The sequence below is a fragment of the Dyadobacter sp. SG02 genome (assembly GCF_900109045.1).
GTDB lineage: Bacteria > Bacteroidota > Bacteroidia > Cytophagales > Spirosomataceae > Dyadobacter.
Genome location: NZ_FNYL01000014.1, coordinates 1 through 57,671 on the forward strand (window position 1 = coordinate 1; position 57,671 = coordinate 57,671).

The following is a 57,671-nucleotide window of genomic DNA, read 5'->3' on the forward strand; positions in this document are numbered from 1 at the left end:
CAGCGAGCGTTGCAGGATCAGTGTTCCCTGGATTTTCACTATCAGTTCGTTAGCAAGCTGATCGGCCTGCTGCTCGCTATGACCGAAATCCGTTGCCAGATTCCTGAAAGAACGGATCAACGTTTCAAAAATGGCACCAATCTCATTCTGGAAAAGATTAGCCGCCGAGCCGTGGGACAATGCGCGGAGAATGCAGTCGAGCCGGCCGGCGTCGTAAAGCTCGTCGATAGCTTTCAATGCAGTATCCAGTCGATCCTCCCGTTTACTATCAGAAACCAGCACATCGGCAATCCTGTTTTTGGCCCAGTGAGCAACGTAGTCCAGCACCGCGTGGGCCATTTCCTCTTTTCCCTGCGGAAACCGGTGGTACAGACTGGCCTTCTTCAATTGCGTCGCTTCCGCCAGTACAGCCATACTCGAACCGTCGTAGCCCGAGGAACGAAAGACTTCCATCAGTTTGTCGATTACGACATCGTGTTCAACTTTTGCGTAGGCCATTTTTCTATCATTTATAAATACCGAACGATCGGTAAATATAATTAGTTCATCATGATGGGAAGAAATTTTTAAAGGAACTTTCCCATTATCCCGACCGTTTGGTAAAGTTGTTGGCTTAACCAGTTGTGTAATACCGTGACCCATACCCGCCATTGCAGCGTCATCATTAAAGAGACACCCGCCGTTCTGTCGTGGGACGACGAGATTCATTTGATGCACCACACGCATTTCGAGGACATTCCCGCGACCCTTACGAATGTGCATATGAACATGATCAGCATTGTCATTAACGGGCAAAAGGAGATAACCAGCGGCGAATGCACGACCACCGTTACTGCCGGGGCGGGATTTAGCATGAAAAAGGGGACTTACCTGATCGCCGAGAAAGTGACCGATCCGGCTGTGGGCTATGATGAGATTACCATTCTCTTTTCCGACGAATGGCTGCGTGCGCAGGCAGGGAACATATTTGCCTGCACCAGCATCGCACAGCCCGACGAACCCGGGCAGAATATCCCCGGCGTGGCATTACTGCCGGCCGACGACCTGACGGCCGCATTGACGTTGCAGCTCAAAGCCTGCATAAACGGTAATGCCGATCCAGAGCGGAAGCGGTTCCTGCTGCCCGCCAAGATCACCGAACTTTTTCAGATCCTGATCTCCGCGCCGGAGGGCCATTTGCTCGAAAAGCAGCTCCGCAGCATCGACAGCTTTTTGTCGCCGGACTTGGTGCTGTTAATGCAAAATCACTACAAGGAAAATATGTCGCTCGAACAATATGCCTCCCTGGCGAATTGCAGCCTTTCGACATTCAAGCGCAAGTTTCAACATACCTTCAAAATGAACCCCGGCAAATGGATCATGCAGCGGAGGCTGGAAACGGCTTACGAGTTGCTGCAAAGCTCCGAAAGGAACGTGACCGAGATCGCATACGAGGTCGGTTTTGAAACGCCGGCACATTTTATTGCTTCCTTTAAACAGAAATACAGAAGAACCCCCAAACAGTTACAGCAGCGATTTTGACCTTTTTTTACCCTGAACTTTACAGGACATTTTTTGAACTTCTCGTGAAATAGCCCCTCCCCGAAAGGGGTTAATTTTGTTTCATCAAACAATCAGTAAGATGCGTTATGAAAATGTTCTATTTCACGGACCCGATGTGTTCGTGGTGTTACGGATTTAGTCCGGTTTTGAAAAAACTGAAAGAAAATTACCCGGACATTGACCTGCAAATTGTCTCCGGCGGATTTTCACCCGGCAGCCGACAAACGGTGACAAACGAGTACCGCGATTTTCTCGAATACCATTGGCGGAATGTCACGGCCCGCAGTGGCCAGCCGTTCGATCATTCGATGAAGTTCGTTTCCGACACATTCCACTATGATACCGAGCCGTCCAGCAGGGCGCTGGCGGTTGTACAAAAGCTGTTGCCCGATTGGGATTTCGAGTTCCTGAGTCTAATGCAAACTTCGTTTTATGTGAAGGGTAAGGACATTACCAATGGCCAGGTGCTGGCAGAAATAGCAGCGGAGCTGGGCATCGAGAAGCAGGTTTTTCTTGAAACTTTTCATTCTGAGGAAATGAAACGTCGCACCATTCAGGGCTTTGATTTCAGCCGGCAGCTGGGCGTGCAGGGCTTCCCCACGCTACTTACGCTTGAAAATGCGTCGGTAAAAGTAGTTACCCGCGGGTTTCAGTCGTATGAGAATATGAAAATTATCATCGATGGACTGTTCAGGAAAATGGCTTCCCCCGTGTCCGGCCAGGGGCATTCGTGCACGGACGATTCCTGCGGTACTAGCAGCCGGAAGTGATGAAATCGTTTTCTTCATTCATCCTCGGGCTCAGCGAAAACCTGAAAAAACCGCTGCCTGGTGAAGCTGCTCATCGCATCATGGAAGCATTGTCGGCAGGGTATCTGGGCGTAATGCCGGATTCCGCTACCCGAAAAAGCGCAGTATTGATCCTGTTATATCCATTCCGGGAGGAAGTCTACCTGCCGTTGATTCTGCGGCCTGCATACGACGGCATGCATTCCGGGCAGGTTGCATTCCCGGGCGGTCGGAATGAGCCTACGGATGAAGATTTGATCCATACGGCATTGCGCGAGGCAAAGGAAGAGATAGGATTAAAACCAAATGTGGTCAAAATCCTGGGCACGCTGACGGAAATCTACATTGCGCCGAGCAATTTCCTGGTCCTGCCCGTCGTGGGCTGCATTCCGTACCGTCCCGATTTTATGCCCGACAGCCGGGAAGTGGAGGCCATAATGGAAGTGAAGTTGGATCATTTTCTCGATCCGAAGATCGTGGGCGCCAGCGAAATCGAGATTCCCGGCGACTACGTTTCTACGCCGCATTACGATGTGCAAGGTCATCCCGTTTGGGGAGCCACTGCCAAGATGATCAGTGAACTCCTGATGATCCTTCATGGAGATGCGCCGGAAATACGCAGCGTATAATGTTTATCGTCACTATCATTTCAATTTAATTTTAAGCAAAATGTCTGTTTCTGATCTTTTTCAGCCGCTCACTTTGCTGCATGGTCCGCCTATGCGCAACCGTTTCATGCTGGCGCCGCTGACCAACCAGCAAAGTGGCTACGACGGCACGGCTTCCGAGTATGACCATCAATGGATGGAGCAGCTGGCGCAAGGTGGCTACGCATTAATCCAGACCTGTGCGACCACGGTGGAAGCCGGAGGCATCGCTTTCGTACGTCAGCTAGGCATTCACAGCGATGCGCATTTGCCCGGCCTTACGCGGATCGCAACCTCGATCCGGGACGGTGGAGGGCTGTCGGCCGTACAGCTGCATCATGCCGGGCACCGCGCCAATCCGATTTTGGGTGGCATACCGGCACCCGCTTCGAGCTACACCGTACCAGGCGTGCGCGCGATCTCTACCGAAGTGGTGGAGCGAATCCGCGATTCATTCATAACTGCCGCTAAACGTGCACAAATGGCTGGTTTCGATGGGGTGGCCGTACATGGCGCCTTTGGATGGATACTTTCAGAATTTCTCTCTCCCGAGTTGAACGACCGCCCGCGATCGCTATGGCGGCAGTATGGAAAACCGGGCGCGGCTGACGATAGAGGTGATCGAAGGCATCCGGCGCGCCTGCAGTCCTGATTTCCAGATTGGCTGGCGATTGTCGATCGAGCGGTATGGGTTGCAGCTGGATGAGCTGCGCGAGCTCACCGCCGAGATCTTGGAGCGTAAACTGATTGATTACCTGGATCTGGCATTATGGGATTCGGCCCAGATGGTACGGGAAGGCACATTCCGGGGCAAGACCATGCTCAGCGTATTTACCAGCCTCCCGCGCAAGGGCGTACGGGTGGGCGCCGCCGGGAAAATCATGAGCGCGCACCGGGCCGTACAGCTGCTCGACGAAGGCTGCGATTTTGTGCTGATCGCCCGGGCCGGCATTCTCACGCGCGACTTCCCCTTGCAGGTAATGGCTGACCCGCGGTACGAAAGCCCCACGCTGCCCGTAACGGCCGGTTACCTGCGCCGGGGCGGATTGAGCGAGCGCTTTATAAACCATTTGCAGGGCTGGCCCAGCTTCGTGCTGCCCGGCTCGCTGTGAATGCAGCTATTGACCACAACTAATGAAATCTTAAATACCAATCTTATGAATACAATCACATTAAATGCGCCTGGCATGACCAGGATGCGCATGAACCAGGTTTTGTACCTCATTGCAGTTTTATCCATGACGGCTTTTATGTTGGCCTGCCAGTCGGCTGCGGATAAGCCCACTGCTGCCGCGCCGCCACCGGTTTTGCCGGTAGGTCTGATTCAAGGAAGTTCGGCCACGACATTCGTTGAATATCCGGCGTCTATCGAGGGAGCGGCCGACATTGATGTTCGACCGCAGGTGAGGGGCTATTTGCAGAATGCATTGGTGGACGAAGGCGCTTATGTTTCAGCCGGACAGACATTGTTTCAGATCGATCCGCAGCCTTTTAAAGAAGCATTAAACAACGCCAAAGCCAACCTGCGTGCCGCCGAGGCGGCGGTGCTGAATGCCCAGCTGGAAGTAGAAAAGCTGACGCCGCTCGTTGAAAACAAGGTTGTGTCGGATTTTCAGCTGAAAACGGCGAAGACGGCTTACCAGATCGCCCAGGCCAATGCCGAGCAGGCACGGGCCAGTATGGCGTCGGCGGAGATTAATTTAAGTTATACCAATGTTCGCGCGAAGGTGAGCGGCTACATTGGCCGAATTCCTAAAAAGGAGGGAAGTCTGGTTTCCCCCGGCGACCAGACGGCCTTGACGCAGCTGTCGGACATCCACGAAGTGCGAGTGTACTTCGCCCTGGCCGAGAATGATTTCAATGCATTCAACACTCACTACCCCGGCAAAACGCCTGCGGAGCGGATCAAGAACCTGCCTGCCGTGGAGTTGCTGCTGTCTGATCATGCTCCCTATCCATTCAAAGGGAAAATTGACATGATCGACGGGCAGTTTGATAAAAATACCGGTGCTATCACATTGCGGGCCAGTTTTCCGAACGCCAATTCCGTGCTCCGATCGGGTAATACGGGCAAAATCCGGCTCGGTTTGCAGCATAGCGACGCGGTGCTGGTACCGCAATCGGCGACGGTCGAGATGCAGGACAAGGTTTTTGTTTTTGCATTAAATAATCAAAACAAAGTAACAAAAACGCCCATTACTGTGATCGGCAAAAGCGGTGCCTACTACTTGATCAACGAAGGCGTGAAACCGGGCGATCAGATCGTGCTGAGCGGATTCGACCGGTTGCAGGACGGGCAGGTGATCAAGCCGCAAATCATGGCCGACCAGCCCGCCGAGTTAGTCAGTAAAAATTAAGAATTACCGCCATGTTCAAGATATTCATTCAAAGGCCTGTATTGGCCACCGTGATCTCGATCATACTTGTGATCCTCGGGGTAATCAGCCTGATCAAACTGCCTGTACAACAATTTCCCGACATTGCGCCGCCTTCGGTGATGGTGAACGCGTTATACCCGGGTGCTAATGCGGAAACCGTGCTGCGTGCTGTGGCGCCTTCGCTGGAGGAATCCATTAACGGGGTCGAAAATATGACCTACATGAGTTCCACCGCCAGTAATGATGGGACGCTGTCCATTTCGGTTTATTTCAAACTCGGTACCGACCCCGACCAGGCGGCGATCAACGTGCAGAACCGGGTGTCGCAGGCGGTGAGCCATCTGCCTGCAGAGGTAGTGCAGCAGGGTATTACCACGTCCAAACAGCACGTGACCTTCATGATGGGCATCGGCCTTTTCACCGAAGACGAGGCCCGCTACGACGCGACATTTGTTGCAAACTACGCCGAAATCAACATTTTACCCGAGTTGAAACGCATTCCAGGCGTTGGTTTGGCGAGCTTGTACGGTGGGCAAAAAGACTACTCGATGCGCGTTTGGCTTAACCCGACTCAAATGAGCAACTACCAGGTCACCACCGCCGAAGTGATGAAAGCCATTCAGGACAAAAGCCTCGAAGCTGCGCCGGGGAAATTCGGCCAACACAGCAAAGAGGTTTTTGAGTATGTGATAAAATATAAGGGTAAACTAACCAAGCCCGATGAGTACGAGAACATCGCGATCCGCTCGAATGCGGATGGCTCGGTACTTCGCTTGAAAGATGTGGCCAGGGTGGAGCTGGGGGCATTTTCCTACAACAGCTCCACCCGACTGAGCGGTAAGAAGGGGGTAGTAATCGGTATCCTGCAACTATCCGGTGCTAACTCGAACGAGACGCAGATAGCAGTCCGCAAAGCGATGGAAAAAGCGTCGAAAGCATTTCCGGCGGGCATTAAGCATGAAATATTTTTCAGTACCAAGGTGGCATTGGACGAGTCCATCGCGCAGGTGGAGCACACGCTTATCGAGGCATTTATACTGGTGTTTATCGTCGTGTTTTTGTTCCTGCAAGATTTCCGCTCGACATTGATTCCCGCCATTGCCGTTCCGGTGGCTATCTTGGGTACTTTCTTCTTTATGCAGCTCTTTGGCTTTTCTATTAACCTGCTCACACTTTTTGCATTAATCCTGGCAATCGGTATTGTGGTGGACGATGCGATCGTGGTAGTGGAGGCGGTGCATGCCAAGATGGAGCACAAGCATCTGGGGCCCAAAGCGGCTACCCATGAGGCGATGCATGAAATTTCAGGTGCCATTATTTCCATTACGCTGGTCATGGCCGCGGTGTTCGTGCCCGTGGGTTCGATGGAAGGCTCTACCGGGCTTTTCTACCGGCAATTTGCATTTACAATGGCCATAGCAATTGTGATTTCGGCGATTAATGCGCTTACGCTCAGCCCTGCATTGGCGGCATTGTTCTTGAAAGAGATGCACGAAAATGCGCCCGGCTCCAGCGAAGAAACAGGAGTGAAAAAAGGATTTAAGGAAAAATTCTTCGTCGGGTTCAACAGCGGTTTCAATGCGTTAACCGACCGTTATGTGGGCGGGTTGAAATTGCTGATCCGCCACAAATGGCTGAGCATGGGTGGTCTCGCGTTAGTCGCCGTGGGGACGGTACTAATGGTCAAATCTACCCCTTCTGCATTCATACCCACGGAAGATCAGGGATTCATCGCGATCGCCGTAAATACGCCTTCGGGAACGACACTGGATGTGACACAAAATGTCATGAGTCAGGCTGAAACGACCGTGAAGGGCCTGGACGCCACGCGATTTGTGACGGCCATTTCCGGTTTCGACGTGCTTACCAACTCCATGAGCCCAAACAAAGGCATTATTTATGCATTATTAAAACCGAATAAGGAGCGCGGCGATATTAAAAACCTCGATGCGGTGATGGACAATGTGCGCAGCAAACTGGGCGGTATTACTGGGGCAAGCTTCTTCGTGTTCAGCTTTCCTACTGTTCCCGGGTTTAGTAATGTGGAAGCATTGGATTTGGTGTTGCAAGACAAAACCGGAGGTAAGCTCGACAAGTTCAGCAACATATCGCAGCAGTTCATCGCCGAGCTTTCGAAGCGCCCGGAAATTGCGGCCGCATTCACGAGCTTTAAAGCCGATTACCCGCAGCTGCAACTGGACATCGACGACGACAAAGCCGACCAGCTTGGCGTAAGCGTCAAAGACATTCTGGAAACGATGCAGGCCTATTTCGGCAGCGCGCAGGCATCGGATTTTAACCGTTTTGGTAAGTACTACCGTGTGGTGGTGCAGGCCGATGTGCAGGACCGCGCCGATCCGTCGGCCATCGACAGGGTGTTTGTGAAGAGCAAAACCGGCGAAATGGTGCCGATCAATACCCTGGTAAAACTGAGCAGGATCTACGGCTCGGAGACGGTTTCACGGTACAATATGTTCAACTCCATTTCGGTCAATGCGATTCCGAAAGCCGGTTTCAGCTCCGGTGCTGCCATCAAGGCGGTGGAGGAAGTGGCGGAAAAGCAGCTGCCTGCCGGTTATACCTACGAATTTTCGGGCCAAACGCGGGAAGAAATCGCATCTGGAGGACAATCCACCGTCGTTTTCATTCTTTGCATGGTGTTCGTCTATTTCCTGCTGGCGGCACAGTATGAAAGCTATATTCTGCCATTGGCGGTAATGCTTTCGATCCCCGCGGGAATCTTCGGCGTATTTGTAGCCATTGGCTTAACCGGCATCGCCAACAGCATTTATGTGCAGGTAGCGCTGGTAATGCTCATCGGCCTGCTTGCGAAGAATGCGATCCTGATCGTGGAATTCGCCGTCCAGCGCAGGAGGGCGGGTTTATCGCTGGTAGCAGCGGCCATCGAGGCGGCCAAGTTACGGCTCCGCCCCATCATTATGACCTCACTGGCCTTTGTGGTGGGCCTGATCCCGATGATGAGCGCTACAGGTCCATCAGCGCAGGGCAACCATTCGATCAGTATCGGCGCCGCGGGTGGCATGATCTCCGGGGTGGTGCTGGGCTTGTTCATCATTCCAGTGCTGTTTGTGATTTTCCGCGCCTTGCAGGAGAGATTATCCAAAGATTCCAACGAGGCAGTTCGTGACGACGAAGGGCCTGTAAATCAAGAAATTTATGAAACAGTTTAATTTAGCCCTCATCCTGCTCGTGGCCCTGACATGGGCGGGATGCAAGGTTTCGAAAAACGTGCCGCTACCCGATGTGGTACCGGAGGCATTCAGAAGCACAGCGCCGGGTGATTCTGCGAACATCGGCGAAATTCCGCTCAGGAGTTTTATCAACGACCCCGCGCTGCTGGAACTGATCGATACCGCGTTGATCAAAAACTATGATATGCAAATGGCGTTACAGCACATTGATGCTGCCGAAGTACTGTTAAAACAGGCTAAACAAGGCTATCTCCCGGAGCTGAAATTGCAGGTGTCCGCCAATACCAGCCGGCCGTCCGACAATAGTTTGAACGGTTTTACCCTGAACCAATTCCTGAGTACTTCGCACATTGAGGATTACAGCACCTCCCTGACCGCCGTGTGGGAAGCTGACATTTGGGGTAAAATCCGCAGCCGGAAAGCCGCCGCGTTGGCAGGGTTCCTGCAAACCGAGGAAGCGCGCAAAGCGGTACAAACGCGTTTGGTGGCACAAGTCGCACAGGGTTACTACAATCTTCTAATGCTGGATGCCCAATTGGAGATTGCCCGGAAGAATTTGATGCTCAGCGACAGCACGCTGCACATTATTCAATTGCAATCGACGGCAGGACAGGTCACTTCACTGGCGGTCCAGCAAGCCGAAGCGCAGCGGCTCAATGCTTCCCAGCTTATCCCGCAGCTGGAAGAGCAGATTATTTTGCTGGAAAATGCATTAAATGTGCTGATTGGGACTACGCCGCAGGCGATCAACCGGAAGAGCCGTTTGGAAGAAATGGTGATCCCGGAAGAGCTGCATACCGGTTTTCCATCCACATTGCTCAGCCGCCGGCCCGATATCAAAAGTGCCGAACTGGCTTTGAATGTGACTAATGCCAAAGTAGGTGAGGCGCAGGCGAGTTTTTATCCTTCATTGGTAATCACAGCCGGCGGTGGCATCAATGCATTGAAAGGCAGCAACTGGTTCAATATCCCCGCATCGCTTTTCGGGCTGGTCGCGGGCGGCATTACCCAGCCCGTTTTTCAGCGGGGACAATTAAAAGCGAACCTCCAAATAGCCAAAATAGAGCGCGAAAAAACAGTTATCGCATTCCGGCAATCGGTTCTCCAAGCGGTGGGCGAAGTGTCGGACGAACTGACCAAAGTGGAAAAGCTGAAAGTGCAATACCACACAGCCTCCGAAAGAACCCGCGTTTTGGAGACTGCTTCCCGCAATGCGAACCTGCTGTTCAACCGCGGTATGGCCAGCTACCTGGAAGTGATCACGGCGCAAGGCAACCTGTTACAAAGCGAGCTGCAACTGGCGACCATTAAAACCCGGCAGCTGAATGCGGTGGTGGGGCTGTACAGGTCGCTGGGAGGTGGGTGGAATTGATACTTGTCATTGTTTCCGGCCTGTCTCCCAAATCATATCGACTCTTTTACTATTTGAATTTTCTTGCCTAATTATGGCATGTGGACAAGTAGTTAAATATTGATTCGGAGTATTCTGGATCGTATTTCCTGAATAGGTTTGAACTGGATCGTATATCTATCTAGCTCGAATCAGAATGCCGTTCCGAGTTATTTGGAGCGGCATTTTCTGTGATAGCAGCTTGTAAGTTATAGCTGCCTCATGTAAGAACGTTTGTTGGTAAACATTATTTGAGGCAATTTACACATTATATATGTGTGATGACTTTCGGTTATGGATGACTTAATAAAATTAGTCCGGTGGTTTTTCTGTACCGGCTGCTTGTTGGCGAGTCACTTTGTGATCGGTAGGAAACTGAAAAATTGATATGTGAACCGTCTGGAATGAAGCCTACTGAATTTGCCTACATACCGAAATGTCCTACTAGCGTTTTGCGATAACGGCAATATTATTTACGGAGCTTTCAACTGAATCGTAGTCAAATCAATATAGTAACCATAGGCTCCGTGCATGTCTGGTGAGGTTAGGGCACCATAACATTCCTTACGCTTATAAGACACTGTTACCCTTAAACCTGGTTTCCTGAAATCAACTGGTACAGACAGTGAATCCCAGCAAGGAACTAATAAATTCTCACCAATACTGTATGACGCTCTATCAAAATCCTTTGGTTCAATACTTAATATGTATTGATCAGGGCTTTGATTACCGCCAGGAGGCTGGTTCCCGATACGATAAACCACAACGGCTTCTATGTTTTTCATTTCTTTCTTGACTGTCTTACTTTGGCAGTCGCATGGCCCCGTCTGTTTATCAGGGTCTTTGCATTGAACGTTTAGAAGACAGACAATCACAATCAATGTGAATCGGGCTATCATATTTGCGATCGGGTTGAAAATGTAGCTGTTTGGAGAGAATCACTAAGGTTCATTAAAGCGAGGTCTTACCACTAATCTTGGTTATGTGGCATTGATCAGCTTTGAAAACATAGTTTTCCTGGACGACAACTTCATTGCCGCGTTTGCCGATAAACCGAAAATTATCTTGTTGATTTTTTAGCTTGGTCTGGTAGTTGTCATCCAGGACGACGTAGTATCCTTGTCGGAAATCGGCATTTCCTTTGATGCGAATCGTATCTGAATTTGACAACCGAATTGTGAACGACTCTGTCAACGGAGCTCCCGGCACGTAAAGAGTCGTTGACCGAAATTCTTCTGTACAATTCACGCCTCCCTGGGGCTGCTCGTCCTTGCAACCAGATAGTGACATTGCTAAGAACGATATGAGACGGACGATGGAAATTTGAGTACCCATGGTGCAATTGGTGTAATAGATATTTCTTAGACATAATTGGCCACACAATCGTTGGAAATCGCGGAAATACCCGCGAGCATCTCATCAATGACATAGATTTTATCTATGTCATTGATGAGTCAAATCATTCGGTCGTTTTTCTGTACTGCAGTCACTGTACAAGAAGAGACCGTTTTTGTCCAAGAAACAGTTGCAAATGAGTTCAATTTAGTGGTACATGAAATCAAATTACAGTATATTGCGGGCATAGGGGTTAAAATGTAATTTAAGATGATTTTTGGCTACGTACGGGTTTCGAAGAATGAACAGAATCAGGACCTCCAATTTGATGCCCTACGAAAGGCCGGGTGTGAGAAGATCTTTCATGAGAAGGTGTCCGGTGCATCCAAGGAGAGACCTGAGTATGCGAGGATGATTTCAGAGCTTCGCGAAGGCGACGTCATTGTTGTTTGGAGGATTGATCGTCTTGGCAGAGCAACTTATGAGCTGATCAAATTGATGGTGGAATGGAAGGAGATGGGGGTTGATTTCCGCAGTATCTCTGAGGGGATTGATACTTCTACGAAAATGGGTAGACTATGGTATATGCTTAGTTCGGTATTTGCAGAGAATGAGAGGGAAATTCTTATGGAACGGACATTGGCTGGTATGGAAGCGGCTCGTGCAAGGGGCCGGGTAGGTGGAAGGCCAAAGGGTCTTACTAGCAAGTCGAAGGTACTGGCCAGTTTAGCGGCTACACTGTATCAAAGTAACAAGTACACAACGGAACAGATTTGCAAGCAATTAAAAATCGGCAGTAAAGCTACATTATACAACTATCTTCGGCACGAAGGAATCAAGATTGAAGGCTGGGAAAAACGTAATAAGATACCAAAATGATGATGGATTTTGGATGAGAGAGTCTAAAATTTGGGAGGTTAGAACTTAATACTTAGGCCCTCTAGTCATTGAAATTATTAAATTACAGTGGTGAACGATTTGTTCAGACAGTGACTATCAGACAGATGTGGTAACCCCAAACTCTATAAGTTGAAATGACGAACACCAGGAAGTATAAAGGGAAATGGTTTCTAGTAGACTTTGATGTTGACAATAAGCCAACTAGAGGGTCTGAGGCATTTGATGGGGTATTAAAGTTTGATTCATTTGATGGAGCGGTACTTACACTTCGATGCCGCGACATTGTGAGCGCAAAATTGACGGAACGAGTCGATGTCTTTTTAGGAGAAACGGACAAAGGTCAAGTTACTTTGTATTCATGTTTAAATGTAGGCCACGGCATCGGCAGAGGATCAACGTATCGATATACTGGTGATTTTGTGTTTGAGGGTGGATTCTTATATGATCCATCGGCATCGCTGTTTTCAACACTTTACTCCGAACTGCATAATTTGAGTGAATGGGTTGACAAGAGCACAATAAAGATTTCGAGAGACGAAGACAATAATGTCACGATTAAAATTGATAAACCTGATAGCCTCAAAATCAGGATCGACGACCCAACGCTGCTAAAGCTAAGGTTTTTTTCCGAAGGGCCGGAGCACACATACTGATCCGGCTGACAAAGAAGTGTTCAAAAAGCTCGAAGAGCTCGACAAGGTTTTATCAAAAACCAGCAATTCGGATTTTGACGATCCCGCTAAGCCCAAAGTAGCTACGGCACAAAAGGAGGATGTAGATCACGAGCGTCTTGCGCAGTTAGAACAAATGATGGCTGGCCTTGGGAAGGAAGACGAGCCAATCACTGAGGTCGATCCAGAAATGACCGAGCTCAATGGAGTGCTGGATAAGATTATGCAGATCCAAAACCCGGAACTGCAACTTGAACAGACTCGAAAGCAATCGCTTGAAAATAGAAAGCAGGTCTTTCCGGTAACCGCCGTTACTGATCAGGTTCATTTCACCCTCCTTGGTGGTCAGGGCGAACTGTCTGACAGTTTAAGACATGGCACGTCAACTCAGCCAAACGGCTTCCATTCGTTAGAAAATCAGAGAAGTGCCATACAAATGCAAAATGCGATAGAAGCGGTTATTGATCAAAATCAAACACTCGTTACCGGTGCGACCATCAAATTCCGGCTAACCACAGACATCTTTGTAGCAGGTATTCATATTCCCGCCGGAAGCTTCCTTTACGGTAAAGCCAGTCTCAATCAGGAAAGGCTTCGCGTGAATATTGAGTCTGTCAAGTCTGGAAATTCTTTATATCCCGTCAGCTTATCGGTTTATGACATGGATGGAATGGAAGGAATTTACGTTCCAGGCGCATTATCACGCGATGTTAGTAAACAATCCTCTGACCGTGCGATTCAAGGGATTAACATTCCAATCATTGACCCTTCTCTCGGCGCACAAGCTGCAAGTGCAGGAATCGAAGCTGCGAAGACATTTCTCGGCCGAAAAACAAAGCTGATCCAGGTATCTGTGAAGGCTGGCTATAAGGTGCTTCTCAAAGACGCCAACGCCAAATCAATCTAGTCTCTATTCATTCTAAGATTCAACTATCATGAGAAATTTTCTTTTGAGTCAGCTACTGCTATGCCTGAGCTTTGTCGGAATAGCCATTTGCCAAGGCGTCGAAACGAGCGTTATACAAGCAATTCCACTTGAAATCACCACCAGCAAAACTACCCACCTAGTATTTCCATACAACATCAAAACGGTGGACCGAGGGAATGGAGGAATCCTTGCGCAAACGGCGGCTGGCTTTGACAACGTCCTGCAAGTCAAAGCCGCTATGGCATCTTTCGATACGACCAATCTGACTGTTATCACAGGTGATGGGACTCTTTACTCGTTTATAGCGAGCTACTGTCCGAATCCTGTCTCAATTAATATTAGAATCGGTAAATCAATGAACGTTGGCGCTACTTCAATAGCAGAACCAAACGAAGCGGAGATTGAGCAGGCGTTGATCCAAGCAAATCAAAACGATTCCAGTAATGTCAGTATAAAAGATCAATCTTCTCAGGCAAAATTGGAGCTATCAGGCATTTACATCTGCGGCGATATTTTGCTTTGCAAACTGACGCTTACCAACAATTCGCCTATCAAATATGATATCGAGACCCTTAGGCTTTCCATCAGGGACAAAAAACGACCTAAGCGTACAGCGATTCAGGAAACCTATATCAAGCCATTCCGCGTGCTGAGTGATACGACCTCAGTCGGCCCAAACGCGCAGCACACTTTCGTTTACGCAATACCCAAGATGACAATTCCGGACAAAAAGCTTTTGTCAATCGCGCTCTATGAAAAAAACGGCGGCAGGCATCTGAACCTTAAAGTTCGAAACAGGGATATCCTGAAATCCCTTCCATTGACGACTAAATAATTCAACCTTAAATCATAGAAATCATGAATGAGAAAAATTTCGAATACCTACGCGATCAGGTTAAGTATTCAGGTTTTGGCGACGGGCTGGAGGCTCAGCTGAGGGAGAATATCAAAAAGCAGCCACTTGAATTCACTGTACAACATCGAACTGCATTCGGTAAGGATGAGGTGGAAAGCACACTGAATTTCAAAAAATCGTCGGTTACCGATATGTATTTCTTCAATAACTATCAGACATCAGTAAAGCCTGATCAGGCTGCGGAAAAGGCAAACCAAACCTTCTACATCGGAAAGGATAATAATATCACTTTAAAGGAGGGGTACAATTTGCTGAGTGGCCGGGCTGTCAATAAAGATTTGACAAACAAGGAGGGAAAAATCTACAACGCCTGGCTTCAAATGGATTTCAAGCAAACTGACGGCGCAGGAAATTTTAAGCTCAAGCAATTTCATCAGAACTACGGCTTCGACCTTGAGAAGGAGCTTTCCCGGCTGCCGGTCAAAGAACTGCAAAATAATCAAGATCGTGGCAGAGTCATTGACTCACTGCAAAAAGGAAACAGGCACGCGGTCACATTCTTGGAAAATGGTAGCGAACACCGGAGATACATCGAGGCCAATCCCCAATTTAAAACGATAACCGTATTCGATGCCAATATGCACCGGCTTCATACGAAGCAGTCTAATGAGAATAAGCAGGAGAATACCAATAGACACGAGCAAAAAGTGTCGAGTGAGTTAGCGACAGATGACGGATCTGGCGTTGCTCCGGGAAAAAAGACGAAGAAATCCAAAGCTATGTCTATCAGTCAATAAATATGGATATAGCTAAGCACTTGGAAGGATTTTTTACAAATATCAGTGCAGACGCCAGGATTACTGTGACACATATCAGCGTCTATACTGCCATCCTTCAAACGACATACAAACTGGGGACGAACTGTCTGGCTATGTTCAGTTTTGAGCTGATGCAGATTGCCAAGATTTCAAGCGGTAAAACCTACTATAAAGCTGTGCGCGAGTTGAATGACTTTGGATATATCCGATACGAGCCGTCATTCAACAAAAACCGGCCAAGTCGGATTGTTCTTCCGGAGCCATTGAATTAAGTTAATCTTTTGAATTGGAGGGATATGAATGTTGAGCTAATTACGAGGGAAGATTTACAAAAACTGCGGCGCGACCTGTTAGAAGATTTGAAACAGTTTATTTCAAATTCTGCCAGCGAACCGAAGAAATGGTTGAAAAGCTCTGAGGTCAGGAAGCTCCTCAATATTTCTTCCGGGACATTACAGAATCTTCGAATCAATGGGGAGTTAAAGCCGAATAAGATTGGAGGAACCTTCTATTACGCGTTCCAAGACATTCAGTCTCTGCTTCAATCAAACAATTTAAAACCAAAAAAATAATGGAGCGTCCAATTTCAAAATACCTGAACCGTATCCTGGGGGATGCGCGAGTTAAAGTTTGGCATGTAGGTACTTACCTGGCGTTGGTTCTGCTCTGGGATAAAAACAAGCAATCAAGCCCTTTCCGTGTGACACGTCGACTGATCATGCAAATGTCCAGGGCACGAAGCCAAACCACGTATCACAAATGTCTGCAGGACCTTGAAAGTTTGGGATACATCAAGTATACGCCGTCTTACCACCCTGGGGTGGCAAGTAAAATATGGCTAATCGAATCGTAATATACTGTAGAGGCCTGTCTCAGATCTTGTGGTAATAGATGGCCGATGGTATTTTTGATAAGTTGTTTTCGTAGTCACTAATCGCCAAGATCATGATTTTAGCACTTAGCATTTCGTCAGTTATGATGTATGGGGTAGTACTTATCGTAATTGGTATCGCTCTCCGGCTCTTTGTGAGCCAGCGCAGATTTAACAGAAGAGGGTACGGAGGAGCCCAACATTACACCACATACTGGTCGGCCCTTTTTATATCAACGCTTGAGGGAATCCTGATGATTGTTTCAGCATTGGCTATCGTCTCAGGAATATTTCTGCTAGTCGTCGAGCTTTTCAATAATCGATAGCAAAATCAGTTTTAGATGTCTTACAAATGAACTTCCCACGATGGGGAGCTGATTAAAGCCTCACATCGTGGGCGGCTTGCATATAAAAAAGTAAAGGGAGCTAAGCTCCCCAACTTAATTCAGATTCAGGCTTGAAATTCCATTTTTGGCAAAGTCGGCACAAAGATTAAATGTCGTTTGTGCCCTCAGCTGTGCCGTACCGCCCAGCAGGATAGATTTTACTTTGGCTTCGTCGTCCTGAAATTTTCGCACATTCTGAAAATAGCCTGTGACAGCATTATATGCCCCGAAAACCGTTCCCATAGTCGTAGGCAGCTGCTGCGTGGGATTTGTAAGCGCATACTCATAGACGTCGTCCACGATATTTGTGAATTGTGTTGATAGCGCGTTAACCTTGCCGTCCCTAATATTTCCAAGAACCTCCCGGTTAGGGGCCATGGCAATCTCAATCAACTTTTTCAATTGAGGGTCGGTAATTGGCTTTTTGGCCCAATGATTAAAAATCTCTCCGACCTCGTCAGAAAACTTGTTGGCAATCCCCATAACCTTATGAGCTGTTCTCAATCGCTCGACTGCGTTACTGGTGTGCCTGATCTTCACGACATTGGTCATGTTTTTCATAGCGGCATTTAAAGTGTTCGTGCAAACGATCCTTACCGGTGTAAACGCTGCCGTGATACTGCCGCTGCCATCGTGTGAGGTTGTCAGGAACAGATACTTTTCAATCATGTCGTTGCTACCAACCTGGATGTATCCGGGTAGTTTCGCTGTGATAAAGATCCGCTCACCTTTGCCAAGTGCACCGGCAGTTTCGTAAAGGATTCCGTCAGTTTCGACGATACTATCGAAAAATGTAAATGCATCCCGGTTCTGCACAATCTGATAGTCTTTCCCAACCACGCCCAACACTGCATTGTTGTCTGTTCTCATGGTCGCGAAATATCCTGGAACAAGTGCGGAGCCGTTTAGTTGTTGGTTCGATGAATTTTTGACCAGTGCGGTTAGATCTGCTTTTTCAACCTGATAGTCAAGCCCCGCGTGGGAGATTGCGTCTTTGCTGTTAGGGTACTGGTCGACAATTTGACCGAGGCCGTGCCAAGCTTTTTCTTTGACCGAGAAGAAATTGTGTTTGCCTGTGTTTTCGTCGAAATTGATGTTGTGAGCCATGATCGTAGCTGTTAGAAGTTAGAAATTGTTTTCTTTCTTCTTCCTCTCGCTCCCTCAAATGAATGTTTGACAAAGAAAAAACGAGAAAAAAGAAAGCCCTTCTATCAGTGGCCCCGGATATAGCCAAAAGGAAACGGAATAAGTGCCGCAGGCTGGCGGCCGGCTTTCGGGCATCTACTAGCAATAGAAAAGGCCGCCATTATGCCGTAAGCTTTTGGCGACCTTATGAGAATCTCGGAAAATGGGGCCACTTATTTAGCTGCGCTTTTGCCGAGTTCTGTTTGTCCAAACATTGCTTTGATAGTGTCTTTCCTGTTGAGAATTCTTCCGAAATTCTTATGACTTATATACAAAAGAGCCGTCAATACTTGCCTGACGGCTCTCAACGTTTGTGTTCTTTCTATTAATGACCTGCGACAGTTTTGACAGCCATGCGTCCTTTCAAAGCCTGCATGTCCTCACTTACTTTCAAATCCAAGATTTTCGCATAAATCTGTGTTGTACGGATATTGGTGTGCCCAAGCATTTTGGAAACACTTTCTATTGGAACACCATTTTGCAAAGTAATCGTAGTTGCGAAAGTATGCCTGGCAACATGCGACGTCAGAACCTTATCGATACCGCAAACGACTGCGATCTCTTTGAGGTAGTCGTTCATTTTTTGATTGCTGGGTACCGGAAGAACAAGTCCGCGAGACTCGCAAATAGGATCATCTTCGTATCGCGCGATTATCGCCAGCGCTTCGGGAAGAAGCGGGATGTGCGACTTAACGTTAGTCTTGGTACGCTGCGTGAAAATCCATTGATCGCCATCAATTCCTCTCGCGATATCGCTTCTTTCGAGGCTCTGAATATCTGAGTAAGCAAGGCCGGTGTAACAACAGAAAAGAAAAGTATCTCGAACCTGGGTAAGCCGATCACTCGCGAACTGCTTCTCGGCAAGGAGGGCAAGTTCCTCTTTTGTGAGAATTGCCTTGTCAACTTTTTTGAACTTACCCTTGAAATTTAAATAGGGGTCAAGATTCATCCAGCCATTCCCAAGGCAGATATTCACAATTTTGCGAAACATCTTCATGTGTTTCACCACTGCATTGTTTCCCATTTTGCGGATCGAACGGAGATGAAACTCGTAGTCGGCGATGAAGGCAAAATCAATGCGGCTAATATCGAAGTCGGTTGTATTGAAATTTGCTTTCAGGAAGCTTTCGGTGTGCCGTCTCAAAACCTCGTAGCGTTTGAATGTTCCGATAGCGTATTCCTGGCCAACTAGCGAGTGCATCCGCCGATTGTGCTCTACAATCACCGCCATCAACATTCGCTGTTTTGGGCCGATTCCCAAGAATTTGTTTTTAATGCTTTCGGCAGTTGCAAGCTCGCCCTGGCGAATTAAGGAAGCATGTGCGTCCAAGAATTGTTGTTCGAGGTTACCCAAATAGGCGTTGAGTGACTTCACGGCCTCCTTGTTACCTAACACCCGACCTGCCCCCGTATTCCAGGTCTTAGGGTCGCACTCACGTCCGGTCGCAAGTTCTGACCTCTTACTCTCAACGGTAATCCTTAGGTAGATGGGCATAGGCCCGGTTTGATAATTTCTCGGCTTCTTCAAATAGAAAAGCAGACTCAGCTTTGTTTTCATAACCATTTACAGGTTTAATAGTTGAACAAAAGTAGTCTTGCAAGCCTAGTCAGCGCAAGATGTCCACCGCATGGACATCTTGTAAATCAATTGGTTACGCGAATTCTGGTGAGTAAACTTTTGAGGCTGATTGACTCACCGAATTACTCACCAAAACTTTGAGAATATTTGAACGTTTTGGTATAGTAGGGGCAAACAAAAAAGCCTGCAATCGTTTGATTTGCAGGCTTTTGATGCTTTTTGTTACCTCTTCAAGTGATCCCGCTGGGATTCGAACCCAGGACCCATACATTAAAAGTGTATTGCTCTACCAGCTGAGCTACGGAATCGATCTATATGTTAGTGGCGCTTTTTCTGACTCTTTACAACTCCGTGGCCTTCATGAAAACTTAACATTCGGGCTTTTCTTTGTTTCGATCTGTCTGCCGCAGCGCCGTATCGTGGTGCAAAAGTACAATTGGGATTTTATCAAACAAATTTTGAGAGCACTATTTTTTGGGCGGAAATGCAGGAAATTTCGCAATTGGCTCAGATTTAGAAATTTAAACGCCTAAAAAAATTTAAATTTTTTTGATTTCATATCCCGGTAATATGCGGCGGCTGTGCGGCTTGGTGGCAGCGGGAGCGATCGTGCCGCGGGCGGGTGGAAAGTTAGGGCGATAAAGCGCCATTCCGGATATCAGATGTTTTCCGCCAGCTATGTGGTGAGTGGTGCCGGATTTGAAGCGGTGGCCTTTACCGTACGGTTTTGGGCGATTTTTAGGGTATCAATCAATCAAAATTCAACAACAGGCGTATGGAAAGAGGCGGTAATCCGGCAAAAAAAGAGGGGAGGAGATTGGTGAAAGGGGAGATCAGGAAGTTTTTTGACCGGGAGTTCGACTGGATTGCATTATTGCTGATCACGGTGATCATCCTGCTGAGCCTCGTATTTTTTTGAACGTCGGTCACACATCCCTTATGAAGACATTTTTAGGTTACCTCACTTTCGCGGCGTTGCTCGTACTTTGTTACATCGAAAAAATCAATGCCGAGGAGGCGAAAAGCCAAGTTCGCGGTCGCGCTGGCAGGCATAATGCAGCGCCGCACTTGCCCGCGTGGGCGGAACGGCCTGCCACGGTGGCGCGGCTCGGAGAGTAAGAAGCCCGGCGGTTGCGCTTAAAGATATTATTTGCTCAGCTTTCTTCAACCCGCATGCGGATTACGTTTTTTTTGACGCTCATTTTCCTCCTCGGCGGGAGTGTCTGCGCGCAGATGCCCATGCTCTCGCTCGAACATCTCACGACAAAGGAGGGCTTGCCTTCGAATGACGTCTGGTGCCTCAACAAGGACCGCCGCGGTTTTCTCTGGATCGGTACGGGGCGGAATCTCTGCCGCTACGATGGTTATTCGTTCCTGCGGCTCGATAGTTTGCAGCTCGGCTATTGCTCAGGTGTTTCCACGGATTCCAAAGGCGATTTGTACACGTCGGTGGATACACGCGGCATTGCCAGGATTGATCGTAATACCATGGAGGTGACCACCTTGGTGCGCAATAACTACGACGACGAGGATACCGGTAACGACCTTCACGAACAGGGAATGGTGGATTCGTACGATCAGATGTGGGTTTGCGATTATACTTCGGTGCAGCGGTACGACATCGCGAAAAAGAAGCTTTCCCGCTACACTTTTGCCGCATCGGGCAACGGAGGCGATGTGTACCAATACGCCAGCTTTTTCGAGGACCGTCAACGTGTATTGTGGATCGTTTCGGAGCTGGGTTTGTATTATTACGACCGCCGGCAGGACAAGCTGGTATGCGTGCTGGGCCCGGCGGCGATTTATCCCGAAAACCGTATCACGATACGCCTGAGCCGCGGTTCGCAGGATGCTGCCGGTAACCTTTGGATCGGCGGTTATGAATTTGGATTGATCAAATATTCGCCGTCCGATCACAGTTTTTCGATCCGCAAAGCTGGTTTTGAACAGAATGACGTGGTTTGTGCCCGGGAATCGCGGGATGAGAATGGTCACAAGGTGATTTTCGTGGGGACCAATGACGGGGTGAGCGTATATTACCCGGAGCGCGACGAACTTTTTCACCTGCCCGAATTTTTCAATCAGGGCATCCGTATCAAGGACATGTACGACGATGCGGCGAACGGCATTCTGTGGATCGGGACGAGCGACGGCATATTCAAATACCGTTACCGGAACATCGGTGTCCGTACGGTGGCTATACCGGCGGATGTCGTGCGCCTGCCTGTGCAGGTTACAAGCATCGAGCCCGCGGAGGAAGGCAGTTACTGGCTCGGGTTATCACATTCGGGCGTATTGCATTGGCAGCCTTCTTCGAACCGGTTCAAACTTCACCGCTTTGATCAGGCGGAGGCTTTCACCAATAAAGTCAGGGTGATCGGAGGAAAGGCATTTGTGTTTACGGAAAAAGGGACTTTTACGGGTGATGTCGCATCGGATCGCTTCCAGAGCTGGCCGGGAGCCGCGAAATTGTTCAGTAATCCCGATTTTCGGGACGGATTAATGGACCGCAAAGGCCGTTTATGGATCGCCAACCTCAACGAGGGCCTGAAAGTGATCGACCCCGTAACGAACCGTGAACTGCATCTTTGGGCGCCGGAGCAGGGGCGGAAACTGGTGCATCAGAGTTACATCAAAGGCATCCGCGAAACACCGGACGGAAGGATCTGGATCGCCACCTGTTCGAGAGGATTGTTCTTTTTTGATGAAAAAAGGGCTGTTTTTACCAATCTCCGGGAATTGGCTGTGAATAAAAACAGACGGCTTGGCGGCGATTGCATCAATGCCATTCAGGTCGCACGCGACGGCTCTATCCTGGTTGCCAGCTGGGGCGGCGTTTCGAGGATAGCGGCCAGCGGTTTGATCACAGATTCGTTCGATTTTAATTCGGGTAGTTTGAAGGATACTTACTGTTCCAATATCGCCGAGATGCCCGACGGCCGCCTGTGGTTCAGTACCAACGAGGGCATTCACATCGTCGATCCCAAAACGCGGTCCGTCAGTTACCTCACGACGATCGAAGGCCTTCGCAGCAATGCACCGGTGGGTTTCTACTTCCATGCGCCGGGTGAGTTGCTGCTGGGATATATCAACACATTGAACATACTCGACATGAAACGCCTCGGTGGCAATGTCCGCTCGCCGGAGATTGCCCTGGCCTCGGTGGAGGTGAAAGGCAAAAAGGTATTTCAGGACCCTGCCAGCGAAATTGTGCTGCAACCGGACGAGAATTCGGTCAATTTCAGTTTTACCACCTTGAATTTCGAACCCGCCTCGCAGAATCGTTTCAGTTATCAGCTGGAAGGTTATGACGATGAATGGTCGGACATTGGCAATGAGCATGCGGTTTCTTTCGCGAACCTGCCCGCGGGCTCGTATACGTTACGCGTGCGAAGCAGCAATGCGTCGGGCGTAGCAAGCAAGGAACCACTCGTGGTAAGGCTCACGATCAATCCTTATTTTACGAGTACCTTGTTTTTTCGGGTGCTTATCGGTCTTACGATCGCCGGGCTGATCGTCGCCATGATGCGCTGGCGGGTCAACACGCTGGCGGAGCGGAACCGGCTCGACCACCAGATCACCGAATGGCGGCTGAAAGCATTACAGTCGCAAATGAACCCGCATTTTCTTTTCAACTCCCTCAATTCAGTGCAGAATTATCTGCTTACCAATCGTGGCGTGGAGGGTGCCAAGTACCTTTCCAAGTTTTCGAAGCTGGTGCGGCGCATTATGGAGAACTCCAACCATCAGTATTTGTCTTTCGAGAAGATCATCGATACGCTCAGGATGTATGTCGAGATCGAATCTTTCCGGTTCAATCACGAGTTTACCTACACTTTTGATATTGAAGAAAATGACGTGCTTCTGGATACCCAGCTGCCGCCGATGCTGTTGCAGCCATACGTGGAAAATGCGATCTGGCATGGACTGATGCCCAAAGAAGGGGAAAAGAAACTGACGATCACCGCCCGCCTCAGCGACCGGCACATTCTCTGCACGATCGAGGACAATGGCGTAGGCCGCGATTTCGCGCCCCGTTTAGAAGGGCATATTTCGCGCGGCCAGGAGATGACGCGGGGTATTTTCGAGGCGCTGCGGCACAAGGACAGCGAGGCCCGCATTGAAATGGTCGACCTTTTCGACGACCGGAACAAGCCGGCCGGAACGCTGGTAAAAATGATTATCCCTATTGAAAATGTATAAGTTATGACCCAATCTCTACGCGCTGTCATTATCGACGACGAAACGAATGCCCGCGAGGCGCTTACCAACCTGCTCCGGATTGTGTGTCCGGAAGTCGAAGTTTGCGGGGAGGCGCGGAACGCCGACGTCGGCATTTCGCTCATCCGGCAGGAACGTCCAAACCTGATCTTCCTCGACATTCAAATGCCAGGTAAAAATGGCTTCGACCTGCTTTCCAGCTTCGAGAAGATTGATTTTGGGGTCATTTTCACGACGGCCTACCAGGAGTATGCCATCCGTGCATTCCGTTTCAGCGCGATCGATTACCTGCTCAAACCCATCGACCCCGACGAACTGCAAACTGCCGTCGCGAAGTTCAGGAACAAAGTAGGGAGCGTGAATCCCGAGCAGCTGCGGATTTTGCACGAGCAGCTGGACCCCGTCCGTGCTCCGAGGCTGATCGAGCGGAAGCGTAACGATCATCAGCGCATTGCATTGCCTACCGCGGAGGGCATCCATTTCGTGCAAATGACGGACATTATCCAATGCGAGTCACTGGGTTCCTACACCAAATTCCACCTCGTCAAAGGTCCTGCCATCGTCGTTTCACGGCTTTTGAAAGAGTATGAGGAAATCCTCGACAATTACTATTTCTTCCGTGTGCATCAATCCAATATCATCAACCTCGAACACATCAAGCGGTACGTCAAGGGCGACGGCGGGCAGGTCTGGATGAGCGATAATACGGAAATCGAGGTTTCGCGGCGGCGCAAGGATGAGTTCCTGTCCCTCTTGTCTGATTTTTACGTGAATTCGGGTAAACTGAAATAGTATACCTGGATTTCCGGGCCTGCGAAGCGAGAAGCTGGCAGGCGATCTTTCTTCTTTTTTGTTGTTTAGATTTAGTTTAAATAATATTTTTGCGCGAAATCTAAATCTATGCTATGACAAAAAAGCTATTTCTACTCGCATTAACCTTCTATTTAGTTGTTGCGAAAGCATTTGCGCAAAATTGTACCATCAGCGGATCGGTGCTGACTTCGGACGGCGAGCCGGTGGAGCTCGTGACGGTCAATGTGAAGGGTACCGCCAAGGGCGCATTGACCGACCGGAACGGTAAATATCAGATCAAAAATATTCAACCGGGGGTGCACCGGCTCGTTGCGTCGTTCATCGGCCTTGAAAAACAGGAACAGACGATCGAAGTGACGGCGGGCGGTACTATTTCACTGGATTTTACGCTGAAAGAAAATGCGTCGCAGTTGCAGGAAGTGATCGTATCCGCGCGTAACCTGAACCGCGAGAATGTGATCGTAGCCAAAATTCCTCTGAAAAAGCTCGAAAACCCCCAGGTTTACAGTACGGTCTCCGCCGAAATCATGAAACAGCAGGGCATTACAAGCTACGACGACGCCATGCGCAATGTGCCGGGCATTTCCCGTACCTGGGAGTCGACAGGCAGGGGAGGGGATGGGGCTTCCTACTTTGCATTACGCGGTTTCGAAGCACAGCCATTGCTTTACAACGGCCTCCCGGGCATCACCAGCGGTAACCTTGATCCTTCCAACGTCGAAGAGATCCAGGTGATCAAAGGGCCGTCCAGTACGCTGTTTGGCGGTTCTTTCTATGGCTATGGGGGTATTATTAACACGATCACCAAAAAACCTTATCACCAGTTTGGAGGTGAAATCGGCTACAACGCAGGTAGTTTCGGACTGAACCGCGTCACGGCGGACATTAACACCCCGCTTAGCAAGGCGGATAAAATCGCATTGCGCGTGAACACCGCTTACCATTCCGAAAACAGTTTCCAGGATGCAGGTTTTAAAAAGTCATTCTTCATCGCCCCCGCATTGGTGTATGAGGTGAACGACAAGCTTACTTTCCATTTCCTCACTGAAATTCTTAATGAAGAAAGGGCTGTACCGCCGGTATTCTTCCATTCTGACCGTTTCAGCCCGCTGCCGTTCAAGAACATCGCAGAACTGAACCTGGACCCGCGCCTTTCATTTACCTCGAACGACCTGACGATCCGCAACCCGCGTTTCAATTTGCAGGCACAGGCGGTTTACAAGCTGTCGGACCAATGGACTTCGCAGACCGTATTTTCAAGAGGAACGGTGAAGTCGAACGGTATTTACACGTACATCTGGGACGATGTTTCCGGAGATAACTGGTTTAGCCAATATTTCCATAACGAGCAGCAAACGACCAATACGACTGATATTCAGCAGAATTTCAATGGCGATTTCAAGATCGGAAACATGCGGAACCGACTGCTGGTAGGGGTGGATTATTTCAAAAGAAATGTGATTGATAATGGCTCCGGCTGGGGTTGGGCACGTAATGTAACACCGCAGGGCGACGTGAACTACGTAGATCCATTCTCGGGCGATACACTCGCGCCGGTGTACCTCACACAAGCGTCGGTCGATAACCTGCTGGCGGGAACGGAAGGCGGCCCGAGCAATATCTCCAACTCATCCCTGGGTTTTTACGCTTCCAACGTGCTGAACCTTACCCCGAAACTGAGCGCGATGGTGAGTTTGCGCGCCGATCGTTTCGATTCCAGGGGCGACCGCAGCACTTCCGAGGACGATTACGATCAATGGGCGTTGTCGCCGAAGTTCGGGATCGTGTACCAGCCGGTGATTGATAAACTTTCGCTATTTGCGAACTACATGAATGCATTCATCAACGTCGCGCCCCGCCGGGTTACCGACGCCGACGGCACCAATCCGCGTGTAAAATCATTCCGCCCCGAACATGCCGATCAATGGGAGTATGGTATTAAAACCAACCTCTTCTCCGACAAACTGGCTGCCACGCTTTCGGTCTACGACATCAAGGTAACCGACCGCGTAATGCCTAATCCCGCCAATATTCTCGACTACAACCAGGGCGGAAAAGTAGGCAGCAAAGGTTTCGAACTCGACATTGTGGCTAATCCCGTAACGGGCCTGAACCTCATTGCGGGTTTCAGCCATAACAAAACGAAAGTGATCTCAGGCGATCCCGAGGACTTTTACAGCGAACCCGGCCGGGCGATCGGCGGACAGGGCCCTCAAAATCTGGCCAACTTCTGGGCTACCTATCGCATTAACAGCGGAGCATTGAAAAACGCCGGCTTTGGTTTCGGTGGAAACTACGCCGGCGAATACAAGGTGATCGATAACAGTAAAACCGGCGTGTTCACCCTGCCAAGCTACACTTTGCTCAACGCGAGCGTGTTCTACAATGCAAACCATTTCCGGATTTCGTTGAACGTGAACAATCTCACCAGCAAGGAATATTACATCGGTTACTGGTCGGTGAACCCGCAGAAGCCCAGAAACTCTACACTGAGCGTGGCTTATAAATTCTAATATACGCCATTGAATATCAAAAGGCCGGAAGCAGCGTGTAAGCTTCCGGCCTTTGTTATTTTCCGTTTTTTTGACACATGCCGATAAGGTTGAAAGGCCTGGGGTATTAACAGACATCGATTACCTGTCTGTCACTACCCAACTTCCTTTTACAGCTCATGAAGGCATCTATCAAAAAGAACAACCGCACGTTGACCGACCTAGTCACGGCTTGCCAGCATAACGACCAACGCGCGCAAACGCTATTCTACAACCGGTTCCGGACCGATCTCATGCGTATATGCACACGCTTCGCCCGCACGCGCATGGAGGCGGAGGACATTTACCAGGAGTCGTTCGTCAAGATTTTCAGGCACCTCCACGGCGTCCAAAACCCCGAATCGATCGAATCCTGGATGCGGGCCGTCGTTACCCGCACGGCCATCAACTCTTACCATCGCCATAAAAAGGAAGCGCTGAACCATTCTATGGACATGTCGCCAATGGATTTCGAGTCCAACGACCATACCTGCATGATCGACCAGCTCAGCGTGGGGGTGATCGACGAGATGATCGCGCAACTGCCGGAAGGCTATAAAAGGATTGTAAACCTCAACCTCATCGACGGCTATTCGCATATCGAAATCGCCCAGGCGCTTTCCATTACCGACAGTACTTCACGCTCCCAACTGCTCCGCGGGCGCAATCTTCTCATCAAAAAGCTGAGAAAACAGGGCATTACCGGCTACGAAATGCCCTGAATTCAGGCCAGGACCGGGTTCGTCGTCCCAAGTAACGCCGATTGAATCCTGCCCACGAGCCCGCTCAATGCGTCGCTGCGGTCCTTGTGCGTGCACGCGTACCAGTGACGTGTACCGATCTCCGAACGGAAAGGCAATGCGGTAAGCCCGCCGGTACTCAGGTATTGGCGGGCCGCCCATTCGGCCATCACCGTGATGCCCATTCCAAACCGCACCATTTCCACGATTGCCTCGGTCATGGGAATATGAATGATCTTTTTAGGCGAAAGATTGGACACCAGGTCCGGTGAAATCAGATTGCTGTTGCTGCTGATCTGGAATGCCACCAGCGTTTCGGAATGCATGTCCGAAAATTCAAGCGGCGTATTGCGCAATGCGAGCGGATGCTTATCCGACAGTAATGTCACCATCCGGTCTTCGAAAAGCGGCTCGAAATGCAGGCTGCTGTTGCTGATGGTACCGTTCACCAGCGCCAGTTCAAGCTTGCCGGCTTCGAGGTATTCCATCGGGCGCCGGGTGGCTTCCGCTACGATCTGAATGTCGGTGCCCGGAAAGTCCTCGTGAAAATCAAGGAGCAGTCGCGGCAGCCAATGGTAACAAGTGTAGCATTCGGTGCTGATACGGATTGTCTGCTTCTTTCCTTCCCGCATTTCTTTCAGTTCCGCTTCCAGTTCACGGATCACCGGCAGTACTTTCTGAGAGCTGCTCACGACACGCTGGCCGGCTTCGTTCAGCACCAGTTTTTTGCCGATGCGGTTGAAGAGCTTCACGCCACTGGCCGATTCCAGGTCGCGGATCTGGTGACTCAATGCCGATTGCGTGAGGTTCAGCTTCTCGGCGGCTTTGGTTACCGAGCCTTCGCTGGTGATTTTTTCAATGATATAGAGGTGTTGGAGTGTTAGCATATCATGAGTATTGTTCATTATTTTTATCAAAATAAATCATTTTTCTCATATGTCTAAAACAAATACTTTTGTCATGTACTAAATGCAACAGCACATGAAACTTCAAAGATTATCCTGGGCAGGCCTGAAAGTGGAATCCAATGGCCAGATATTGATCATAGATGCCGTACAGAATTACCAGCGCGGTGCGTCCATCGGGCCCGAAAACCCCGTCCGGTTTGTAGAAAGCACCCTGGCTGACGTGGTACTCATCACGCATTTGCATTCAGACCACTACGATCCCGACGCGATCCGCACCGTTCTCAAACCGGACGGCCATTTCATCGTCTCCGACCAGATCGTCGCCGAAGTGGCGAACGACGGTTTCGCACCGCTGGGACTCGCATTGAATACCCCGGCGCAGGTAGGGAATTTTACCATTACGGCCGTATTCGCCATGGACGGTGTCGGCGACAAGCAGGTGTCCTGGGTGATCGAGGCCGATGGGCAGCGCATTCTCCACGGCGGCGATACGATGTGGCATAACCAGTTCTGGCAACTGGGCAAAAGCTGGGAGCATTTCAATGCAGTGTTCCTGCCCGTGAATGGCGCGGTGGTAAACATCCCGCGCGTGGCGCCTACGCTCGTCCCTATTACGCTCACGCCCTTGCAGGCGATCACGGTGACGCGTCTCCTGAATGCGGATGTGCTGGTGCCGATTCATTACGGGTTTCATAAGGACGGTATGTACCATCAGTTCCCGGATATGGAAGCGGACCTGGCCCGCGAGGCCGAATCGCAAAATGTGGAAGTGCAATGGGTGGAACCGGGAAGCATTGTAGCATTGCCGGTAGCTGCCGGGCAGGTTTAAGCGAGACTTTTTCATGAAGTTTGTTGTTATCGTTCGGAAAAAACACTGATCAACAAACTTCATGAAACAACTAAGCCTTTTCGGCTCGCAGGAGGCCCTGCAATTTCCCGAGGCCCTGCTCGAATATTATCCCGGTTTTGTTCCGCCCGCCGAAAGCGCGGACCTGATCCGGCAATGGATCGCCGAAGTACCGTGGCGGACGCAGGTAATGCAAATGTACGGCAAGGAGGTCACCGCGCCACGGCTCATGGCCTGGTACGGCGATGCCGGCCAATCATATACGTTTTCGGGAACAAGGTTCGAGCCTTATGTGTGGACGAGCGAATTAGCGGCCCTCAAACTGCACATCGAAGAGAAGACGGGCTTTACATTCAACAGCGTATTGCTCAATTACTACCGCGACGGCAACGATTCCGTTGCCTGGCACGGCGACAACGAGCACGAGCTTGGCCGGAATCCGGTGATCGCTTCGGTGAGCCTGGGGCAGGAGCGGCGGTTCGAGTTCCGGTACCGGCCCGACTACTCCCGCAAATACGGGTTAACACTGGAAAACGGCTCGCTGCTGATCATGAAGGGCGATTTGCAGCATACCTGGGAGCACCGCATCCCGAAATCGAAAACGCAGAACGGGCCGAGGATTAATTTGACGTTTCGGACGATTCAGCGGTAGGGGTGATGGGGAGTAGGGGACAAAATTTTTAGTTAGTTCCAACGAAAACAGGGACGCGGGAATCTATGTAACCGAAACCAATTTAATTCTTAGCCCATGAAAACTACCCATTTACTCTTTGCCCTGATGCTTATCCTGACCGTAGTCGCCTGTAAAAACGATGGCGCCGATCCGATCGACGATGCACCGAAAAGAGCTATGAAAGAAAACAATGGCCTGATCGGTAAATGGAAGATCGTCGAATACCTGTCCGACCCGGGCAATGGGAGTGGTACCTACCGCGAAGTGAAGGACGACGTCGCGCATACCATCGAGTTCAGGGAAAACGGTGAGTTTGTAGAGACGAAGGGCCAGGGGCAATCGTCGGTGCCGTTGTTCAATGCTTACAAGGTGCTCGACGACAAACGCATCGAACTGATCCCGATCGATAGAAGCCAGCCGTCGCATACTTGGTATTATTCGGAGTTGTCGGCCAGCAAGGTTACTCTTGGTTATGGCTGTATAGAAGCTTGCTCCGGCAAATATATCGCTGTCGAGTAATTCGCAGACGGTACTAAACCCATCGCTGGTGCAGAATCCTGAATAACAATGGTCGATGACAACCTTTAAACGGTCTGGTTTGTCATGTTTTTGGTTGATGGAAAATTTGTAACTTTAATCCCGTTAGCGGACAACGTCATGAAAACCAGATCGTTTTTAATCTCTCTGTGCGTGATTGCCGCGGCAATCGCATTACCCGCCTGTTCGGATGAGGAGATTCCCGTTTCCGACGAGCAGGAAATTCTCTTTGAAGTAGACTACGTGAATTACGCGTGGGGTTTCCAGAACAACGGTTTCCTGATCGACAAGTCGGGCCGCGTGTACACGTACGACAAGCCCAAAGACTGGAAATTTGCCTCGTCCGGTCCGTTTACCGCTACTGAAATGAACGACCGGATTTCGAAAACCAAGCTGGCCGGCTACACGGTGCCGGCCAACGAACTATCACAGTATGTGAATAAACTGAGGCACGTGAGCGACAAAGAGTTCACTGATCCCGCCCAGGTGGGTGCGGATATGGGCGGCAGCTCTTATTATGTATACCGGTACGATCCGGCGTCGAAAACCTACAATGCCGTATTGCTGCAAAGCGTAGGCGACGTGAATGTGTATAACAAAGATTCCGACGCCAAAGAAATTGCCGATTGGCTGGTGAAAGTCAGGCAGGCGCTTCTTTGAATATAGTTTTGATAAAAAAATGGGCTGCACGAACAATGCAGCCCATTTTTTTTGCTCCCGTGCCGGTACTCAGGGCTTGAATACGGACAACCGGTGAATCTTGCCGCTGCCGGAGATTACCACCTGGTAAATGCCCGAAGCCAGCTTTCCTACCGGTATTTGCAGCTTGCCGTTTTGCACCGCGACTTTCTCGCGAACCATCGCTTTTTGTCCGGAAGCATTGATCAGCTCCGCATTCACGAAGCCGTTTTGCTGGCCGGGAAGTTCGATTTGCAGCATCGACTGCACCGGGTTAGGGTAGGCCCGCATTCCACCGGCCAGTAATGCATCAATGGAAATAATGCGGCTGTATTCATATTTCCCGTCGAAATCCACCTGTTTGAGTCGGTAGTAGGTAGTTCCCGCCGCGAAATCGGTATCCGTGAAATGGTAGTGGTTCTCAGCGGAGGAGTTTCCGGCGCCGGTAACCCTGCCCGTCTCCGTGAATGTGCGGCCGTTCATGCTTTTTTCAACCAAAAAGTAAGCGTTGTCCTGCTCGGCGCTGGTACGCCATTCCAGCCGGTTGCCTTCCTGCGTATTCCTGCCCTCGAAGCGGATGAGCGTCACCGGCAATGCACTGCCCGGAGGCGCGTCGGAAAGCCCGAAGCCCGAAAAGCCGCTATCGAATGTGGCGGTGAATGCATAGTCCGTATTCATTGCCGCGGCAGACTGCACGGCCACGAACACCGGCGCGCTGGTACCGTTCGGGATACCGCCTTCCCGTTTGCCCATGGACTTGATCTGTGAGCCGTTGAAAGTAGGTAGTTCCGAAGATTTGTAATAAAGCGTGATCTCATAACTGCCGGTCGGGTTGTTATTGGTCGGCGTTACCTTGAAAGTTTTATTGGTAATGTAAAAATTGGAAAACGGCACGGCATCGGTACCGGCGCGATCCACTTCTACGGTGGTGCAGCCGTAATCGTGGGCGCTGAGGTTCCTGATCTTCGCCACGATATTGCCGGACGACGGATCGTAAAATACCGCCGTTTCGTTCGGTCCGAGGTATTGCTGGTCGGCATTGCCGGTGTTGACGGCCGTCAGGATCGCGTCTGCACGCGAGGCGCTGATCTTAACATCGTCGATCGCCCACCACCGTTCCGAATTCGCCACGTAACGGAACCGTACCTTCATATTCGGGTTGGCATACTGCGCCGGGATCACGATGCTTTGGTGATCGGGATCGAAGGTAATCAGGTCGCCGAGCGGACCTGTGGCTTCATTCTGGACCAGCAGGTCGTGCCAGTTGATTCCATCCCATACCTGCACGGTGCCCGTCTCGGAATAGCTTCCGGTGAAAGGAAGCCATACCTGCGAAAATGTCAGCAGGATATTTTCACGTCCCGAAGTATTCACCGGCGGGGATTCGAGGTACTCGTCGATCAGGATCGCGTTGCCCTGGGTGGTATTGCTGTTCACAAAAAAGAAAGGCGATCCATTGACACCCGCATTCCCGTACTGTGTCACGATCCAGGTATGGGCGCTATTGCCGCCATTCTGCACCTGCCAGTCGCCAGGGCCGTCTTCGAAAGTGGAATTCAGTAAAATATCGGTATAAATGCCGGGCGTAAGGTCGTCGTCATTCACGAGGAGCTCGAAATGCTGCAATTCCGATGCGGCATAGCCCGTGCCTCCGTTCGAATTGACGGTGTAGGAAAGTGTGATGTTCTCGGTACCTTCCACGTAGGCGTCGTTGTAAATGCGGACGAGGATATTCTGGCTCGGGTTGGCGGCCGACAGACTGAAAGAAGTCGGTGAAATGGTATAATCCGCGGTAGTCCCTTGTTTGGCACTTCCTCCCGGCGGGTTCAGGATAACGTTAACGGGCTGCGACGGTGCCTTGTCGATCTGCACGGTCACGATCTTGTCGATATAATCCAGGCAGCCTGAGCCGATGGTCGCTTCGCCTTCGTTCACCCGCGCCGAGGCTGTCAGGAAATGTACGGCCGGCGTGGTCGCGCAGGTGTACACGCGCAGGTTGTCGATGTACCAGCCGTCAATCGCATTGCAGGCATCGGTACCCATTTCGAAACGGAACCTGATGGTATTACCCGGAAGCAGCCCCAGCGTGGAGAGGTTGATCTGACTTTGCCCCCAGGAACCCGCCACGGTACCGCCGTCCGAGCCGCTGAAAGCGGGTTGGCCCTGCAAAGGATTGGAATTGCCCGCCCCGGCCGTGGTGAGGCTCATGTTATAGGGGTTAGCCGTAAATGCGGTAGCGGGTATGAGGGTCCACACCCCGTTATTAATCGAATACTTGATATTACCGCCGTCGCGGCCTTCTTCGGTCGCTACGTAATGGTCGAATGCCATTGCGAGGTTTCCCGTCGTTCCGGCCGGAATGGTAATCAGCGGACTTTCCATGCGGATCATGCCGTGCTGAAACGAATTGATGCAATCACCGCCCGGGTAGTCGATACCGAAGGCAACTTTGCCGTTGCGTCCGCCGGGCGCGTTAGCCTGCACCCAGCTGCGCCCTTCCCAACTGGCGGAAGAGGTGGAGAAGCTGGTGGTAAAACCGGTTAGCCCGCTTTCGAAACCTTCAAAATACAATGCATTACCCTGGTTGGCACCTTCGCAAAGCGGTGCGGAGGGTTTCAGGAGGGTGGTATAGACGCACCGGGTTTCGGAACGTAGCTCCACGGCCTGGATCACCTTTGCGAGCTGGATGGCGTCGCTCGCATTGATCACGTCGGCCGAAGTGCCCGCGGCGGCGGCGCCCGTCGTGAGCGAAAGCAGGGGGGCGCCGGTGAGCGATTGCAGGGCGTCTTCCAGCATGTCGGCCACCGCCGCGAAATCGGTGGTTCGGGTCATGTATTCCGACTGCGCCCGCCAGAAAATGTGGGAGGCTTTCACCATCCCGATCCCGGTAATGGACTGTCCATTATACGTACCGCCATCGACCAGCAGTGCGAATGCATGGTTGAGCACGCCGCTGTTGATATGCACGCCGCCATTGTCCTCGGGAAAGCACCAGTATTGCGGGTCGGTCACTTTGCCGGGCTGCCCGAAGCAGGTAGGGCTCCACATATCGCGTAGGGCCCCGCCGAAGGCACTGGCCTTTTCGCCCATTTGCCAGCGCTGCGAACTGCCGCAGCCGTTGCGGGGCAATGCGCTTTCTCCACTGTCCATGTAGCCGTCGAGCTGGTCTACCACCTCGCCCCAGATGTCCGAAAAAGCCTCGTTGAGCGCGCCTGGCTGCCAGCTGTACACGAGCCCGCTCGTATACTCCGTGTACGCGTGCGCCCATTCGTGGGCCACCACATCGTCCGAAGCCGTGGCGGTGCAATAGCTGGCCGCAACGCCGTCCCACGCTGCATTGGGGCAGCCCACCAGCGGGTTGTTGTTGATCGTGATCATCACGGCGTCGGAGCCGTTATAGGACGTCCGGCCGAAGGTATTTTTCATGAGATTATAAATGAAACCGGCCGATTCCACTTCCGACTGCTGCCAGGTATCGAGGCTGCCGGGGAATGCATTGCCTTCCTGCCAGCGGAGGTTCGGCACGCTGATCGACGTTTCGTACAGCTTCCGCTGAATGCCGTGCACCCCCGTAAATTGCTCCACCAGCCCGCCGCTGTGCGCATCTATGTACAGAAATTCCCGTATGCCGTGATTGTTGCGGACCTCCACTTCGTACACCAGCGATTTCTCGCCGTTGTAACCCTGCGCGAGCCCCTTCTGGAAAACATAAAGGGCACTTTTTTCGGCCCGCAGCGGACTGTCGAGTTTTTTCATTAACTGATCTTCCACGAATGCGACGGCCGCCGCTTCCGCCTCGTGCTGGGCCAGCCCGGGCACTACATTGACTTTAATATTCGTGACCAGGTTACCGTTGACGGCGGTGAGGTCGAGGTTTTTGTTGAAATGGAATTTGTAAATCCCGTCGAACACCGGAACGCCCTGGTAGGTCTGCTCCAATGTCACATGTTGGAACCCGTGGGCGTCGGTCCGCTGCGCGCGAAAACGAAAACCGTCTTCGTTTTGCCGCAGGCCCAGCATGGCGCGGTTACCGGTCACAAAACCGGCCGCTTTCTGGCTCACATCATTACCCGGCACCGCGTGGGCCCGTTGGGCGGGAAACCGGAGGAAACTGAGCGCATTCGTCGCCTGGTCGACCGTCGGTACGGCGCCGGTCTGGGCGGCGAAGGCATTCAGCTGTGGCCTGCCGACCTGGCCCCGGGCAATGTGGGCGCATGTCACGGCCAGGCAAGCGATGAGTAAAGTTTTTTTCATAGAGTATGTAGTATATCGAGGTGACTGGTGTCGAATTTAGTTAAATATTTCTATAAGTGGAACCCGGTTTATACGGAGATACCTGATAGGTTTCATTTGAGGTAAATATTGTGTTAATGTAATCAAATTGAGAAAGATAGGTGCCGGTCGGGGTGCCACTATTATGAAATTATTAGTAATGAAAAACAGGCAAACCCGCGCGTAATCTCCATTGTTACCGGGCAAGGACTCCGCGGTCCGGTTACATCAACAACCACCCACATCGTTTCGATTATAATGGAAGGATTTTTCGATCTGCATGCGTCGTATGATTTGTTTCCCGAAATAAGGAAAAGCCAGGGTTGCCAAATTTCAATTGTAATCCCCCTTTTCAACGAGCAGGACAACGTGCCCCATCTGCTCCGAGCAGTGCGGGATACCATGAAAAATTTTGATTACGAGATCGTCGCGGTCGACGACGGCTCTACCGACAACACCGTGAAAATGCTCAGGCAAGCAGGCGGAGAACGGTTGAAGATCATCAGTATGACCCGAAATTTCGGGCAAACCAGCGCCATGGCCGCCGGTATCGCCCATGCTTCGGGCGAATACATTGCCACCCTCGACGGCGACCTGCAAAACGACCCGGCCGACATTCCGGCCATGCTCGAACACGCCCGTGCCGGTCACTGGGACATCGTGGCGGGCTACCGCGCCAACCGCCTCGACGGCTGGCTGCTCCGAAAACTGCCCAGCCGCATTGCCAACGCCATGATCCGCAACCTCACGGGCGTACACCTCCGCGACTACGGCTGCACGCTCAAAGTTTTCAAAAGGGAAGCGGCTGAACGCCTCGGGCTATACGGCGAATTGCACCGCTTTATCCCCGTACTAGGCAACATCGGCGGCGCCCGCATGACCGAAGTGCCCGTGCGCCACCACAAGCGCCGCTTTGGACAATCCAAATACGGCCTCGGCCGCACCACGCGCGTACTCGGCGATCTCCTGCTGATGGTCTACATGCAGCGCTGGATGCGGAAGCCGATGCATCTTTTCGGCGCATTGGGCGGGACATTCCTGGCTGCGGGCATGCTACTGCTGCTTTGGCAAATGCTGAAACTTTTTTCGGGAACCACCGGCACGCTGGCTGGGCTCGCATTGTCGCTGGGCGGGATTGTAGTGATACTGATGGGACTGATTGCCGAAATGCTCATGCGCAGCTATTACGAGGGCTCCGGCAAAGCGCCCTACGTTATCCGCGAAATCATGCATGGGCCGGAGACCGCGGGTGAAACCGCCAACCGAAACGGTCATTCATTCAGACAAGACCGCAGAACCGGCGAACCCGTGAGATCCTGAGACTTCTATGCAAACACATCCTGCTTACATCCGGTATATGTATGCCGGGCTCATCCTGGCGATCTACATCCTGGGATTGCTACTGCCACTTTTCGATAACGACAGCGCGCATCACGCGCTCATAGGCATGCATATGCACGTCACAGGCGACTACGTGAGCCTCATCGACCGCGGCCGCGACTACCTCGACAAGCCGCATATGCTTTTCTGGCTCTCCGCATTGGGCGATATGCTGTTCGGGATCGGGACGTTGTCGTACAAACTACCGAGCCTGCTATTGGCCGTTCCCGGCATTTACGCCACTTACCGCCTGGCTGCGCGGCTGTACAGCAGGCAAGCCGGTATGCATGCGGTGCTGATCCTCGTCTCGACGCAGGCTTATATTCTCGCGCACAACGACGTCAGGATGGACGCCTTGTTGCTTTCTTTTATCATTACAGCCACCTGGCTGCTTCACGAATACACCATTACCTTAAAACCGGGCATGCTGATCGCCGGTACCTTCGTGCTCGCATTATCGTTTGCTACGAAAGGCATGTCGGGCGCGGCGGTACCGGTGATCGCTGTCGGCTCGCAGTTGCTGTACACGCGGAACTGGCGGTTTATATTCTCGCTGAAATGGATCTGGGCCATGCCGCTTTTCTTCCTGTTTATCAGTCCGGTATTGTATTCCTATTATTTACAGTATGATCTGCACCCCGGCAAAGTCATTCGCGGCATGACGCGTACTTCCGGCGTTTCGTTCATCCTCTTTCATCAGAATACCGAGCGGCTCAACGGCGTGAACTGGGGAAGCTCGGGCGGTAACGATCCGTTCCTGTTCTTCCATTCGTTGCTTTGGGCGCTTTTGCCGTGGTGTTTGCTCGGTTACTGGGCTGTTTTTAAAAGAGGTTTTGAATTAATTAAAAGAAGATTTTTTCCTGAAAAAAACGGCGAAATATTGAGCTGGACGACGATCGTCGTAATGCTCTGCATTCTCACCGCTTCCAATTTCCGTCTGCCGCATTACCTCAATATTCTCTTCCCGTTCTTCGCGATCCTGATTGCTGGCGAGCTGGAAAAAGTGCATGCGGGGAGCCGGGAGAGCAAGGTGCTCAATGGTATACAAAAGTTCGTGGCCATAGTAATGATACTGCTCGGGCTGTTCATCAACATCTGTTTATTCCCCGTCAAAGCCTATGCGATCGTTTTACTGGTGATTCCCGCCTTGTATCTGGTCATTTACGAATGGCGCGTGACGCCGGGCTGGCCATCTAAGCTGGTGGGCATTTCGTTGAGCGCATCGGTACTGGTGAATGTGCTGATGAACGGCAGTTTTTACTATGAACTGCAACGCTACCAGGCCGGGCAGCATATTGCGGCCAAAGTGAAGGATTTGGCCCTGGAAGAGGACAATATTTTCGTGATGAACTGGGAAAGTCCTACGCTGAATTACTATTCCGGCTACTTTTACGCCGAGGCCGATCCGGTGGCGCTGGTTGCCCGTAAAGATTTCTGGGTGGTCGGGCCGATCGACGAAATTTTCGCATTGCAGCAGGCGGGAGGCTTGCGGGCGCACGAGGCGTACCATTACCTGGATTTTGACACAACCAAGCTAAAACCCGGTTTTATTAATCCCCAAACCCGCCTGGAAGCATGCAAGAACATCGGTCTCGTGCATTTGAAAAGGGACTGACGCATGATGAAATACCTGAAATGGCTGCTGAAATTATCCATAACGGTAGCGCTGCTGTGGTGGGTCTTTCACCGGATCGACCTGGAAAGTGTGTCGAAGGCCATCGGCAAGGCCGATAAGCTGTTGCTGGCGCTGGCATTGGTGCCCTACCTCGCTTCACGCATTACCGCGGCAATGCGGCTCACGACCATCCTTCGGGCGCACGAAGTCGGGCTGTCGCATTACGGCGGGATACATTTGCATTGGATCAGCATGTTTTACGGCATGTTTCTCCCCGGCGGACTGGGCGGTGATGCGTACAAGTTGCTCCGTTTGAAACAGCATTATCCTGCAAACGGCACAATGCTGCTCACGCGTATTTTGCTGTGGGACCGCATCATAGGGTTTATTATGCTCGGCTTGCTTGCCGGTATCATTGCCATGGTCCGGTTTTACGACAACAAACTCATCGCCCTCATTCCCGCCCTGGCATTACCCGGCGCGGGGACACTTTGGTGGAGTGCAAAAAAATGGCTGCCGGGCATCATCCCCGTGTTGGGGCGTATTCTGTTGCTTTCTTTCGGTACCCAGGTTTTCCAGATCATTTGTACCGGTTTCCTGCTCTATTCCATGGGCGAAACCAGCCATTGGGCCGACTACGCATTACTTTTCCTGCTTTCCTCGATCGCGACGGTATTCCCGCTGAGCATCGGCGGCATAGGCGTTCGCGAGCTCGTATACTTGCGCGGCTCGGTGCTGCTGGGCGTTTCGGAACCGATTGCGGTGACGGTAAGTGTTTTGTTTGATATAATCGTGACTGCCACGGCGGTTACCGGGGCTGCATTGGTGATAGGGGAGCGAACAGGGGTAGAAGCCGAAGGGGGCGACACATTTGCAGAACGTTAATGTCACGTTGAGCGAACTGTCACGTTGAGCGGACCGGTCGGCTCAGACTGACATAACGCCAGCTCAACGTGACATAACAATTACGGCTGGTAAAATTTCACCGTCCCATCCTCTTCGTTGCTCGTCACGAGCAAACTTTTACCGTTCGGGCTCTTGTCCGATGGGATGAACAGCACGCCTTCCGGTGCGTCGCCGGTTTTGATGATTTGCAGGAATTGCGGGGCAGAAGGGTTGCTCACGTCGTAAACGCCGATCGCGTCCACACGCTCCATCGCGATGAATGCCACGGGTTTGCCGTTCATCCAGCCTACGGTAACGCCTTCCGGTTCTACACCCTTGTCGTCCGAGCGGGTATCGTCGTAAATGCCTGCTTTGATCACCTCTTTTTCCAGGGAATTGCCCGATTCATAGATACGTTTCATGTTACCCGCGGAGAAAATGCTGAAACCGCGTCCGCCGAAGCTGTAAAGTTCTTCGTAGGTACCGTCGTTTTCGAAGTCGCCACGCGTGCTCGTTACGCGCAGGCGGCCGAGGTTCGAAGTCTTTTTCAGGTCGTCGCCGTTGGGGAAATTAACCGGGTTCAGTTTGAGCGAACTTACGCGTTTCTGCTCGTCGAATGTGCTGTACTCGCGGGCGTCGCCTTCGTCGGCGGTGATCAGGTAGGGGGTGCCGTTGACGGAGAAATACGTGATCGCGTCGGGCAGATAGAACGATTTGATCGGCCAGTTTTTCAGTTCCACTTTCTTATCGTCGTCGCTGGCGTCGAGGGCATTGAGCAGGTAGCTGATATCCTTCGTTCCCAGCGGGTGAAGTGCCAGTATTTTACCGCTGATCAGGTCGATTTCCGCTACACCGTTGTTTTCCTGCAAGGTCACGAATGCCTTTTGGGAGTTGTCCGAGATGGCAACGTATTCGGGTTCGATATCCTGCGCGAATGTCGCCTTAGGACCGAATTTGCGGAAGCCTTGTGGCGCCAGCAGATTGTAAGAGTTCTCAAATGCGGCGAAATCGAGTGTTTTAACACTGTAATTATTTGTGACATCGATAATGGATACCGAACCTTCGGGGTCTACGCTGTAATCGGCATTGGGCTCGCCTTCGTTGGCGCTTACGATAAACCGTCCGTCCGGGCTGAATGTCACCATATCCGGCAATGCGCCGACGGTGATCTGTTTGATCGTTTGCAATGTGCTGGTATTGAGTACAATCACGCTGCCGTTCGCTTGCTTGTTGGTCGCTTCGAGGGCAATCGCGAGTTTTCCGTTCGACACCGCCACGCTATTGGCCACGCCGCCCAGCGCCGAAACGTCGATCGGTTGCAATTTCGTGATGGCCGGGAATTGCGAAAGGTCGAGCACATCCACGATGGCCGCCTTTTCATTATTCACCGTGAAAAGTCTTTTGGACGCAGGATCATAGGCTGAAATTTCAGCCGCGGCAAGGTTACCCAGGTCCACGCCCGCTACTTCTTTGAAAGCCGAGGGATCTTCCTGTACAGGGTTTTGAGGGAAATGGTCGGTACAGGCGTTTAAGAGAGTTGCGGCAAGCAACAGCGCCAGTAAAGGTTTCTTTTGCATTTTTGAGTTGTGAGTAGTTTAGAAAACTAAAAGTACTCACGTGATAAAATGCACAGTGCTAAGGATCTGAAACTTAACACAAACATAATGCATCACATTTACAGACCACCGGCCCAGGCGATCCCACCCATGATGTGCTTCATTGCCGTGGGATCGCTGTATGTGGACGCATTGTGCCCGATGGCCGTGTAGAACATTCGCCCTTTGCCGATTTCACGTGCCCAGGCGATAGGATGGTCGCCGTGCATGTCTTTGGGCCAGAAAGCAGGGTAAGTATTTTCATCGACGGTCAGTAATACCTGAAAGCCCGGCTTTCCGCGTATGCTTTCGTGGAAATTGTACCATTCGTCGTGCTTCTCCCAGCGGGCGGGCAGGCCGTCGATGGCCGGATGCGAACCGGGTTCGGTCACGATTTCAGCGCTCGGAATAGGGTAGGGCAAAAAGGTGTGGCTCCGGAAACGTGTGCCGAGCAGCGTTCCGTACCAGTCCCATTTGTATTCGCAATCGGAGGCGGAATGGATGCCCGCATAACCGCCGCCGTTTTCGATGTATTTTTCAAATGCGCGTTGCTGATCGTCGGTAAGGAAATCGCCGGTAGGCGACAGGAATACGACGGCGCGATAGGATTTGAGGCAGATTTCGTGGAAATAGGCGCCATTCTCCGTCGCTACCACTTCCCAGCCGCGTTTTTGACCTGCTTCTTTAATGGCTTTCACACCCGCTTCGATGGACGCGTGCCGGTAACCGTTCGTTTTGGAAAAAATCAATATGGCTTTCCGGGTTGTAGCTACACAATTCGCGGGAATGGCCCTTTCGAAAACCGGCTTTTGCCAGGGGAGCCAGCGCATCGAATGCAATGCGTAACCAGCCGCTCCGGCAATGGCAATCGTCAGCACGGACAGTATTTTCCAAACCATGCGAAGTCTCATTTCCTGGTGACGATGCCCGTTGATTTATGCGTATGAATATAATTTTTGATGCCGGGCGTCGCTACGCCGGGCGTCGCTACGCCGGGCTGGGTTACCTTAATACCTTCAAATGTCGCGCCATGCAGGTCGTCAGCAACGATGGCGGTGCGGTAATCCTTCTTTTCGCAGGATAATGTGAGGTTGCTGACCTTGATATCCTTCGCGTGGCGCACGTACAGGCCCCACGCGGGAAGCTCGTCGAACATCGAGAACTCCGGGTAGAAAGTGGGTTTCTCGGGCACCTTGTCCAATTCGTCGAGCCCGATTTTGGCATACATCGGGTTGCCGCCTCCCGGCATTTTGATCTCGATATTTTTCAAAGTCACATTGGTAATGATCGCGTCGGGCATGCCCACAATGCCCGAAGGCGAAATATTGCGCGGCATATCCTCGATCGGGCCTTCGTATTCATAACCCGCATCGGGTTTGGTAGCCGGCACTTCCACGTACATATTTGAGATGCTAATGTTTTCCATCCTCCCTTTCTTCCCTTTCACCCTTTCTCCAATCCTCAAAAAGATCGCATTTCCGGTGTTGTAAGCCTTTAAACTGTCCACAATCACGTTTTCGACAAAACCACCGTCCACAGCCTGTAATGTCACCGCCGAGCGGTAAGTATCGAAGATTTTGACATTATAAATTTTAACATTACTTAAACCGCCATAAGAAGCGGTACCGAACTTGATACCGTTGGCACTGGAACGAATGGTGCAGTTTCTGACCAGTATATTTTTACAAACTTTGCTAGCATCGTGTGATTTGAGGCAAATGCCGTCATCGTCCGAATCGATAAAGGAATTGGTGATGGTCACGCCGTCGCAATCGACGATATCGATGCCGTCGTTGTTCCAGTAGGCTTTGCTATCGACGGTAATGCTGTCGATGGCGACGTTTTTGCACTGGTCGTAAATTTGCACCCAGCTCGACGAGTTCTGCATGGTGACGCCTTTGATATTCACATTCTCGCAATTGCGTATGTACGCGAGCACGGGCCGCGTTTCGGCTTCCGGGCGGTCCTGCCGGAAGAGGTCTTTGATCAGCCCTTTGTGGATCATGTCCACGATGTTGCGGGCAATGTAGCGGCCGCGACCGTCGATCACGCCCTGACCGGTAATGCCGATATTCTGCTGGTCGTGCGCGAAGACGATGGCTGTCCACACTTTTTTATCATAATCCCAGGGGTTCAGCGAGCCAAGCAACACGGCGCCTTCTTCCAAATGCAGGGTTACATTGGATTTTAAATGGACGGAACCAGTGAGGTAGCGGCCCACATTGAATACCAGCCGACCGCCGCCATTCTGGGAAATGAAGTCGATCGCGTATTGAATGGAGCGGGTGTTGAGGGTAATGCCGTCGGAATGGATGCCGAAAAGCGAGGTGCGGTAGTCTTTCGCCCGGAGTTGCAGGCAGGTAAAGGTCAGCAGGGCAAAGGTCAGGTAATTTTTCAGGCTCATAGAAATCAGGAGTTGGGTTGGTACAAAACGGTTACTTAACTCAAATCCTCGTAATAAGCTGATTTTGTGATGGAATTACCTGCAAAAAAATAAAGATTCCCCCGAAGGCCGGGAGAATCTTTACCAAAAAACCACATCCTAAGTTAATCTGTCAATTCCATCCGCCTCCGAGTGCCCGGTAGATATTTACCATGGCATTCATTTGCTTCATTTTGGTTTCGATCAGTTCGAATTTCGACTCCAACGCGTCGCGCTGGGTCAGCAATACTTCCATATAATCGGCGCGGGCCGAGGCAAACAACCGGTTGGAAATGGTGGTCGACTGGTTCAACGCGTCCACTTCCTTCGTTTTCAGGTCGTAGCTCTTTTCGAGGTTACTGATATTCGAAAGCTGGTTCACGACTTCGATGTACGCATTCAAAACGGTACGCTGATAGTTGTAAATGGCCTGGACCTGACGCGCATTCGCGTTGGCATAACCCGCGCGGATCGCGTAACGATTGATCACCGGGCCGGCCAGGTCGCCAATGAGCGATCCCATGATCGACTCAGGCACGCGGGCGAGGTAAATCGGGCTGAATGCCTGGAAACCGAGGCTGGCCGACAATCCCAGTGAAGGGTAGAAGTTGGCCCTCGCCACAGTCACGTCGATCTTCGCCGCTTCCAGATCGAGCTCTGCTTGCTTGATATCCGGGCGGTTCGAAAGCAATTGCGAAGGTATACCGGCCTGTATCACGCTCGGAGCGAGGTTTTCGAAGCCTTGGCTGGTGCGCTGCACCGGCTGCGGGTAACGTCCGACGAGGAAGTTGATCCGGTTTTCGGTTTCGATGATCTGCTGCTGGATACCATATTGCAGGTTTTGTGTTTTCAACACCTGCGCTTCGAACCGGCGCACGGCCAGTTCGGTCACGCGGGTCGCCTCTTTCTCCATGCGCACGATCTTCAACGCATTGTTCTGGATGTCGATATTCTGGCGGATAATGGCCAGCTGCGTATCCAGCGCGAGCAGTTCGTAATAGGAGTTCGCGATTTCGGCCGCGAGGTTGGTCATCATGAAGTTTTTGCCTTCGATGGACGACAGGTACCGCGTTGCAGCCGCCTTTTTCGCGTTCCGGAGCTTATGCCAGATATCGACTTCCCAACGGGCCACCGCGGCGATATTTACATCCGGTAGCGGATCGGGCGTTTCTTTGCCTGGCTTGATGTCGGTAGTAGCCTCGCTCGCACCGATGTTGGTGTAGCGCGCCGCTTTCTCCACGCCCGCACCGCCGCGCAGGCCTATGAATGGCAGGTATTCCCCTTTGCGGGCCTGGATCTCGTTCTGCGAGATCGCGATTTCCTGCAAGGTAATGTTCAGTTCCTGGTTGTTTTTGAATGCGGTGTCGATCAGCGCATTCAGGTTAGGATCTGTGAAAAACGTTTTCCAGCTTACCTTACCGGTGTTGGTGGAATCCTGTGAGCCGTTGAAGCTCACAGGTACCGCCCGGTTTTCTGTTTTCTGGGGCAGCGTCGGGATGTTACAGGCCTGGTAGGTCAGCCCGATGAACGCGATGCCGGCCCAGTTCAATATTCTCTTATTTCGCATGTTCGTCTTTATCTTCTGAATGGGGGAAAGCATCAATGGCATGTACGAAACCTTCGGACAGCGAGCTGTCTTCTTCGTCGCGGATCAGTTTTCTGCCGTCTGCCAGTTTAGCGAATATGTAATACAAGCCCGGGATGATGATAACCCCGAAGATGGTACCGAACAACATACCACCCATTGCGGAGGAACCGATCGTACGGTTACCGATGGCACCGGCGCCGGTAGCCATGATCAACGGGATCAGACCGGCCACGAATGCGAACGAGGTCATGAGGATCGGACGGAAACGTACTCTCGCCCCTTCGATCGCCGCCGACAGGATAGTGGCGCCTTCCGCGCGCTTCTGCACCGCGAATTCCACGATCAATACGGCGTTTTTACCTAACAGACCGACGAGCATGATCAAACCGATCTGTGCATAGATGTTGTTTTCGAGGCCCATCAGTTTCAGCATCAGGAACGATCCGAACACCCCGACAGGCAGCGATAGTACCACCGCGAGCGGAATGATGAAACTTTCATACTGTGCCGCGAGTACCAGGTACACGAATGCCAATACGATCATGAACACGACCACCGATTCGTTTCCGCGGATCGATTCGTCATAGGAAAGACCTTCGAATGCGATGTCGTAACCTTTGGGAAGCGTTTTGGCAGACACTTCACGGATCGCCGCGATGGCTTCCGCCGTGGTGTAGCCTTTCGCGGGAAGTCCCTGGATCGCCGCCGAGTTATAGAGGTTAAAACGCGTGATCTCGTTAGGTCCCTGTCCTTTTTTGAGTTTCATGAATGAAGAGTAAGGCACCATTTCGCCCGCCTCGTTTTTCACAAACAGTTTCAACAGGTCGGTCGGGAGTCGGCGGAACTGCGGATCGGATTGTACATATACTTTAAAGAACTGGTTGAACTTGATGAAACCCTGCTCGTAAGTACTACCGATCATGATGTTGAGGTTATCCATCGCTTTTCCGATCGAAACGCCCTTCTGCATCGCCAGTTTGTTGTCGATTTCCAGTTCGTACTGCGGATAGTTGGCCGCGAAGAAGGTAAACAAACCGGTGAGCTCTTTGCGTTTGCCCAGGTTTTCGAGGAATTCCTTGTTGATCTTGTCAAACTCCTGGTAATCGGTGTCCGTGTTTTTATCCAAAAGACGCATCGAGAAACCGCCGGAAGTACCGAAACCCGGGATCGCTGGTGGTTCGAAGAATTCGACCGTCGCACCGAGGCCTTTGGAAGCATGTTCCAGTTCTTCCATGATCTCCTTCACATTCTGGTCACGCTCGTGCCATGGTTTGAGGTTGATCAGACAGGTACCTGCATTGGAACCGCGTCCCTCCGTCATGATCTCGTAACCTGCGAGCGACGATACCGACTCGATACCTTTCACTTCCTCGCAAATCTTTTGCAGACGACGCGATACCTCGTTGGTTTTTTCCAAAGTTGATCCCGGAGGTGTCTGGATGATCGCGTAGATAGTACTCTGGTCTTCATTAGGGATAAAACCTGCCGGTACGATCGAGTTGGCATAATAAATACCGAAACAGAACACACCCAGAACAATGAATGTCACCAGACGACGGGCCACGATCCGGTTCAGCAACGCAACATAGCGACCGGTGAGTTTTTCAAAACCACGGTTGAATGCGTCGATCCCCTTGTCCATAATGGATTTCTTTCTCGCGTGGCCGTGGTGACCTTTCAAAAGCATCGCACACAATACGGGTGTGAGCGTTAATGCGATCAACGCCGAGATGACAATCGAGCTCGCCATGGTAATGGAGAACTGGCGGTAGAACGTACCCACCGGACCGGACATGAAGGAGATAGGTACGAATACCGACACCATGACCGCTGTGATCGCGATGATCGCACCACTGATTTCGGCCAGTACCTTCTTCACCGCATTGTACGGCGATATGCCGGGTTCCTCCTCAAACTTGGCGTGGACCGCCTCCACCACCACAATCGCGTCATCGACCACAATACCGATGGCAAGTACCAACGCGAAGAGTGTGATCAGGTTAATGGATAGCCCGAAGCCCTGTATGACAAAGAATGCCCCGACCAATGATACCGGAACCGCGAGGATCGGGATGAGGGTCGAACGCCAGTCGCCGAGAAAGAGGAACACTACCAACGCCACGAGGATAAACGCATCGCGCAGGGTGTCGATTACCTGCTCGATAGACGCGTCGAGGAACTGGGAAACGTCATAGCTGATCTTGTAGTCGATACCGGGAGGGAACGACTCTTTCATCACGTCGAGTTTTTTCTTCACTTCCTCGATTACGTCGCTCGCGTTACTACCATAGTTCTGGCGCAAAACGATCGCAGCCGAGGGCTTACCGTCCAGGTTGGAGTAAATATCGAAGAACTCACTACCCAGCTCCACTTTCGCGATGTCTTTCAAATGGATGCTTTCACCTTCCTTGTTGGCGCGGATGATAATGTCTTCGTACTCCTTCGGTTCGCTGTACCGTCCTTTGTAAGTCAATACGTATTCGAGTGACTGCGCGGCGATACCGGAGCTTTGTCCGATACGGCCCGGGCGACCGATGATACTTTGTTCGGCCAGCGACTTCATTACTTCTTCTACCGAAATGCTGTACGCACGCATACGGTCGGGATTGAGCCATACGCGCATCGCGTAACGGCGGCTACCGAGGATCTGCGCCCGCGCTACCCCTTTGGTCCGCTGGATTTCAGGGATCATTTTAACGGTAGCGTAGTTGAAGAGGAATTTCTCGTCAATGGTTTTGGATTTCGAGTACAGGTTGACGTACATCAACATACTCGGCTGGATGGGCGTGATAATTACCCCCTCGCGCTGAACGAGTTCAGGGAGAAGCGGCATTACCTGGTCAACCCTCGTTTTTACCCTGATAACGGCGTCGTTCGGGTCGGTACCGGGCTCGAAGATAATCCTCAGCGTCGCTTCACCTGCACTGGTGGCGTCGGTAGCGATGTAGCGCATGTCCTGAACACCGTTAATGGCCTGTTCCAGCGTGATAAGCGTGGATTTTACCAATACGTCGGCACTTGAACCGGGGTAGGCGATGAAAATGTTAACAGTGGTAGGAGCAATGTCCGGGAACTGCGAAATAGGCAGTTTTTTGATAGCCAGTACACCTATAAAGACTATCATGACCGATATCACAATCGCGAATACAGGTCGTCGTATGAATTGATTAAACATATCTTTTGCTCTCGGACCCGATTATTCCGCGTACAGGCTTAGGTGAGAAATGACCGAATCCGGCTTCTGGAATTTGTAGCTGATCTTCTCGTTTTCGTGTACCTGACGCAAACCTTCGAGCAGGATCTTGTCGTCTTTCTGAAGACCTTTCGAGATCGCGAAAATGTGCGGTAGCTCGGCAGCGATCGTGATCTCGCGCGACTGTACTTTTCCATCCTTGTCGATCACATAGCAGTATTTCTTTTCCAGAACCTCGAACGTGGCTTTCTGCGGGATCAGCAATGTGCTTTTCAATGGCACGCTGATTTGTACATTACCCGTTTCGCCGTGGCGAAGGAGCCCTTTGGGGTTCGGGAATGTGGCCCTGAACGCGATGTTACCTGTTTCGTTATTGAAATCGGCCTCGATGGTTTTCACCGCTCCGGTGTGATCGAAGATTTTCTCGTTGGCCATTTTGAGTTTTACTTTAAGGAGGTTGCCGCCGTCTTCACCGGATTTGTAATCCAGGTATTCGGCTTCCGGCACATTGAAGTAAACCCACATTTCGCTGTTATCGGAAAGGGTAGTAAGCAGGTCGCCCTCGTCCACCAGACTTCCCAGCCGCACCTGGAAATGGTCCATAATCCCGTTGAACGGCGCGCGGATCTCGGTGAAGCCCAGGTGGGTAGCCGCGAGCCCCAGTTCTGCTTTGGCTTTGTCCAGTTTCGCTTTCGCCAGTGCGAGCTCGTTTTTGGAAACCACATTGCTGTCGGCCAGCGCCTTGGTGTTTTTGTATTCGATTTCAGCGAAGTTAGCCTCGGCCTGCGCTTTTTGTTGCTCGGCCTGGTACACCAGCGGCATGATCTGGAACATCAGCTGGCCTTTTTTCACCATCTGACCTTCGTCCACATATATTTTTTGCAAATAACCTCTTTCCAATGCACGCAGCTCGATATGGCTGATCGCCCGGATCTGGCTCACGTATTCTTTGATGATCGTGGTGTCTTTCTGTAAGGGGCTTGTTACTAAATAGTTAACCTCTTGTTCTTTTTCTTCTTCGTGTTTGGATGTGCAGCCTGTCTGATACAACAATGCACCCAAGCTCACGAGCATGAGAATTCTTTTCATGATGTTTTTTGGAGTTAGCAAATGGAATTTTTGATAGTTTCTGTTCGTATGGGTGTGCCAGTCGGCACGTAACGGGCAGCCGTGAGCTACCGGGGATTGGCGCCACGACGACCGGATGAGCAGGCCGTAGAATTGACCTGCCGCTGAGCGGATCAAATTCTGAGTACGCGGAGCCTCAGATATCGGTGGGAGGAATAAAACGTGCCGAAAGGGGGTAGCGGCCGGGTTTCGGCAATACGGCAAAAAGGAAAGGACTGACGTGCGGCAAATGCGGCTGCTAACAAACCGCCTGCACGCGGTGATTTTTTCAGCGAGTACGACTCGCTCGAATCTTCTTCTTTTTCTTCGGTAATCGCTTTGACGAACTCGGCGAACTTGCGCGCGGCGTCCGGCAGGCGGAAGGCCGGATCGTTGTCATCGAAGGTTTGTACAAAATTCGGATGCGCCGATTTCGCCAGGATCTGAATGGGAGAATTGCAGGGTTGACGTTCCTGAGCACCCGCATACATATTGCTGTATCCATCCACCAGGAGAATGCACAGGGGCAGAAGATATTTCAGCAATTCTTTGATCATCTTAACGGGTAGCTATTGAGTCTTTTGTATAATTTGGAGGTCTTAAATGGCGTCGTTATTTCAAGTCTTTGAGAATGAGCATGCGTTTAGGCGCTGTTTGTCGTGCGCGGGTTTTTGGATTTGTTCTTTTCGTAGGTGTGTGTCTCTTATACGCATACAAAAACCGCACTTCATCCTTAACTCTATGTTAAAAGGAGGTTAAAAAGGGATTAAAATCGTCGAATGGGCATTGCGGGTGATTCACCGGCGGGGCAGGAGGCGTGTTTTGGATAAGTAAATCTTTGTATTGTTATATTGAAGGGCGTGGTGCGAAGCTCTTGCTTGGGGCATAAACATTTGCAGGCCTCCGGGCGGTCGGTACTGCTGGTCGTTTTGCAGTCTTGACCGGCCGGAGGCCTGCGAATAGTAGACACGAAGCGAGAGCTTCGCGCCAGCGCGCCACAGCGCGCTTTTAGCGTGCTTCTTCCAGAAAGTGCCGTCCGCGGTTGCGGTAGGCGTGGATGCTGGTGCTGATCAGAATAACCGTCGAAACGATGAGCGCGGCATTTACGACCGTAGGCGCTGTGCCCCAGTTCGCCGCCGCAACGGCCACCAATGCCCACACGCCCACCATGGAGGATTCCCGAAGGTTACGTTGCCAGGTGAGGGCAATATAAACGGCACCTGCGACGCAGATCATGATCACCGTCCAGGCTACCGGCGAGAGACCGAAACCGTTCCAGCCGATTTTTGTGAAATATGCCGCTACGTTAGCGATGAGCGCGACGGAAATCCAGCCCAGGTAGATAGCGAACGGCCACCAGGTGAGGGCGATTTTTTTAAAGGGTATCAAATCCATTTCCATGCGGGTGCGCACGATGATCAGCCACAGCGAAGCTAGCAGCGTGATCATAATCAGGACGGAAAGGCCGGTGAAATCATAGAGCCAGGCCAGTACCCAGGCCGAGTTGGCAATGCAGGAGACCACGAACAACCAGCCGATCTTCTCCACGACGGCCGGCACCTCGCGCTTGCCCGAAATGCCGCGTGCCTGGTAAATCACAAACGCGGCGAGCATCAGGTAAATCAGGCCCCAGATGGAGAATGCGTAACCCGACGGCGTGAAGTAGTTCTGATACCGCGCCGAAACGCTGGCCATGGTGTTGTTGTTGAAAATGCCGGTATTGGAGAGGTAGTTGACGATCACGGTGACGATCAACGCGATGATGTTGGCTATTTGTAAGGTCCTTTTCATAAATGTTTCTTTTTGGCGTCACCTCAAAAAACCATGCCTCCAACAAACAAAAAAGGACGCCGCAATTTCAGCGACGCCCTTTCCGATGGATTCTTATCTATCTTACAAACCTAAATGCTATTCTTTGGCGAGCAATCCGGGGTAGAGGGTGCCGTCGGCCGATGGGAAGTCGATATGGAGCAACTTCGCGATCAGGGGCGCGATGTCCTGCAAGCCCATTTCGGGTATGACCGCACCTTTTTTGATCCCACGGCCGAATGCGACGAAGCCGGTCTGGATCTCCTTGAAATCGGGGAAGAAGCCGTGTGTACCGCCGCTGGCCGCGCGCACGAAATCGCCGGTGGCCGCATTGCCGATCGTAAATCCTTGTCTGGGCGCCAGGGCCAGGGCTGCATTTGGGTCGGAGCCGACGGCGTCCAGCGCGGCACGGTCTTTCACCTCGAACATCGCTTTTTGGGCAAGAGGCAATTTTGCCAGCGCCGCTTTTACTTTTTCGAGCGTTTGCGTATCGTTTTTATCTTTCAAATGCAGGAACGACGAGCCGCCCGACGCATGGAAGTAGGCTTTCCATGCCGCAGGGTTTTTAGGGTCGTACAGGCCCGCCTGCGCGAGGAGCACATTAGGCGATAGCGACGAATGGATATCCACAAAACCATGGTCGCCGGTGACGATCACCGTGGTTTTTTCTTTGATACCGGCCTTGTCGATAGCTTCCAGAATGGCTTTGATGCCCCGGTCTACGCTCGTCAGCGAGGCGCGTACCTTGTCGCCGTCGCGGCCTTGCTCGTGCTCGAAATGATCGACAGCCACTAGGTGAACGGCCAGGAACGACGGCTTGTATTTCCGGATAATGTAGGCACTCGTGCGGGAGAGGTTGTCGTCGATGCTCAGGTATTCGCCGTCGAAATCGATCTCTTCGAGTTTGCCGGTCGCATTCTGCTGAATTTCCTCGTAAAAACCTTTCGGATTGGCATTTTCGCTCAGCGCCCTGGTCATATTGCGCTTGCCGCCCTTGGTTTCGGGCAAATACCAGTATTCCGGAATGTTATAGTCGGCAGGCCCGCCGAGTGAAACCGGCCAGAATACCGATGCCGTAGTAAGCCCTTTTTCCTTTGCCGCGCTGAAAATCGTCGGCACTTTAATGGTCTTGTAATCCCAGATCCATTTGCCGGTCACTTCGAGGGGTTCCGGCGGGGTATTGTAGTAAACACCGTGCTTGATCGGCTTAACGCCCGTGATCATGGTCGTGTGGGAGGGGTAGGTAACGGTCGGGAAAACGCCGGTCACGCCGTCGGCATAGGCGCCGGTTTCCATTCCCTGGCGGAGGTTCACCATCGACCAGCTCGGGTCTTTGTAAAATTCGGGTCTCAAGCCGTCGACGCTGATCAGGATCACGTGCGAATCCTGTGCGCGGAGGCTTTTGAGCGTAAATGTGGAAAGGGTTAAGAGCAGGATTAGTTTTTTCATAGAGAATGCGCTCGTTAGTTCATTTCCCGGCTCCCTGTGCACTCGCATGCACGGGGAGCCGGTTTTTTGTATTAATTCGAAATCATCAGAAAGAATAGCGCAGACCTACCTGGATCTGGTAAGGACTGCCGTTGAGGCTGGATACGCCCGCGCCTCTGTTCATCGTGTAGACGAACTCGTTTTTCGCCTTATCGAAGCTCTTGATCGTGTAGAAAGTCTGCTTGCCGAGGTTGGTACCTACGCCCCAGTCTTTGTTGAGCAGGTTGGTGAAGTTGAATACGTCGATCGACGCTTCGATAGCGTGCGTTTTGTAAATCTTGAACTTCTTACCCAAACGAACGTCGAATACGCCGTAGAAACCGTTGATACCGCCATTGCGCTCGGCCATTTTACCCGTATCCCTGAGGATATAGTCTTTCATGCTTTGCTCCGCCTCGGGGTTGTCGAGAATCGCTTTGATAGCCGTGCGGATGTACTCGGGCGTTGCGGAGCTGTTGTGGTCGTAAACAAAAGGCAAGTCGTTGGAAGAAACGAAGTCGCCGTTCATGTTACCGCTTACGGCGAGCGAGTAGCGCGTACCGCCGATGCCCGAGTAGCGAACGCCGAGTGTAACGCCCCAGAAGCTGGGTGCAGTACCGTACACAACTACCTTGCTGCGGAACTGGTTGTTGGCATAGTTCATGCGGCTCAGGTCGCGTGGGTCGTCGATCACCATCTGGTCGAGCGTGGCGGTGTTGGCCACGTTACCATTGTAGGACGTGTTGTCCTTCGCGTCGTTCCAGGTGTAGGAAGCGGTGATCTGACCATCGCGGAAATACTTGTAAGTACCGTCGATCACGAATGCGTACTGGTTTTTCTTGCCATCGCTCACGAGTTCGAGCACGCGGCCCACTTGTTTGGTCCGGCGGCTATTGAGCCAGTTGGTAGCACCGTTGCTGCTGTTGATGGTTTCGGCAGGAACATATACGCCACGGTTGGCCTCGGCTGCAATGCGGAAGAAAGGCTCGTCCACCATATTGCGGTCGATGTACATGTAGTTGTTACGTGCCCACGACGCGTAACCGCTGATACCAATGCGCAGGCGGTCGCTGAAAAAGTGGTTATACGAGAAATTGGTTTTGTATATCACAGGAACCTTCGCGTCAGGACTGTTGGTGTTGATCGTAACCAACCGCTCGATGCCCGGGTTGTCGAAAAGCTCTGCACCCGGCGCTTTGCTTGGGTCCTGGCGGTACAACGGGAAGTTGGGTGAGGGAACGAGGGCGCCCTGGATTTCAACCGAAGCCACTTTGGAACCGTCGAACAGCATATTGTTCACCATTGAATAAGGGTTCAATGCAGACCCGAAAACGCCGGCACCGAAACGGATCACGTCTTTGCTCTGCTCGTTCACATCCCAGGTAAACTGGACGCGAGGCTGCAATTGAAGCGTGTTGATGCGGTTGTTCGTTTTGATACCCAGCTCATCGAATACCACCTGGCTGAAATTCGCGCGGTTGAGGTACACGGTATTATCGAGACGCAAACCGGCGGTCATATCCAGACCGACGCCCAGTTTGGTATCCATTTGCGCATACAAACCAGTGCTCAATGATTTCACCTTGTTGCTCTGATCTTCATTCAGGTAAATTTCACGGGCGTAGCGGTAAGGTTTCAGGTTATTGAAATTATCCATTCCCGTAAAATAGAAACGACCGTTCATTTCGCTGCCATAACGCGAGTGCATCAGGTTGTACATCATGTCGATACCGAATGTGAAGTTGATTTTTCCGGTATTGTAATACAGGTTATCAACCGCCTGTACGACAGTTCCTTTGAACCATTCGGGTGAGAAACGCTGCCCGCCGATCTGGATCGTTGTCAGGTAATTGGTAGTACCGGCAGTGGATTCCACGTTTTCTACGATGGCACGCGGGATACCCGCAGAAGGAAGTTCGGGGCTGGGAAGTACCTGCACGTCCTCGTAGAAATGCTGTACTTTCAATTCGTTGACCACACGTGGGTTCAGCGTGGTACGGAGCGAAGCCATGAGGCTGTTGTCGAACTTCTTACGGTCGATGTACGACTCATAGAAGTTGATATTCGAGTTATCACCTTCCGAAAGGGCGTCGTTCTCGATCACCATATTGTTGCGGATCGTGAGAAGGTTTTTGGGGTTCAACTGCCAGTCGATACGGGCAAAAATCGCGTCGGTACCTTTGGCTTTATCGAATGCGCCGTACTGTGGGTTGCCCGAAACACCGTATTTGTCACGTGCAATACCCACAAAGCGTTCCAGGGTTGCATTGGTAACCCTGTTGGCCGCCTCGTCGGCAGGGCCGAGGATGTTCGCAATGTAGAGCGGACGCGAATCGGCCTGGTGGTCCCATGCCACGAAGAAATGTGCCCTGTCTTTGATGATCGGCCCACCGAGTGAAAATCCGTACTGGTAAGTCGAAAACTCCTGCGTTCTCTTGTTTCCGCGCAGGTCGTATTTGCTCGAAAGCGCGTCGTTACGCATATACGTGAACGCGCTACCTGAAAGCTGGTTGGTACCCGATTTGGTCACGGTGCTGACGGTACCACCGCCCGCGCGGCCCATGGTCACATCGTATTCGTTGGTTACCACTTTGAACTCGCGGATCGCTTCCATCGAAATCGAATAGGCACCTTGTGTGCTACCGCCGGCAACGGTACCGCGTGAAGTCATACCGTCGATCGTGTAGTTGGTCGAAGAAGCCAGCTGGCCGCCGAGGCTGCTGCCATTGGTTAATGGCGACAGTTCCATCAGCGAGGTGAAGTTACGGCCGTTTACGGGAAGGCGCGCAATGTCGCGTGCGGTAATGGGCGTTGAAGCACCCAATGTTACTACGGTGTTTTTGAGTGAGTTGGCTACTACGTCAATGGCTTTGAGCTCGTTCGCAGCGGCTTCCAGCGCGAAATTCAGGCGGAGCTGATCGCCCTGGTTCAATGCGTAACCGGTCTTTTTCTGCTCACCGTAACCGATAAACGACACTGTGACGGAGTAGGGCGAACCCAGGGGCAACTGCTTGATAATGTAATCTCCGTTGGCGTCCGTAACTGTTCCGGTGCTGAAACCGGTCGATTCGTTTTTGACAAAAACCGTGGCGCCCACAACCGGCCCGGCCTGCCCTTCGCTCACTTTCCCGACGATGGATGCCTCATTCCCCTGTGCCCGCGTTTCAGGGCTCCAAAGCAGGAGGAATGCGCATAGTCCGAGACATGCGGTAATTAATTTCATCATTTTTTCTGTTCGTTTGGTTATTGGTACTTCGTTCAAATGCTTTTTCAGGTGCTTAATCCAGCACTGTGGACGGAGCTGTGGAGATAGTCGGAGCATACCCAACCGGCGCCCGGCAGGCAAATGCAGAGACGGGCTGTTCCGGCGGGACACGTTCGAAAAAGGGCATGTGAACACATGCCGGTGCCGGACAGGCATCAGGAACAATGTCAGCTCAAAACAGTCGTCAAGCGTAAATGCCGCCTGATCGTATACGTATAGAGAAGGAAAGGTTGACCGCTAAATCCGGCACAAATGTAGGCGGGCAATGTTATCGTTCCGTTAAGGGGACGTTACGGTTGGGTTAACATTGCGAAACAAAATGAAAGTGTTTTAAATAAATGGAAATTTAAATAAAGAGCTATTGAAGAGCCAGGTGGGGAGCCGAAGCTACAACCTGCGGTGCGAGCGAAATGCGGAGGCTTACATGAAACGCGTCGTCGGTGTGCCGGATTTCGAGCGTATGGAGCCCGGGATAGATCAGGTCCAGGCGGCGCTGTACGTTTTTGAGACCGATACCGCCGTAATGCAATGCCTGCCGCGTCGCGAGGGGCGAGGTACTGTTGGAAACTTCAAATGCAAGCATATTCATTTCCAGGCGCAAACGGATTTCGATCCAATTTTCGCGGTCGTTGTCTTTGGAAATATGTTTGAAAGCATTTTCAACAAAAGTCATCAGAATGAATGGCGCAATGCCGGTACCGGCTGGAAAGTCGTCGGGAATATCGGTCGTGACCATTACGCCGCGGTTTTGGCGTAGTTTTTCGAGGGCGATGAAATTATGCAGATATGCGATTTCCTTTTCGAGCGGCACGAGCTCGTCGTTGCATTCATACAAATGGTGCCGCAGCAGTTCCGAGAACTTCGCCAGCGACGAAGACGCTGCATCCGGGTTTTTATGGATGAGGAAAAAGATAGAATTGATGCTGTTGAACAGGAAATGCGGGTTGAACTGGTATTTCAAAAAACGGAGTTCGGTTTCCAGTTTTTCCTTTTCCAGGAGCTGTTTACGTCGTTCCGTACTGATCCAGTTTTTGGTCAGTTTAATACTCATCGCCAGCGTGGTACTCGCCAGGGTGGAAGGCATCGCTTCGCCAAAAAAATAGAAGAAACAATTGGTATCCCTGCCAAAAAGCGTCTCCACCGATTGATGTGCCAATAATGCACTCACATAATAGCCCGAAACAATAGCCAGCGCCGTAGCCAGCAAGGTAATGCCCAGGTAACCGATGTACGATTTGAAACGCCCTTTTTCGAGGTATTTGGGAATGAGGTAATACAAATTGAAATACACCGCCACGGCTTGCAGCACGACATAAAAAACAAATTTGACGGCATAAGGTGAAAACAGAATGCTATGCGCGGCTTTCCACGGATTGCCCATCGCCACTACCCACCATAAATAATGGTAAGCGAGCCAGAAAGGAATATGGTAAAGTTTGGAAACGGCCTTTTGCATACCCTAATTTATCAAATATTGGAAAGCAACGGTAAATTTCTGATACGCTTGCCCGTAGCGGCGAAGAATGCATTCGCCAGTGCCGGGGCGATCGGCGCGACGCCGGGCTCTCCGGCACCACCCATTTTGCCGTCGTCTTCAATGATATGCACCTCGATGTCCGGCGCTTCTTCCATTCGCAGC

At 51.4% G+C, this 57,671-nt stretch carries 47 protein-coding genes and 1 tRNA gene (1 of these 48 running past the window's edge); 28 read left to right on the plus strand and 20 right to left on the minus strand.

The annotated features are described in order from the left end of the window. Positions 1–498 (minus strand): TetR/AcrR family transcriptional regulator (locus BMW93_RS27125; protein WP_090383868.1); only part of this gene is annotated, 498 nt, incomplete at its 3' end. A gap of 135 nt (positions 499–633) precedes the next feature. Between BMW93_RS27125 and BMW93_RS27130 the strand changes: the two genes are divergently transcribed. From BMW93_RS27130 to BMW93_RS27160, 8 genes are all read left to right on the plus strand, one after another. Continuing rightward, positions 634–1,521: an AraC family transcriptional regulator gene (locus tag BMW93_RS27130; RefSeq protein ID WP_177194215.1), complete on the plus strand. Its 888-nt coding sequence runs from the start codon at positions 634–636 to the stop codon at positions 1,519–1,521. 107 nt (positions 1,522–1,628) lie between these two features. Then, positions 1,629–2,312, plus strand: coding sequence for a DsbA family protein (locus tag BMW93_RS27135; RefSeq protein ID WP_090383873.1), 684 nt, complete (start codon positions 1,629–1,631; stop codon positions 2,310–2,312). After that, positions 2,312–2,959, plus strand: coding sequence for a CoA pyrophosphatase (locus BMW93_RS27140; protein ID WP_090383876.1), 648 nt, complete (start codon positions 2,312–2,314; stop codon positions 2,957–2,959). Before BMW93_RS27135 ends, BMW93_RS27140 begins: the two co-directional genes overlap by 1 nt. 40 nt (positions 2,960–2,999) lie before the next feature. Further along, positions 3,000–3,629, plus strand: coding sequence for a hypothetical protein (locus tag BMW93_RS36100; protein WP_218147743.1), 630 nt, complete (start codon positions 3,000–3,002; stop codon positions 3,627–3,629). Further along, a complete protein-coding gene (locus BMW93_RS36105) occupies positions 3,565–4,089 on the plus strand; it encodes a hypothetical protein (RefSeq protein ID WP_218147744.1) in 525 nt (174 codons plus the stop codon). The genes BMW93_RS36100 and BMW93_RS36105 overlap by 65 nt, the downstream gene beginning before the upstream one ends. A 45-nt stretch (positions 4,090–4,134) precedes the next feature. Further along, positions 4,135–5,334, plus strand: coding sequence for an efflux RND transporter periplasmic adaptor subunit (locus BMW93_RS27150; protein ID WP_090383879.1), 1,200 nt, complete (start codon positions 4,135–4,137; stop codon positions 5,332–5,334). Between the two features lie 11 nt (positions 5,335–5,345). Then, complete coding sequence (locus BMW93_RS27155; protein WP_090383882.1) at positions 5,346–8,546, plus strand: efflux RND transporter permease subunit; 3,201 nt, start codon at positions 5,346–5,348, stop codon at positions 8,544–8,546. Next, complete coding sequence (locus tag BMW93_RS27160; RefSeq protein WP_090383885.1) at positions 8,533–9,939, plus strand: TolC family protein; 1,407 nt, start codon at positions 8,533–8,535, stop codon at positions 9,937–9,939. The genes BMW93_RS27155 and BMW93_RS27160 overlap by 14 nt, the downstream gene beginning before the upstream one ends. Positions 9,940–10,430: 491 nt before the next feature. On the opposite strand, the gene BMW93_RS27165 is transcribed toward BMW93_RS27160, so the two are convergent. Together BMW93_RS27165 and BMW93_RS27170 are read right to left on the minus strand one after the other, a co-directional pair. Then, positions 10,431–10,742, minus strand: coding sequence for a hypothetical protein (locus BMW93_RS27165; protein WP_143061734.1), 312 nt, complete (start codon positions 10,740–10,742; stop codon positions 10,431–10,433). 166 nt (positions 10,743–10,908) lie between these two features. Continuing rightward, a complete protein-coding gene (locus BMW93_RS27170; RefSeq protein WP_143061735.1) occupies positions 10,909–11,292 on the minus strand; it encodes a hypothetical protein in 384 nt (127 codons plus the stop codon). A 270-nt stretch (positions 11,293–11,562) separates the two neighbouring features. Here BMW93_RS27170 and BMW93_RS27175 point away from each other — a divergent pair, with 270 nt between their 5' ends. The 7 genes from BMW93_RS27175 to BMW93_RS27205 all read left to right on the plus strand — a co-directional run bounded on the left by BMW93_RS27175 (position 11,563) and on the right by BMW93_RS27205 (position 16,037). Beyond that, positions 11,563–12,171 (plus strand): recombinase family protein, encoded by a 609-nt coding sequence (locus tag BMW93_RS27175; RefSeq protein WP_090383894.1) that lies wholly within the window; start codon positions 11,563–11,565, stop codon positions 12,169–12,171. 155 nt (positions 12,172–12,326) lie between these two features. After that, the gene (locus BMW93_RS27180) at positions 12,327–12,845 is read left to right on the plus strand and encodes a hypothetical protein (protein WP_090383896.1); all 519 of its coding nucleotides are present in this window, start codon (positions 12,327–12,329) and stop codon (positions 12,843–12,845) included. Positions 12,846–12,861: 16 nt separating this feature from the next. Beyond that, positions 12,862–13,770 carry a conjugative transposon protein TraM gene (traM, locus tag BMW93_RS27185; protein WP_090383899.1) on the plus strand — a complete coding sequence of 303 codons (909 nt, stop codon included), beginning with the start codon at positions 12,862–12,864 and terminating at the stop codon, positions 13,768–13,770. 28 nt (positions 13,771–13,798) lie between these two features. Continuing rightward, positions 13,799–14,626, plus strand: a complete 828-nt coding sequence (gene traN, locus BMW93_RS27190) for a conjugative transposon protein TraN (protein WP_090383902.1) — start codon at positions 13,799–13,801, stop codon at positions 14,624–14,626. 23 nt (positions 14,627–14,649) lie between these two features. Beyond that, entirely contained in the window at positions 14,650–15,444 is a 795-nt protein-coding gene (locus BMW93_RS27195) for a hypothetical protein (RefSeq protein WP_090383905.1), read from the plus strand. 2 nt (positions 15,445–15,446) lie between these two features. Continuing rightward, positions 15,447–15,737, plus strand: coding sequence for a hypothetical protein (locus BMW93_RS27200; RefSeq protein ID WP_177194216.1), 291 nt, complete (start codon positions 15,447–15,449; stop codon positions 15,735–15,737). Between the two features lie 24 nt (positions 15,738–15,761). Beyond that, on the plus strand, positions 15,762–16,037 hold the full coding sequence (locus BMW93_RS27205) for a helix-turn-helix domain-containing protein (protein WP_090383910.1): 276 nt from the start codon (positions 15,762–15,764) through the stop codon (positions 16,035–16,037). 739 nt (positions 16,038–16,776) lie between these two features. Here BMW93_RS27205 and BMW93_RS27215 read toward each other — a convergent pair. The 3 genes from BMW93_RS27215 to BMW93_RS27230 all read right to left on the minus strand — a co-directional run bounded on the left by BMW93_RS27215 (position 16,777) and on the right by BMW93_RS27230 (position 19,794). After that, positions 16,777–17,829 (minus strand): DUF932 domain-containing protein, encoded by a 1,053-nt coding sequence (locus BMW93_RS27215; RefSeq protein WP_090383915.1) that lies wholly within the window; start codon positions 17,827–17,829, stop codon positions 16,777–16,779. 403 nt (positions 17,830–18,232) lie between these two features. Next, positions 18,233–19,465, minus strand: coding sequence for a site-specific integrase (locus tag BMW93_RS27225; protein ID WP_177194217.1), 1,233 nt, complete (start codon positions 19,463–19,465; stop codon positions 18,233–18,235). Between the two features lie 256 nt (positions 19,466–19,721). Beyond that, a tRNA-Lys gene (locus BMW93_RS27230) sits at positions 19,722–19,794 on the minus strand. Between the two features lie 467 nt (positions 19,795–20,261). Here BMW93_RS27230 and BMW93_RS35585 point away from each other — a divergent pair. The 6 genes from BMW93_RS35585 (at position 20,262) to BMW93_RS27255 (ending at position 27,773) form a co-directional block, all read left to right on the plus strand. After that, a complete protein-coding gene (locus BMW93_RS35585) occupies positions 20,262–20,405 on the plus strand; it encodes a hypothetical protein (RefSeq protein WP_177194218.1) in 144 nt (47 codons plus the stop codon). Positions 20,406–20,425: 20 nt separating this feature from the next. Beyond that, a complete protein-coding gene (locus BMW93_RS27235; protein WP_090383922.1) occupies positions 20,426–20,605 on the plus strand; it encodes a hypothetical protein in 180 nt (59 codons plus the stop codon). 54 nt (positions 20,606–20,659) lie between these two features. Next, positions 20,660–23,689 carry a two-component regulator propeller domain-containing protein gene (locus BMW93_RS27240; RefSeq protein ID WP_090383925.1) on the plus strand — a complete coding sequence of 1,010 codons (3,030 nt, stop codon included), beginning with the start codon at positions 20,660–20,662 and terminating at the stop codon, positions 23,687–23,689. A 3-nt stretch (positions 23,690–23,692) separates the two neighbouring features. Further along, positions 23,693–24,499, plus strand: a complete 807-nt coding sequence (locus BMW93_RS27245; protein ID WP_090383927.1) for a LytTR family DNA-binding domain-containing protein — start codon at positions 23,693–23,695, stop codon at positions 24,497–24,499. Between the two features lie 113 nt (positions 24,500–24,612). Beyond that, on the plus strand, positions 24,613–27,033 hold the full coding sequence (locus tag BMW93_RS27250) for a TonB-dependent receptor (RefSeq protein ID WP_090383930.1): 2,421 nt from the start codon (positions 24,613–24,615) through the stop codon (positions 27,031–27,033). Between the two features lie 158 nt (positions 27,034–27,191). Further along, a complete protein-coding gene (locus BMW93_RS27255; protein ID WP_090383933.1) occupies positions 27,192–27,773 on the plus strand; it encodes an RNA polymerase sigma factor in 582 nt (193 codons plus the stop codon). A gap of 2 nt (positions 27,774–27,775) precedes the next feature. Here the strand turns inward: BMW93_RS27255 and BMW93_RS27260 are convergent, their stop codons facing one another. After that, complete coding sequence (locus tag BMW93_RS27260) at positions 27,776–28,678, minus strand: LysR family transcriptional regulator (protein WP_177194219.1); 903 nt, start codon at positions 28,676–28,678, stop codon at positions 27,776–27,778. Between the two features lie 94 nt (positions 28,679–28,772). On the opposite strand from BMW93_RS27260, the gene BMW93_RS27265 reads away from it, so the two are divergent. The 4 genes from BMW93_RS27265 (at position 28,773) to BMW93_RS27280 (ending at position 31,416) form a co-directional block, all read left to right on the plus strand. After that, positions 28,773–29,528 (plus strand): MBL fold metallo-hydrolase, encoded by a 756-nt coding sequence (locus tag BMW93_RS27265; protein WP_177194220.1) that lies wholly within the window; start codon positions 28,773–28,775, stop codon positions 29,526–29,528. Positions 29,529–29,589: 61 nt separating this feature from the next. Beyond that, positions 29,590–30,198 (plus strand): alpha-ketoglutarate-dependent dioxygenase AlkB, encoded by a 609-nt coding sequence (locus BMW93_RS27270; protein WP_090383942.1) that lies wholly within the window; start codon positions 29,590–29,592, stop codon positions 30,196–30,198. Between the two features lie 96 nt (positions 30,199–30,294). Beyond that, the gene (locus BMW93_RS27275) at positions 30,295–30,738 is read left to right on the plus strand and encodes a hypothetical protein (protein ID WP_143061736.1); all 444 of its coding nucleotides are present in this window, start codon (positions 30,295–30,297) and stop codon (positions 30,736–30,738) included. Between the two features lie 138 nt (positions 30,739–30,876). Beyond that, the gene (locus BMW93_RS27280) at positions 30,877–31,416 is read left to right on the plus strand and encodes a hypothetical protein (protein WP_143061737.1); all 540 of its coding nucleotides are present in this window, start codon (positions 30,877–30,879) and stop codon (positions 31,414–31,416) included. Positions 31,417–31,485: 69 nt separating this feature from the next. Here the strand turns inward: BMW93_RS27280 and BMW93_RS27285 are convergent, their stop codons facing one another. Next, complete coding sequence (locus tag BMW93_RS27285; RefSeq protein ID WP_090383950.1) at positions 31,486–35,688, minus strand: M4 family metallopeptidase; 4,203 nt, start codon at positions 35,686–35,688, stop codon at positions 31,486–31,488. A gap of 312 nt (positions 35,689–36,000) precedes the next feature. On the opposite strand from BMW93_RS27285, the gene BMW93_RS27290 reads away from it, so the two are divergent. The 3 genes from BMW93_RS27290 to BMW93_RS27300 are packed head-to-tail and all read left to right on the plus strand — an operon-like array spanning position 36,001 to position 39,586. After that, on the plus strand, positions 36,001–37,026 hold the full coding sequence (locus BMW93_RS27290; RefSeq protein ID WP_255372360.1) for a glycosyltransferase family 2 protein: 1,026 nt from the start codon (positions 36,001–36,003) through the stop codon (positions 37,024–37,026). Positions 37,027–37,033: 7 nt separating this feature from the next. Next, the gene (locus BMW93_RS27295) at positions 37,034–38,701 is read left to right on the plus strand and encodes a glycosyltransferase family 39 protein (protein ID WP_090383956.1); all 1,668 of its coding nucleotides are present in this window, start codon (positions 37,034–37,036) and stop codon (positions 38,699–38,701) included. 3 nt (positions 38,702–38,704) lie between these two features. Further along, positions 38,705–39,586, plus strand: coding sequence for a lysylphosphatidylglycerol synthase transmembrane domain-containing protein (locus BMW93_RS27300; RefSeq protein ID WP_090383958.1), 882 nt, complete (start codon positions 38,705–38,707; stop codon positions 39,584–39,586). Positions 39,587–39,666: 80 nt separating this feature from the next. Here BMW93_RS27300 and BMW93_RS27305 read toward each other — a convergent pair whose 3' ends face one another. From BMW93_RS27305 to BMW93_RS27360, 12 genes are all read right to left on the minus strand, one after another. Beyond that, complete coding sequence (locus BMW93_RS27305; RefSeq protein ID WP_090383960.1) at positions 39,667–41,163, minus strand: choice-of-anchor I family protein; 1,497 nt, start codon at positions 41,161–41,163, stop codon at positions 39,667–39,669. A 98-nt stretch (positions 41,164–41,261) separates the two neighbouring features. Continuing rightward, positions 41,262–42,080, minus strand: coding sequence for a ThuA domain-containing protein (locus tag BMW93_RS27310; protein WP_177194221.1), 819 nt, complete (start codon positions 42,078–42,080; stop codon positions 41,262–41,264). Between the two features lie 8 nt (positions 42,081–42,088). Beyond that, positions 42,089–43,585, minus strand: coding sequence for a glycoside hydrolase family 28 protein (locus BMW93_RS27315; protein WP_090383964.1), 1,497 nt, complete (start codon positions 43,583–43,585; stop codon positions 42,089–42,091). 151 nt (positions 43,586–43,736) lie between these two features. Next, entirely contained in the window at positions 43,737–45,170 is a 1,434-nt protein-coding gene (locus BMW93_RS27320) for a TolC family protein (RefSeq protein WP_090383966.1), read from the minus strand. Then, positions 45,160–48,366, minus strand: a complete 3,207-nt coding sequence (locus BMW93_RS27325; RefSeq protein WP_090383968.1) for an efflux RND transporter permease subunit — start codon at positions 48,364–48,366, stop codon at positions 45,160–45,162. Before BMW93_RS27325 ends, BMW93_RS27320 begins: the two co-directional genes overlap by 11 nt. Before the next feature lie 21 nt (positions 48,367–48,387). Then, positions 48,388–49,473 carry an efflux RND transporter periplasmic adaptor subunit gene (locus BMW93_RS27330; RefSeq protein WP_090383971.1) on the minus strand — a complete coding sequence of 362 codons (1,086 nt, stop codon included), beginning with the start codon at positions 49,471–49,473 and terminating at the stop codon, positions 48,388–48,390. A 152-nt stretch (positions 49,474–49,625) separates the two neighbouring features. Further along, positions 49,626–50,048, minus strand: a complete 423-nt coding sequence (locus BMW93_RS27335) for a hypothetical protein (RefSeq protein ID WP_090383973.1) — start codon at positions 50,046–50,048, stop codon at positions 49,626–49,628. Positions 50,049–50,499: 451 nt separating this feature from the next. After that, complete coding sequence (locus BMW93_RS27340) at positions 50,500–51,282, minus strand: tryptophan-rich sensory protein (protein WP_090383975.1); 783 nt, start codon at positions 51,280–51,282, stop codon at positions 50,500–50,502. Positions 51,283–51,399: 117 nt separating this feature from the next. Further along, the gene (locus tag BMW93_RS27345; protein WP_229240859.1) at positions 51,400–52,749 is read right to left on the minus strand and encodes an alkaline phosphatase family protein; all 1,350 of its coding nucleotides are present in this window, start codon (positions 52,747–52,749) and stop codon (positions 51,400–51,402) included. A gap of 85 nt (positions 52,750–52,834) precedes the next feature. Next, complete coding sequence (locus BMW93_RS27350; protein ID WP_090383977.1) at positions 52,835–55,993, minus strand: TonB-dependent receptor; 3,159 nt, start codon at positions 55,991–55,993, stop codon at positions 52,835–52,837. A 397-nt stretch (positions 55,994–56,390) separates the two neighbouring features. Continuing rightward, positions 56,391–57,488 carry a sensor histidine kinase gene (locus tag BMW93_RS27355; protein ID WP_090383980.1) on the minus strand — a complete coding sequence of 366 codons (1,098 nt, stop codon included), beginning with the start codon at positions 57,486–57,488 and terminating at the stop codon, positions 56,391–56,393. Positions 57,489–57,499: 11 nt separating this feature from the next. Further along, a protein-coding gene (locus BMW93_RS27360) for a xanthine dehydrogenase family protein molybdopterin-binding subunit (protein ID WP_090384346.1) crosses the window boundary here: on the minus strand, positions 57,500–57,671 show its end. 1,952 nt of this gene lie beyond the right edge of the window; the window shows 172 of its 2,124 coding nt (coding positions 1,953–2,124); its start codon lies off the right edge, out of view; the stop codon is at positions 57,500–57,502.

Bases quoted from the DNA above. Each gene is read 5' to 3' on its own strand.
- BMW93_RS27135 (WP_090383873.1), top strand. From the start codon at position 1,629: ATGAAAATGTTCTATTTCACGGACCCGATGTGTTCGTGGTGTTACGGA.
- BMW93_RS27140 (WP_090383876.1), top strand. From the start codon at position 2,312: ATGAAATCGTTTTCTTCATTCATCCTCGGGCTCAGCGAAAACCTGAAA.
- BMW93_RS36100 (WP_218147743.1), top strand. From the start codon at position 3,000: ATGTCTGTTTCTGATCTTTTTCAGCCGCTCACTTTGCTGCATGGTCCG.
- BMW93_RS36105 (WP_218147744.1), top strand. From the start codon at position 3,565: ATGGAAAACCGGGCGCGGCTGACGATAGAGGTGATCGAAGGCATCCGG.
- BMW93_RS27150 (WP_090383879.1), top strand. From the start codon at position 4,135: ATGAATACAATCACATTAAATGCGCCTGGCATGACCAGGATGCGCATG.
- BMW93_RS27155 (WP_090383882.1), top strand. From the start codon at position 5,346: ATGTTCAAGATATTCATTCAAAGGCCTGTATTGGCCACCGTGATCTCG.
- BMW93_RS27160 (WP_090383885.1), top strand. From the start codon at position 8,533: ATGAAACAGTTTAATTTAGCCCTCATCCTGCTCGTGGCCCTGACATGG.
- BMW93_RS27165 (WP_143061734.1), bottom strand. From the start codon at position 10,742: ATGAAAAACATAGAAGCCGTTGTGGTTTATCGTATCGGGAACCAGCCT.
- BMW93_RS27170 (WP_143061735.1), bottom strand. From the start codon at position 11,292: ATGGGTACTCAAATTTCCATCGTCCGTCTCATATCGTTCTTAGCAATG.
- BMW93_RS27175 (WP_090383894.1), top strand. From the start codon at position 11,563: ATGATTTTTGGCTACGTACGGGTTTCGAAGAATGAACAGAATCAGGAC.
- BMW93_RS27180 (WP_090383896.1), top strand. From the start codon at position 12,327: ATGACGAACACCAGGAAGTATAAAGGGAAATGGTTTCTAGTAGACTTT.
- traN (WP_090383902.1), top strand. From the start codon at position 13,799: ATGAGAAATTTTCTTTTGAGTCAGCTACTGCTATGCCTGAGCTTTGTC.
- BMW93_RS27195 (WP_090383905.1), top strand. From the start codon at position 14,650: ATGAATGAGAAAAATTTCGAATACCTACGCGATCAGGTTAAGTATTCA.
- BMW93_RS27200 (WP_177194216.1), top strand. From the start codon at position 15,447: ATGGATATAGCTAAGCACTTGGAAGGATTTTTTACAAATATCAGTGCA.
- BMW93_RS27205 (WP_090383910.1), top strand. From the start codon at position 15,762: ATGAATGTTGAGCTAATTACGAGGGAAGATTTACAAAAACTGCGGCGC.
- BMW93_RS27215 (WP_090383915.1), bottom strand. From the start codon at position 17,829: ATGGCTCACAACATCAATTTCGACGAAAACACAGGCAAACACAATTTC.
- BMW93_RS27225 (WP_177194217.1), bottom strand. From the start codon at position 19,465: ATGAAAACAAAGCTGAGTCTGCTTTTCTATTTGAAGAAGCCGAGAAAT.
- BMW93_RS35585 (WP_177194218.1), top strand. From the start codon at position 20,262: ATGGAAAGAGGCGGTAATCCGGCAAAAAAAGAGGGGAGGAGATTGGTG.
- BMW93_RS27235 (WP_090383922.1), top strand. From the start codon at position 20,426: ATGAAGACATTTTTAGGTTACCTCACTTTCGCGGCGTTGCTCGTACTT.
- BMW93_RS27240 (WP_090383925.1), top strand. From the start codon at position 20,660: ATGCGGATTACGTTTTTTTTGACGCTCATTTTCCTCCTCGGCGGGAGT.
- BMW93_RS27245 (WP_090383927.1), top strand. From the start codon at position 23,693: ATGACCCAATCTCTACGCGCTGTCATTATCGACGACGAAACGAATGCC.
- BMW93_RS27250 (WP_090383930.1), top strand. From the start codon at position 24,613: ATGACAAAAAAGCTATTTCTACTCGCATTAACCTTCTATTTAGTTGTT.
- BMW93_RS27255 (WP_090383933.1), top strand. From the start codon at position 27,192: ATGAAGGCATCTATCAAAAAGAACAACCGCACGTTGACCGACCTAGTC.
- BMW93_RS27260 (WP_177194219.1), bottom strand. From the start codon at position 28,678: ATGCTAACACTCCAACACCTCTATATCATTGAAAAAATCACCAGCGAA.
- BMW93_RS27265 (WP_177194220.1), top strand. From the start codon at position 28,773: ATGAAACTTCAAAGATTATCCTGGGCAGGCCTGAAAGTGGAATCCAAT.
- BMW93_RS27270 (WP_090383942.1), top strand. From the start codon at position 29,590: ATGAAACAACTAAGCCTTTTCGGCTCGCAGGAGGCCCTGCAATTTCCC.
- BMW93_RS27275 (WP_143061736.1), top strand. From the start codon at position 30,295: ATGAAAACTACCCATTTACTCTTTGCCCTGATGCTTATCCTGACCGTA.
- BMW93_RS27280 (WP_143061737.1), top strand. From the start codon at position 30,877: ATGAAAACCAGATCGTTTTTAATCTCTCTGTGCGTGATTGCCGCGGCA.
- BMW93_RS27285 (WP_090383950.1), bottom strand. From the start codon at position 35,688: ATGAAAAAAACTTTACTCATCGCTTGCCTGGCCGTGACATGCGCCCAC.
- BMW93_RS27295 (WP_090383956.1), top strand. From the start codon at position 37,034: ATGCAAACACATCCTGCTTACATCCGGTATATGTATGCCGGGCTCATC.
- BMW93_RS27300 (WP_090383958.1), top strand. From the start codon at position 38,705: ATGATGAAATACCTGAAATGGCTGCTGAAATTATCCATAACGGTAGCG.
- BMW93_RS27305 (WP_090383960.1), bottom strand. From the start codon at position 41,163: ATGCAAAAGAAACCTTTACTGGCGCTGTTGCTTGCCGCAACTCTCTTA.
- BMW93_RS27310 (WP_177194221.1), bottom strand. From the start codon at position 42,080: ATGGTTTGGAAAATACTGTCCGTGCTGACGATTGCCATTGCCGGAGCG.
- BMW93_RS27315 (WP_090383964.1), bottom strand. From the start codon at position 43,585: ATGAGCCTGAAAAATTACCTGACCTTTGCCCTGCTGACCTTTACCTGC.
- BMW93_RS27320 (WP_090383966.1), bottom strand. From the start codon at position 45,170: ATGCGAAATAAGAGAATATTGAACTGGGCCGGCATCGCGTTCATCGGG.
- BMW93_RS27325 (WP_090383968.1), bottom strand. From the start codon at position 48,366: ATGTTTAATCAATTCATACGACGACCTGTATTCGCGATTGTGATATCG.
- BMW93_RS27330 (WP_090383971.1), bottom strand. From the start codon at position 49,473: ATGAAAAGAATTCTCATGCTCGTGAGCTTGGGTGCATTGTTGTATCAG.
- BMW93_RS27335 (WP_090383973.1), bottom strand. From the start codon at position 50,048: ATGATCAAAGAATTGCTGAAATATCTTCTGCCCCTGTGCATTCTCCTG.
- BMW93_RS27340 (WP_090383975.1), bottom strand. From the start codon at position 51,282: ATGAAAAGGACCTTACAAATAGCCAACATCATCGCGTTGATCGTCACC.
- BMW93_RS27345 (WP_229240859.1), bottom strand. From the start codon at position 52,749: ATGAAAAAACTAATCCTGCTCTTAACCCTTTCCACATTTACGCTCAAA.
- BMW93_RS27350 (WP_090383977.1), bottom strand. From the start codon at position 55,993: ATGATGAAATTAATTACCGCATGTCTCGGACTATGCGCATTCCTCCTG.
- BMW93_RS27355 (WP_090383980.1), bottom strand. From the start codon at position 57,488: ATGCAAAAGGCCGTTTCCAAACTTTACCATATTCCTTTCTGGCTCGCT.